This window comes from Gibbsiella greigii (assembly GCF_039540155.1).
Lineage (GTDB): Bacteria > Pseudomonadota > Gammaproteobacteria > Enterobacterales > Enterobacteriaceae > Gibbsiella > Gibbsiella quercinecans.
Genome location: NZ_BAABEM010000020.1, coordinates 230,164 through 287,834, shown reverse-complemented (window position 1 = coordinate 287,834; position 57,671 = coordinate 230,164). Strand labels below are relative to the sequence as shown.

The following is a 57,671-nucleotide window of genomic DNA, read 5'->3' as shown; positions in this document are numbered from 1 at the left end:
GAACGCTGTGACCGTGCTGTCCGACACCGCCATCCGTGGGGAGGATCTCGACGAAGCGAGAGCGCTGGAAGCGAAGCGCCGAGCTGAAGAGCACATCCGCACCTCTCATGGCGATGTCGACTATGCTCAGGCATCCGCTGAACTGGCGAAGGCGATCGCAAAACTGCGCGTTATCGAGCTCACCAAAAAAGCGATGTAACAGTCGGGCGCTGCGTGCAGTGTCTGAAATTAAGAAAGCGGCCCCTGTGGTCGCTTTTTTTTTTATTTAAAATAAGTGTATTGGCGCGTGGGAAATTCGCGTTTATCCCCGATAAAACGGGTGAGAAAATTTGCCATCGTGCGCGGGTTTTTCTGTGTTTTCGCCGAATAGGCCAGCACGCTGGCGCCTAGAGCCATGCGGTTTGCGCCGGCTTCGCGCCGAGAAATATGTAGTATTTTTATCTTTAAACGGTTTTACTTTCGTTTATCAAAATGGAGTTAACAGATTGCTTATGTCGAACAGCGCAATGAGTGTGGTGATCCTTGCCGCGGGCAAGGGGACACGCATGTATTCCGATCTCCCTAAAGTGTTGCACCCACTGGCGGGCAAGCCAATGGTTCAGCATGTCATTGATGCCGCGATGAAACTCGGTGCGAATAACCTCCATCTGGTTTATGGGCATGGCGGCGATCTGCTGAAAAGCACGCTGCAGGACGGGGCGCTGAACTGGGTTCTACAAGCAGAGCAACTGGGGACGGGCCATGCGATGCAGCAGGCGGCGCCGCATTTTGCCGATGATGAAGACGTGTTGATGCTGTACGGTGACGTGCCGTTGATTTCAGTGGATACGCTTACGCGCCTGCTGGCGGCCAAGCCGCAGGGCGGCATCGGTCTGCTGACGGTAAAACTGGACGATCCAAACGGCTATGGCCGTATTGTGCGTGAAGGCGGTGAGGTGGTGGGGATCGTTGAGCATAAAGACGCCAGCGATGAGCAGCGTCGCATCAACGAAATCAACACCGGCATTCTGGTGGCCAATGGCCGCGATCTCAAGCGCTGGCTGGGACAATTGACCAACGATAACGCCCAGGGCGAATACTACATTACCGATATCATCGCGCTGGCTCATCACGAAGGCCGGAAAATTGAAGCGGTGCACCCTTCACGCTTGAGTGAAGTTGAAGGGGTGAATAATCGCCAGCAGTTGGCCCGCCTGGAGCGCGCCTACCAGTCGGAACAGTCTGAAAAGTTGCTGCTGGCGGGGGTGACGCTGCTTGATCCCGCGCGTTTTGATTTACGCGGTGAGCTGGATCATGGTCGTGATGTGTCTATTGATGCCAATGTGATTATTGAAGGCCAGGTTCAGTTGGGCAACCGGGTGAAAATCGGCGCCGGCTGCGTGTTGAAAAACTGCGTGATCGGCGACGATTGTGAAATCAGCCCATACAGCGTGCTGGAAGACGCGGTGCTGGCAGCGGAATGCACCGTCGGGCCGTTTGCTCGCCTGCGCCCAGGCGCAGAGCTGGGCCAGGGCGCCCACGTCGGCAACTTCGTGGAAATGAAAAAGGCCCGCCTGGGCAAGGGTTCCAAAGCCGGCCATCTGACCTATCTGGGGGATGCGGAGATTGGCGCGGATGTGAATATTGGTGCCGGGACCATCACCTGTAACTACGATGGCGCCAACAAGCACAAAACCATTATTGGCGATAATGTGTTTGTTGGGTCTGACACGCAGCTGGTGGCGCCTGTCGCCGTTGCGGACGGAGCCACCATCGGCGCCGGTACCACGGTCACCCGCAATATCGGCGCGGGTGAGCTGGTTATCAGCCGGGTCAAGCAGGTGCATATCCCCGGCTGGCAACGCCCGGTGAAGAAAAAGTAGTTTTCCCTCACCCTAACCCTCTCCCAGCGGGAGAGGGGACGTACAGGGAAAGCTGTAGCAAAAGCGTCTGTTTTTGCATAGCTTTCTCTCTACGAGACAGCATGCTGATGTTTAGCTCGAGAGGCTCCCTCTCCCACAGGGAGAGGGAATGTACGAGGGAAGCTGTAGCAAAAGCGTCTGTTTTTGCATTGCTTTCTCTCTACAAGGCAGCATGCTGATGTTTGGCACGAGAGGCTCCCTCTCCCTGTGGGAGAGGGCTGGGGTGAGGGGCCGGCCCCATCACTGTTTTGCCCTGCGTTTTGGCGCAAAGCGCAGGGCAAAACATAATAACCCCACCATCTACAGGGCTCGGGGATGCACGGTAAAGCCGGCAAAAAATCAGGTCAGGACATCGAAAGCGCCCTGAAAGGCGTTTAATTAGGAATACAGCTGATGTGTGGAATTGTAGGCGCAGTAGCGCAACGTGATATAGCAGAAATCTTGTTAGAAGGTTTACGCCGCCTGGAATATCGTGGTTACGACTCTGCCGGTCTGGCAGTGGTTGATAACGAAGGCCACCTTAACCGCTTACGCCGGGTTGGTAAGGTGCATAAGCTGGCTGAAGCCGCGGAGCAACACCCGCTGCACGGCGGCACCGGCATAGCCCATACCCGTTGGGCAACGCACGGCGAACCGACAGAAGCCAACGCTCACCCTCATATCTCCGATCATATTGTGGTGGTGCATAACGGCATCATCGAAAACTACGAGCCGCTGCGTGAAAAGCTGATCGGCCGCGGGTACCGTTTTGCGTCTGAAACCGACACCGAGGTTATCGCCCATTTGGTACACTGGGAGCAACAGCACGGCGGCACATTGCTGGAAGTAGTGCAGCGTACGATCGCTCAACTGCGTGGCGCCTATGGCACCGTGGTGATGGATAGCCGCGATCCCAATGTGCTGGTGGCCGCACGCTCCGGCAGCCCGCTGGTGATTGGCCGCGGCGTGGGTGAAAACTTTATTGCTTCCGACCAGCTGGCGCTGCTGCCGGTTACCCGCCGCTTTATCTTCCTGGAAGAGGGCGATCTGGCTGAAGTGACCCGCCGCACGGTTAAAATCCTGGATAAACAGGGTAACCCTGTCGAACGCCCGGAAATTGAATCCAAAGTGCAGTACGACGCCGGTGATAAAGGCGCCTATCGCCATTATATGCAGAAAGAAATTTTCGAGCAGCCGATGGCGCTGAAAAACACCCTGGAAGGCCGTTTTAGCCATGGGCAGATTGATCTGAGCGAATTGGGCCCGCATGCCGATACCTTGCTGGCGAAGGTTCAGCATGTGCAGATCGTCGCCTGCGGCACGTCTTACCATTCGGCAATGGTAGCGCGTTACTGGTTCGAATCGCTGGCGGGCATCCCTTGTGATGTCGAAATCGCTTCCGAATTCCGCTACCGCAAATCCGCCGTGCGCCCTGGCAGCCTGATTATCACGCTGTCGCAGTCCGGTGAAACCGCCGATACATTGGCGGCGCTGCGCCTGGCTAAAGAGCTGGGTTATCTTGGATCTTTGGCGATTTGCAACGTAGCCAGCTCTTCGCTGGTGCGCGAGTCCGATCTGGCGCTGATGACCAAGGCGGGCACGGAAATCGGCGTGGCCTCCACCAAAGCCTTTACCACCCAATTGACGGTGCTATTGATGCTGGTGGCGCGCCTGGGACGGCTGAACGGCATGGAAGAACGCGTTGAGCATGAGATTGTGCACGGCCTGCAGGCGTTGCCGGCGCGCATTGAGCAAATGCTGTCGCTGGAAAAACGCATTGAAGCGCTGGCGGAAGGTTTTTCCGACAAGCACCATGCGCTATTCCTTGGCCGCGGCGATCAGTACCCCATCGCGATGGAAGGGGCGCTGAAGCTGAAAGAGATCTCCTATATCCATGCAGAAGCTTACGCGGCCGGTGAGCTTAAGCACGGCCCGCTGGCGCTGATTGACGCCGATATGCCGGTGATCGTGGTGGCGCCAAACAACGAACTGCTGGAAAAATTGAAATCCAACATCGAAGAGGTGCGCGCGCGCGGCGGCCAGCTTTATGTCTTTGCCGATCAAGATGCTGGCTTCGTCAGCAGCGAGGGGATGACCATCGTTCCATTGCCGCACGTTGAAGATATCGTCGCTCCGATCTTCTACACCGTGCCGTTGCAGTTGCTGTCATATTATGTGGCGTTGATCAAAGGCACGGATGTCGACCAGCCGCGTAACCTGGCCAAGTCGGTTACCGTGGAATAACAGCGGCAGGTAGGTAAAATAGTCTCATGCCCGCGCTCATGCGGGCATTTTTCTGCCTTGCCAGCCCGCTTTTGGGCGGTTTAAATATGACAAGATGATGACTTTCCTGAGTAAAAAAGGGGCTATTTCCCGGCGAGAAAGCGATTAAATCCCCGCCGCGTTGGCATCGGTAATTATTTAATTTATTGATATTTATATACTTGTTCATTTTTTGATGCCGCTGTCACATAACTGTCATATTTCCTACATTTTACTGTCACTGAATTGTCCTATTTTCCCTCCTGCAGCAATACTTACTCTGATTAAAACGATCTCGGATCGATTTAAATATCCCATTAGGAGGGATTATGAAACTGATGCGTACCACCGTCGCCAGTATTGTGGCCGCGACTTTTTCTCTGGCCTCTGTTTCCGCATTCGCTGCCGCAAGCCTGACCGGTGCAGGTGCGACATTCCCCGCGCCGGTGTATGCCAAGTGGGCAGATTCTTATCAGAAAGAAACCGGTAACAAAATCAACTATCAGGGGATTGGCTCCTCTGGCGGTGTAAAGCAGATTCTTGCCAACACCGTTGATTTTGGTGCCTCTGATGCGCCGCTGGCTGATGATAAGCTGGCGGCCGATGGCCTGTTCCAGTTCCCGACCGTTATTGGCGGCGTCGTGCTGGCGGTGAATATCCCAGGCATCAAATCCGGCGAACTGACGCTGGATGGCAAAACGCTGGGCGATATCTACCTGGGCAACATTAAAAAGTGGAACGATCCGGCGCTGGTTAAGCTGAACCCGGGCGTGAAACTACCGGATCAGAACATTGCCGTTGTTCGCCGCGCTGACGGTTCCGGTACCTCCTTCGTGTTCACCAGCTATCTGGCTAAAGTGAACGCGCAGTGGAAAGAAAAAATCGGTGCAGGCTCCACCGTTAACTGGCCAACCGGCCTGGGCGGTAAAGGCAATGACGGCATCGCCGCCTTCGTTCAGCGCCTGCCGGGTTCTATCGGCTACGTTGAATACGCCTATGCAAAACAGAACAACCTGGCTTATACCAAGCTGATTTCTGCCGACGGTAAAGCGGTTAGCCCAACGGAAAACTCCTTCAGCGCCGCGGCGAAAGGCGTGGACTGGAGCAAATCTTTTGCGCAGGACCTGACCAACCAACCTGGCGACGACGCTTGGCCAATCACCTCCACCACCTTCATCCTGATCCACAAGGAACAGAAGAAACCTGAACAGGGCGCTGAAGTGCTGAAGTTCTTCGACTGGGCCTACAAGTCCGGCGGCGAACAGGCGAATGCGCTGGATTACGCTACACTGCCGAATGAAGTTGTTGAGCAGGTACGTGCCGCATGGAAGACCAATATTAAAGACAGTTCAGGTAAAGCTCTGTACTAAGTAAAGGGCGGCGCATCCTCTGCGATAAAAAGGCCCCGGCGTCAGCCGGGCCTGTCTGGTAATAAACTGAGAGTAATTTATGGCTGGGTATAAGCCGACCATCAAACCACCAGGTAAAAATGGTGATGTTATTTTCAGCGTGCTGGTACGGCTGGCAGCGCTGATAACTCTATTGCTGCTGGGCGGCATTATCGTCTCACTGATCTTTGCCTCCTGGCCGAGCATTCAAAAATTCGGCTTCGCCTTTTTGTGGACCAAAGAGTGGGATGCGCCTGCCGAACAGTTCGGTGCGCTGGTGCCGATCTACGGCACGCTGGTGACCTCGTTGATCGCCCTGATCATTGCGGTGCCGGTGAGCTTCGGTATCGCGCTGTTTCTGACTGAGCTGGCGCCAAACTGGCTGCGGCGCCCGCTCGGCGTTGCCATTGAACTGCTGGCCGCGATACCGAGCATCGTCTACGGTATGTGGGGCCTGTTCGTGTTTGCGCCGCTGTTCGCTCAATACTTCCAAACGCCGGTGGGCGACGTGCTCTCCGGCATTCCGTTCGTCGGCGCGCTGTTTGCCGGCCCGGCTTTTGGTATCGGTATCCTGGCCGCCGGGGTGATCCTGGCCATCATGATCATTCCGTACATTGCGGCGGTCATGCGCGACGTGTTTGAACAAACGCCGGTGATGATGAAGGAATCGGCTTACGGCATCGGCTGCACCACCTGGGAGGTGATGTGGCGCATCGTGCTGCCGTTCACCAAAAACGGTGTGATCGGCGGCATTATGCTGGGCCTGGGGCGCGCGTTGGGGGAAACCATGGCGGTGACCTTCATTATCGGCAACACCTACCAGCTCGACAGCATTTCGCTGTACATGCCGGGTAACAGCATCACCTCGGCGTTGGCCAACGAATTCGCCGAAGCGGAATCCGGGCTGCACACCGCAGCGTTGATGGAACTGGGGCTGATTCTGTTTGTTATCACCTTTATTGTGCTCGCGCTGTCTAAGCTGATGATTATGCGCCTGGCTAAGAATGAGGGCCGCTAAGATGGCGACAATGGATATGCAAAACGAAGTCGCGCTGGCGGAAACGCGCCGCAAGATGCAGGTCTGGCGCCGCCAGAAAAACCGTATTGCGCTGACGCTGTCTATGGCGACGATGGCCTTCGGCCTGTTCTGGCTGGTGTGGATCCTGATTTCTACCGTCACCAAAGGGATTGACGGTATGTCGCTGGCGCTGTTCACCGAAATGACGCCACCGCCAAACACCGCCGGTGGCGGGCTGGCTAACGCCATCGCCGGTAGCGGCCTGCTGATCCTGTGGGCCACCATCTTTGGTACGCCGCTGGGTATTATGGCCGGTATCTATCTGGCGGAATACGGGCGCAAGTCATGGCTGGCGGAGATTATCCGCTTTATCAACGACATTCTGCTGTCGGCGCCATCGATCGTCGTTGGCCTGTTCGTCTACACCATCGTTGTCGCCAAGATGGAGCACTTCTCCGGCTGGGCGGGGATCATTGCATTGGCGCTGTTGCAGGTGCCGATCGTGATTCGCACCACGGAAAACATGCTCAAATTGGTGCCGGACACGCTGCGTGAAGCCGCCTATGCATTGGGTACGCCGAAATGGCGCATGATTTCCGCCATCACGCTGAAGGCATCGGTTTCCGGCATTATCACCGGTGTGCTGCTGGCCATTGCGCGTATTGCCGGCGAAACCGCCCCGCTGTTGTTCACCTCGCTGTCGAACCAGTTCTGGAGCACCGATCTTATGCAGCCGATCGCCAACCTGCCGGTGACCATCTTCAAATTCGCCATGAGCCCGTTTGCCGAGTGGCAACAGTTGGCCTGGGCTGGCGTGCTGCTGATAACCCTGTGCGTGCTGCTACTGAACATCCTGGCGCGTGTGATTTTTGCCAAGAAAAAGCAATCATAAATAATTTAGCGCTGCTCGCTGCGGCGCTGTGCATAGAGAGAAGTCTTGATGAGTATGGTGACTGACGCTTCCAGCAGCAAAATTCAGGTACGCGATCTGAACTTTTACTATGGTAAATTCCACGCGTTGAAAAACATCACGCTGGATATCGCCAAGAACAAGGTAACCGCATTTATCGGCCCTTCCGGCTGCGGAAAATCCACCTTGCTGCGCACCTTTAACAAAATGTACCAGCTGTATCCGGAACAGCGTGCTGAAGGCGGCATTCTGCTTGATGGCCAGAACATCCTGACGGATAACCAGGACATCGCGCTGTTGCGCGCCAAAGTGGGCATGGTGTTCCAAAAGCCCACGCCGTTCCCGATGTCGATTTACGACAACATCGCCTTTGGCGTGCGGTTGTTTGAAAAGCTGTCGCGCGCCGATATGGATGAGCGCGTGCAGTGGGCGCTGTCTAAGGCCGCATTGTGGAATGAAACCAAGGACAAATTGCACCAAAGCGGCTATAGCCTGTCTGGGGGCCAGCAGCAGCGCCTGTGTATTGCCCGTGGTATCGCCATCCGCCCTGAAGTGCTGCTGCTGGATGAGCCGTGCTCGGCGCTGGATCCGATTTCCACCGGCAAAATTGAAGAGCTGATCAGCGAGCTGAAGTCTGATTACACTGTGGTGATCGTAACCCACAATATGCAACAGGCCGCACGCTGTTCTGATTCAACGGCATTCATGTATTTGGGCGAACTGATCGAGTTCAGTGACACCGACACCCTGTTTACTGCTCCGCAGAAAAAACAAACTGAAGACTACATCACCGGCCGTTACGGTTGATTACGGGAACGCACATGGAAAACCTGAATTTAAACAAACACATCTCCGGCCAGTTCAACGCAGAGCTTGAGCACATTCGTACCCAGGTGCTGACCATGGGCGGTCTTGTTGAGCAACAGTTGACGGACGCCATAACCGCGATGCACAACCAGGATGGTGAATTGGCAAAGCGCGTGATCGATGGGGATGCCAAGATCAACATGATGGAAGTGGCGATCGATGAGGCCTGTGTGCGCATTATCGCCAAACGCCAGCCAACCGCCAGCGATTTGCGTCTGGTGATGGCGATCATCAAGACCATTTCCGAGCTGGAGCGCATCGGCGACGTGGCGGATAAGATTTGCCGCACCGCGTTGGAGAAATTCTCCCATCAGCACCAGCCGCTGCTGGTGAGCCTGGAGTCGCTGGGCCGCCACACCGTGCAAATGCTGCACGGTGTGCTTGATGCCTTTGCGCGTATGGATCTTGATGAGGCGATTCGTATCTACCGCGAAGACCGCAAGGTCGATCAGGAATACGAAGGCATTGTGCGCCAGTTGATGACTTACATGATGGAAGATCCTCGCACTATTCCAAGCGTGCTGACGGCGCTGTTCTGCGCCCGTTCTATCGAGCGTATCGGAGATCGCTGCCAGAATATCTGCGAATTTATTTTCTATTTTGTGAAGGGGCAGGATTTCCGCCATATGGGCGGCGACGCGCTGGATCAACTGCTGGCTGCCGATGGCAAAACCCCGGAAGACGACGAAGAGTAATTCCTTTCCCCCAGGGGCCGGTTACGGCCCCTGAATAAAGCGTCCGCAACGGTAAATTGCCTATCTGATAACCGCTACCTGTTCGAAGGAACGTACCCGCCCCTTGTAACCCGCATTATTTTGAGATATTCCGTTATCCCGACGGGAATAGTTAATTAATCTTTGAATTCTGTCACAAAATAAACTTTTTTCCCCGCCAGAGAATGTTAATTCCTTACGAGAAAAATCCAATAATAAAGCGCATCTTGATAAAATTATGTGAGGCTCATCAATATTTATCGGCTATCTCGAGTTATTTATTCATTATTGCGATTTTTTATATAATTTTAGCCAGATGATCGTTTCTGTATGACCGCGCATAGTTTATTTCGTCGCTTAATCAACGCTGGATTATAGTCGTTGTTTGAGTTATTAATTATAATTACTAACGGAACGAAATTATGAGCCATTCCTTAGAACAGTCTACCCTTAATAAAATAACATGGCGAATTATACCCTATGTTATGTTGGTTTATTTTGTTGGTTTTTTTGATCGTATTAATATTGGCTTCGCGGCCTTAACCATGAACCAGGATTTAGGTTTTTCCGATGCCGTATTTGGCCTCGGTGCGGGGTTGTTTTTTCTCGGGTATTTTCTCACCGATATACCCTCCAATATTGTTTTGCAGAAAGTGGGGCCGCGCATCTGGCTAACGCGCATTTTACTCAGTTGGGCAGTGATTACCTCGCTGATGATCCATGTGGAAACGGCAAAAGGGTTTTATATCTTGCGCTTCCTGCTGGGCGTCGCCGAAGCCGGATCGTTCTCCGGCATTATTTTGTACCTCAGCACCTGGTTCCCGAGCAAACGTCGGGCCCAAATGATCGCGCTGTTCATGGCGGCCGCGCCGATTTCCGCGATGGTGGGGTCACCGCTGGCAGGCGCAATCCTCAGTATGCACGGCACCTTGGGCTTTAAGGGCTGGCAGTTGATGTTTCTGATTTGTACCGTTGCCGCGGGTGTTATGGGCATATTCACCTGGTTCTACGTAAACGATCGCCCAGAGAAAAACCGCTGGCTGACCGCCGACGAAACCCACTGGCTGGTAACAACGCTGGCGGCCGAAAAACAAAGCAAAAACGAAACCGTTAAAACCAGTATCTGGAAAGGGCTGACCGATATCCGGGTTTTGATGCTGGCGGTGGTCTATTTCGGCACGTCCGCCGGGCTGTACTCCCTCAATATCTGGTCGCCGCAGTTCATCAAATCCTTCGGTCTGAGCACCATGGAAATCGGCCTGATAAACGCGGTGCCCTCGGCCATGGCGGCCATTGCGATGGTGATGTGGGCCCGGCATTCAGACAGAACCAAAGAGCGAACCTGGCACGTGATCTGCGCATGTTTGCTGGCGTGTGTTGGTTTTGTGCTGGCCGGCTGGGCGCAGTCGTTACCGCTGGCGATCGCCGCGCTTATCATGGCCAATATGGGCATTTCGTCCTGTAAACCGCCGATCTGGAGTATTCCGTCGCTGTTCCTTAGCGGGCCTGCGGCGGCTGCCGGACTGGCCGCCATTAACTCTATCGGTAATCTTGGCGGTTTCGCCGGCCCGGCGTTGATTGGCTGGCTGAAAACCAACACCGGCAGCTTTGCGATCGCCCTGTATTGCGTGGCGGGTATGTTGGTTGTTTCTGCGCTGTTGACCCTGTCGATTGAAGTTCGCCGCCGAAGAAATGATGCCAAAAGCGCCGTTGCGCCATAGGCCGGGATCTGGTGAAAACAGGCTTGCACAAGCGCAGGGCGGCCGCTCTGCGCTTTAATACTGGCTGGCGATAGCGTTCAGTTCCTGCATCACGATATTCATCATATTATCCCGGGCGTCATCGCGGGTTTCTTTTATCCAAACCGCCGCAATCGGCAGTTGTTTACGGATGCTGTTGAGTTCGGGCGCTAAATCAATGCACTTCACCTTCAGTGCCGCCATGCGCCCGACCCAGCGCGGCATGACGGCGACCCCGACCTGGCTTGCCACCATATTGATAATCGTCTGTTTTTCATCTGCAATCTGGATAAGCTGCGGCTTAATACCGGAATGTTCAAACAGGCTCATGGTGAGATCGTAGCTGTGCGGGCGGACGCGGCGTTCCGGCACGATCAGTTGAACATCCGCCAGGTCTTGAATATGAATCACCTGCCGGCTGGCGAGCGGATGCCGATCGGAAACCACCAGCACGGCGCTTTCGTAAAACAGGATCTGTTGCTCCAGCGACGCGTCCACTTGCCCGTTCGGGCGCATAAAAAGCAGATCCAGCCGCCCAGTTTTGAGCTTGGGCAACAAGCGTGACGTTTTGTCTTCCATGACGTGCAGAATGATGTCGGGAAAGCGTTCGCGAAACAGCGGCAGAATATGCGGCACCAGATTAACCGCGGCGCTGTCGATGGCGCCGATACGCAACAGTTCGGCGTTGCGCCTCGCCATTTTCTGAAAGCGATGCTGTAAATCGTCGGCGTGGCGAATAATCTCGCGCGCTTCCTGCAGGAACATCGTGCCGTGCTGCGTCAGCGCGACATTGCGCGTGGAGCGGGTGAGCAGGCGCAGGCCGAGATCGTCTTCCAGCAGTTTAATGTAACGGCCGAGGGCAGAAGGCAGCATATCCAGTTTTTGCGCGGCATGGCCAAAATGCAATTCCTCCGCCACCGCAATGAAACAGCGAATCTGTTGTAGTTCCAGGTACGCCTCCCAAGATTATTTCATTTTTTTGCATAAATGGATGCGGATGATACTACGAAGTTTATATGCATAATGAAAGTTATCGAGCAACAATAATCGTCATCATTGTTTTGAACTGTGACCCGTAATAAATAAACGGCGGGGTATTAATCAGGGTGACGTTGGCGCTGTTCCCTATCCCTCAAATAATAAAAATCACAATACATACTATCGTTAAAAGGAGTCTTACCATGAGTCACTACAACATTGCGGCTATTCCTGCAGACGGCATTGGCACCGAGGTGATTGCCGCAGGCGTTAGCGTTCTGGAGTCATTGCAAAAGAAATTTGATAATTTGACCTTTTCTTTTGAGCATTTTGACTGGGGGTCTGATTATTACAAAAAAAACGGCGTGATGATGCCTACCGATGGTCTGGAAAAATTAAAAGCCTTCGATGCGATTTATTTTGGCGCGGTCGGCGCACCGGATGTGCCGGATCATATCACGCTGTGGGGGCTACGTTTGCCCATTTGCCAGGGATTTGATCAATACGCGAATGTCCGCCCCACCAAAATTTTACCCGGAATCCAGTCGCCTCTGCGCAACGTCGGGCCCGGCGATCTTGACTGGATCATCGTACGTGAAAATTCCGAAGGCGAATATTCCGGGCACGGCGGCCGCGCGCATAAAGGGCTGCCGGAAGAAGTCGGCACCGAAGTCGCGATTTTCACCCGTATTGGCGTGACCCGCATCATGCGTTATGCGTTCCGGCTTGCGCAGTCCCGCCCGCGCAAACTGCTAACCGTGGTGACAAAATCCAACGCCCAACGCCACGGCATGGTGATGTGGGATGAGATCGCCGCCGAAGTCGCCAAAGAGTTTCCAGATGTCACCTGGGACAAAATGCTGGTTGATGCAATGACCGTGCGCATGACGCTGCATCCGCAAACGCTGGATACCATCGTCGCGACGAATCTGCACGCCGATATCCTTTCCGATCTGGCCGGGGCGCTGGCGGGCAGCCTGGGCGTTGCGCCGACCGGCAATATCGATCCTGAGCGCCGTTTCCCGTCAATGTTTGAGCCTATTCACGGTTCCGCCTTCGATATCACCGGCAAAGGCATTGCCAACCCGATCGCAAGCTTTTGGACGGCGGCGCAAATGCTGGAACATTTAGGCGAGCCGGCCGCCGCCGCCGCGCTGATGCAGGCGGTTGCCCTGGTCAGCGCTCAGGGCATCATGACGCCAGATGTCGGCGGTAAAGCGACGACGGTTGAAGTGACGGATGCGCTGATCCGCGCAATCCTTGCAAATTAAAGGAGGCGGGATGAGCCAGCCGCGAGACGCAGAAATGCGCGCCATGTTACAGGAGATGTTCAGCGCGGCGATTCAGAGCGCGGCGCCGCAGGCGGCGTTGCTTTCCGCGTTGCCCGCTAAGCCGCAGGGGCGATGTATCGTCGTTGGCGCAGGGAAAGCCAGCGCGGCGATGGCGGCGGCGCTTGAAGCCGCCTGGCCGGATATAGCGATGAGCGGCGTGGTGGTAACTCGCTACGGCCACGCCGTGCCGACCCAAAAAATCCGCATCATTGAAGCGGCGCATCCGGTTTCCGATGCGATGAGTGAAATCGCTTCAATGCTTATTTTGGAAACGGTGAAAGACCTGACGGCTCAGGATTGCGTCATCGCGCTGATTTCCGGCGGCGGTTCCGCTTTGATGGCCTTGCCGCGCCAGGGCATTACGTTGGCGGATAAGCAAAACATCAACAAGGCCCTGTTACGCAGCGGCGCAACGATTGGCGAGATGAATGTCGTGCGTAAGCATCTTTCCGATATCAAAGGCGGGCGGCTGGCCCTGGCCGCCCTTCCGGCACGGGTTATCACGCTGATTATCAGCGATGTGCCGGGCGATAATCCGGAAGAGATCGCCTCCGGGCCAACGGTACCAGATTCCAGCCGCGCTGACGATGCGCGGGCGATTTTGAGCCGTTACAACATCGAGCTGCCGGCGAATGTGGCTCAGGTGCTGGCACAGCCGCGGGAGCCCGTTACGGCGGCGAATATCACACCGGATATACGGCTTATCGCATCGCCCTGCGAAGCGTTGCTGGCGGCGGCGAAAATGGCGGAACGTTTTCACTTTACGCCGTTAATCCTCGGGGATGCACTGGAAGGCGAAAGCGCGCAGTTGGGGATCGTGATGGCGGGTATTGCCCGCTCGGTGAAAAAACATGGTCTGCCGCTGAAGCCACCGCTAGCTCTTCTTTCCGGTGGTGAAACCACGGTGACAATGAGCGCAGGATGCACCGGGCGTGGCGGCAGAAACACCGAATTCTTGTTGGGGCTGGCGGCTGCGCTAAACGGGGAGGCTGGCGTATGGGCCATTGCCGGGGACAGCGACGGCATTGACGGGATGGAGGACGCTGCAGGCGCGATAGTCACCCCGGATACGCTTTCACGCGGGCGTGAACGGGCGCTCAATGCGCGCGATTATCTCGATGGGCACGACAGCTATTCTTACTTTGAATGGTTGGGCGATTTGATCAAAACCGGGCCGACGTTAACCAACGTGAACGATATTCGCATTATATTGATCGATCACCCCAAGAAGCAGGCAAAAACATAATCACCCGCCTGCAGGTGTTTACGTTTTCCCCTCAAACCTTGGCCTGGCATCCTTACCGGGGTTCGATATTTTTCTTTCAGAAATCGCTGTCGTTACCCCGGTTTTTAACGGCGAAATTGCCGCCTAATCGCGCCAGACGGCTTAGCCATATAAAATAAATGGTTATAATATAGTGTTTTATTTTATTTCATTTCCTGATCAAATAAGTGCTTGATAGTGTTGGGTCTAATCAGGACATCAATTTATCAGGAGCTTTACATGAAACAGCGCGTTTTAGCCTTAACCCTGCTTGCCGGTTTGGCCGGCTTTGCCGCCAGCGCCGCCCACGCGGATAAACTCGATGATATCAAGCAGGCTGGCGTGGTGCGTATCGCGGTATTCGACAGTAACCCGCCGTTTGGATACATCGATCCGCAGAGCAAAAAGCTGGTGGGTTACGATGTTGATATCGCCGAAGCTATCGGTAAAGCGTTGGGCGTGAAAGTGGAGCTGCGGGCAACGAACCCGGCCAACCGTATTCCGCTGTTGGTGTCCAAAAAGGTGGATTTGATCGCCGCCAACTTCACGATTACCGATGAGCGCGCCAAAGAAGTTAACTTCAGCATCCCTTATTTTGCCACCGGCCAAAAGTTTATTGCCCGTAAAGGCGTGTTGAAAACGCCTGACGATATCAAGAACCTGCGCATTGGCGCGGATAAAGGCACGGTGCAGGAAATCACCCTGCGCGAGCATTATCCAACGGCCAAAGTGATCTCCTATGATGATACCCCTCTGGCATTTGTGGCGCTGCGCAACGGCAACGTGCAGGCGATCACCCAGGACGATGCCAAGCTGGTTGGCTTGCTGGGCAATCTGACGGCGGCTCAGAAAGCCGATTTTGAAATTTCGCCGTTCAGCATCACCAAAGAATACCAGGGCGTCGGAATCCCGAAAGGCGAAGAACGCCTGACCGCAACAATTAACGACACGCTGATCGCGCTGGAAAAAGACGGCGAGGCGGTGAAAATTTACGATCGCTGGTTTGGCCCGGAAACCAAATCCGCGCAGCCACGCGGCGACTTCACGTTTGCCCCGCTGGATCAACAGCCCAAAGCCTGATTAATGGCGTTACCGATGCCTGACAACAGGGCGCAGCTTGCTGCGCCCTTGGCGCATTCTGCAACCTAAGGATTATTATGAATTGGCAACAACTCTCAGACTGGCTGCTGGCGCCGCAGTATCTGAGCTGGCTGTGGCAGGGCTTTCTGTTAACGCTGTGGCTTTCGGCATGGGCCGGGCTGGCAGCGACGCTGCTGGGTTTTATCCTGGCGGCGATGCGTGACAGCACCTTGGCGCCGCTGCGTGCTTTTGCGGTCGGCTACAGCTCGCTGTTTCGCAATACGCCGCTGCTGGTGCAGCTGTTTTTCTGGTATTTCGCCGCCGGGCAAATTCTGCCTGCCGGCGCGATGCAATGGCTGAATGAGCCGCATAACCTGGGCTGGTTTAGCTGGCCGTCGTTTGAGTTTCTGGCTGGGTTCTTTGGCCTGACGCTCTATTCCACCGCGTTTATCGCCGAAGAAATTCGCTCCGGCATTCGCGGCGTGGCGCGCGGCCAAAGGCAGGCGGCTAATGCGCTGGGCCTGACGGCCTGGCAGACCATGCGCTTTGTTATTTTGCCGCAGGCGCTGCACATTGCCTTCCCGCCGCTGCTGGGTCAGTACATGAACGTGATAAAAAACTCCTCGTTGACCATGGCGATTGGCGTGGCTGAGCTGTCTTACGCTTCGCGGCAGGTAGAGACGGAAACCCTGCGTACCTTCCAGGCCTTTGGCGTGGCCACGGTGCTGTATATCGCGATTATCGCGGTACTGGAGGGCTGGGGCATGTGGCGCCAGCAGCGCAAACCATTGGAGGGGCACTAAGATGGATTTTACCGTTATCCAGGAAAACTGGACCTATCTGCTATGGGGCACCTGGCCGGACGGGCCACTGGGCGGTGCGGCGCTGACGTTGGCGATCAGCCTGATGGCCGGCGTGGCTTCGGCGGTGCTTGGTACGTTACTTGGCGTGGCATTGGCGATGTCGCGCGGCATTTGGGCCGGGCTGTTGGCCGCGCTGCTGGGGTTTTTCCGCGCGATCCCGGTGATCATGCTGATTTTCTGGACCTACTTCCTGTTGCCGATGGTGTTCGGTTTCGATATTCCGGAGATCACCACCGTGGTGTGCGCCCTGGCGCTGATCGCCTCCGCCTATCTGGCGCATGCGGTTAAGGCCGGCATCGCCGCCATTGGCCGTGGGCAATGGCAGGCGGGGATGTCGCTTGGCCTGACCCAGTGGCAAACACTGCGTATGATTGTGCTGCCGCAGGCGTTGCGCATGATGGTGCCTTCCTTCATCAACCAGTGGATATCCTTGATCAAGGACACCTCACTGGCTTATATCGTCGGTGTTGGCGAACTGACCTTCTTGGCCACCCAGGTGAACAACCGCAGCATGGTCTATCCGATGGAAGTATTCCTGTTTGTGGCGCTGGTGTATTTCGTGTTCTGCCAGGTGTTGGAACTGTTGGCCAACGCGCTGAACCAGCGTTTTAGCCCACAAGGCAAATTACCGCGCCGCGGGCGGCGCTGGTGGCGCAACAAACTGCCCGCGCCGGCGCGTTAGCCATTCGTCAGCCGCCAGCCGCGCTGTTCCCACAATGCAGGCAACTGATCCAGGCGGTGGAAGGTGGTGACTAACGGGTGCGCGATCGGTTTATTGTGCGGATCGGCGCAGAAGTAAAACACCGGAATGCCGGCAGCGATGCCGGCCTGGGCTCCGGCCATTGAATCATCGATTAAAATACAGCGTTCTAGCGGCACCTGCATTTTCTCTGCCGCGTGGCGCACAATGGCCGGATCTGGCTTCCAGCGCTGGATATCGTAGCCGCTGAACAGCCGGTCATCGAAATAGGGCAGCAAGCCGGTCAGGCCCAGTGAATGCTGCATTTTGCTCACCGGGCCATTGGACACGGTGCAAACCGGCACGGCGATCTGCGCCAGCAGTTCGGCGGCGCCGGGGATGGGCTGCAATTGGCTATCGAACAGCCGTGCCAGCTCCTGGCGGTAAACCGGCTCCATCTGTGCGGTTGGTAATGCGATGCCCTGTTCGGCGCCCACACGTTCGATAATCTCGTACAGTTTCACCCCTTTGTACTTTTTAAACACCTCGTCCAGCGAAAGCGTAATGCCCTGCTGGGCAAACATATGTACATAGGCCATGCTGCACAGCACTTCGCTGTCGACCAACGTGCCGTCGCAATCAAACAGAATACATTCAACCGGGTTCATCTGGGGGTAGATCCTCATTTAGCGGCGATAGCGGTTACTTTACCGGCAGATGCCGGGAATGTGATGCTTTATTTGAATAATTAGCGCCGATCGCTAATTGCCGCCAGGGTGGCGCCCGCCGTGGATTTCCTATGCTTCAACCTGCACGGTGAGGATGAAAAAAAAGCGTGATGGCGGTCAAATCCTCAATTTTTTGTTATAGGATAGCCAACGGACTGTCCATCCCCTTCTGCGGAATTCTGATAATGAATAAATCTGTATCTGGCCTTGATGCCGAGCAAGGCTTACTTGGGCGTTTGTTTAAACTCAAGCAGCATGGAACTACGGTACGTACGGAAACGATTGCGGGTATCACTACCTTTTTAACCATGGTGTATATCGTCTTCGTTAACCCGCAAATTCTTGGTGCGGCGGGGATGGATACGCAGGCCGTATTCGTCACCACCTGCCTGATTGCGGCGTTTGGCAGCATCTTTATGGGGCTGTTGGCCAACTTGCCGGTGGCGCTGGCGCCAGCGATGGGGCTGAACGCCTTTTTCGCCTTTGTGGTTGCCGGGGCGATGGGCATTTCCTGGCAGGTGGGCATGGGGGCCATTTTCTGGGGCGCCATCGGCTTCCTGCTGTTGACCCTGTTCCGCATTCGTTACTGGATGATCGCCAATATCCCCGTTAGCCTGCGCGTGGGGATCACCAGCGGTATCGGCCTGTTTATCGGCATGATGGGGTTGAAAAACGCCGGCATCGTGGTGGCCAACCCGGAAACGCTGGTCACTATCGGTAACCTGTCTTCCCACAGCGTGTTGCTGGGGGCGTTAGGCTTCTTCATTATTGCTGTTTTGGCATCACGCAATATCCACGCGGCGGTGTTGGTTTCCATTATCGTCACTACGTTGATCGGTTGGGCGCTGGGCGATGTGAAATACGGCGGTGTGTTCTCAATGCCGCCAAGCGTCACCTCGGTGGTGGGCCAGGTGGATATTGCCGGCGCGCTGAACGTTGGGCTGGCGGGGGTGATTTTCTCCTTTATGCTGGTTAACCTGTTTGATTCTTCCGGTACCCTGATCGGCGTGACCGACAAAGCCGGGCTGGCGGATGAAAAAGGCAAATTCCCGCGCATGAAGCAGGCGCTGTACGTCGACAGCATCAGCTCGGTTGCCGGGGCGTTTATCGGCACCTCTTCGGTTACCGCATACATTGAAAGTTCTTCCGGCGTCTCGGTTGGCGGCCGTACTGGCCTGACGGCGGTCGTGACCGGTATCCTGTTCCTGCTGGTGATCTTCCTGTCGCCGCTGGCCGGTATGGTGCCGGCGTATGCCGCCGCCGGCGCGTTGATTTATGTTGGCGTGCTGATGACCTCTAGCCTGGCCCGCGTGAAGTGGGACGATCTGACTGAAGCCGTTCCGGCGTTTGTCACTGCGGTGATGATGCCATTTAGCTTCTCGATCACCGAAGGCATTGCGCTGGGCTTTATCTCTTACTGCGTGATGAAGCTGGGCACCGGCCGCTGGCGTGAAATCAGCCCCTGCGTAATCGTGGTGGCACTGCTGTTTGTGCTGAAAATCGTGTTTATCGACGGCCACTAGGCCAATGCAAAAGGCCGGTTTCCCGGCCTTTTATCTTTCCTAAGCGCCGGGGGTTGCATCCGGCGCTTTGCCCAAGACCCACTTCAACGGGTGTGAAAAGCGCGCTTGCCAGTCGCCGATATCCCTTTCACTTTCGCTAAACTGCTGCACGCTCACCTGGTTGCCGCTGTTGAACAGGTTGGCAAAGTGCAACGCCAGCGCCTGTTCGCTAAAGTTCTGCCGCGCGTAATATGCCAACACGATACGTTTGTTTTGCGCCAGCGATTGCAGTGCTGGCTGCACTAACCCGTTCGGGGCAATCAGCATGGCGCCGGCATAAAACTGCGGATATTTAGCCAGCAAGTTGGCGGCGTGTAGCGCCCCCTGACCGCGGGCGGTCAGATAAATTTGCTGCGGGTTCAGGTGCAACTGCGGCACCAGCTTTGCCAGCGCTTGCTGGATTGCGCTTTGCGTACTTTCATCGCTATAGGTTGACCAACGGAAGCTGTTTTCCGACAGCATTTGCGTGCCGTTCAACTCAATATAGGCAACCCCCAGTTCCGTAAACAACAAGCGCTCTTTCAGGGTGATATTGGCCGCTTTTCCATACGGGTGCAGATAGATGATGGTTGGCCACCCGCCTTCCGGCGGCGGCCCACTGGGAATGCTATAAATCGCTTTGCCTTCAAATTGGTGGGCGTGCTGCTGATAGCGGGCTTTGGTTTCGGCGAGAATGGATTGATAGGTGCGTGTGTGCTGAATGCTGGTAAACGCATTATCTTCCAACAGATTGTAGTAATACCACAGCCCACGCTTGGCGCTGAGCTGCAGATAACGCTCGGCCAGCTCGGTTTGGCCCTTTTCTGCCGAAGACACCGCTAATTGATAGGGCGCCCAAATGTTGTGCTGATCCTCGCGTATCAACGTCAGGTACAGCGACATCGCCTCTATTTCTTTCTCTTCCAGGGTCTGCGCCGGGCGCGGCTGGGTATTAAGCGTATGATGCTTAGGCAATGCCACGGGATCTTCCCCGGCAGGATAGCGCATTTCTGCGGAAAAGAGCGGTCTGGTGATAAAAGCCAGCAAAATGGCCAAAATAAAACAAGGCATGAGTTAATAACTTTATTTATTAATGCCGTAGCGGCATTTCACATTCCTCTGTGATGGCGCTTTCAGCCGTTTGGAAGTGAAAGCGCCAAAGCAGCCCTTATCGTACGCGCAGGATATAATCGCGGAATGCCGTTAACTGGCCGCTCAGGAAGTCGAGCGAGCGTTGTTCCGTCAATTCACCTTTCGCTTCATCCACTTTGTTCTGGATGACGCCGCCCATGAATTCAGGTTTGTTCATCACCATGGCGTCTAGGAACACCAGGATCTGGCGCAGATGATACTGGCAGCGCGCCCCGCCGATCGGGCCCATTGAGCAGGTTTGGATAGCAACCGGTTTGCCGGCCAGCGGCTGATTGGGCAGGCGGGAAATCCAGTCGATAGCATTTTTCAAACCACCTGGCACCGAGTAATTATACTCAGGCGTAATGATAATTACGCCGTCTGCCTGGCGGATTTGTTCTGCAATGGCCTCTACCGCGGCAGGGAAACCCTCATCTTGCTGCAGATCGGAATCGTAGAGCGGGATATCGCGGATTGAAGGCAGGGCTTCGATAGTAACGCCTTGAGGGGCGAGATTCGGCAATGTACGTGCCACCATGGCATTGTAAGAACCTTTGCGCAAACTGCCGAGCAGGGTAACGATTTTTAACGCTGGATCTGACATGTTAACTCTTCCTTATCGAATGAACAGATTTAGGCTAAAACTCCCACAACAGATAGTATGGCAAATATGATAATGATAATAGGCCAAGTATGAATCTTTATTCGTTTTTATAATTGGTAGCGGGAATTAATAGCATTAAAAAAGAGAATGCTTGTTAATTTATATAAATCAATAAATTAGTTTTTCTTGTGCGCTTTATCCTGTGGCAGTGCAGCACAGCGTGGCGTGATCCCACCACAGGTTGTGGTTCACCTGGGTATCGAAAACCGCAAACTGATGCGAGGCGATTTCCTGCAACAGCCGGGGTAACGGCATCAAGGTTCGCCAGGGGCCGCTATCCTGCCGGAACTGATAATGTGTTCGCTCATAGTCTGTGCCGTTCGGATGATACGCCTATGCCAACGCCGACGGCGTATTAGCTGAAATACCTATGTTAGGCCGGCTTTTTTACATTCATACGGCAGGGGAGACGTTATTGCTCACTTAACTTCATCTCCGGTAATACTCATTTTCCCGTGGAAGCAAGATCCCCCAGATGGCATGATAATTTGTATAAGAAAACGGCGGAGTTCAATTGTTTACCAACGAGGAATTCTATGAGTAACCAGACGCAGATAACCGTATTTCAGGGAGTAGTTGGCGATCGTAACGATCTGGCGCGCCCCGGCGCTATGGCAATCGGTAAGTTGCTTGCTCAACGGTTTGGCCTAACACCCGAAATTATCGGCGCATCGGCTGCGGTGATTGGCGGCGGCTGGCGGGAAGCCCTGGAAGCCGCCAAACCATCATTGAACGCCTTATCCGGTCGGCTAGACCATCTTTTTGCAGAAAATATTAAACCTTTTACCGCATCCAGCCGCTGCGCGGCATCATTGGCAACATTACCGGTGGTTGCGCGTTATCATCCCGAAGCCTGCATCGTTTGGTTCGATGCCCATGCGGATCTGAATACCCCTGCCACTTCAGCAACGGGCTATCTTGGCGGCTTTTCTATCGCAGGGCCGGTCGGTTTATGGGATTCCGGTTTAGGCAGCGGTGTCGATTTATCCGCGGTGATACTGGTTGGTGCCCGTGATATTGATCCTCCAGAACAAAAACTGATCGACGACGGGAAGTTGCAATGGGTAGCGGCAGGCGACGGACTGGCGGAAGGATTAAGGCGTGCGATTAATGGCCGAGCGGTTTATGTCCATCTGGACTGTGATGTATTGGCTCCGGACATTGTCCCTACGGAATATCGGGTTCCGGGCGGGCTGTCACTAGATGACCTTTATCATGCCTGCCAGGTGATTGCAGAAAATGCTGTCATTGGTGTGGAAATTGCCGAGTTTCAGATTTCCCAAATAGAAAACGGTTCTCCCGTTTCCCCAGCCTCTCTGCTTGATGCTTTAAGCCCGTTAATTAATGGATTAAATTCATAACGAACCCGTGTGCGCAGTGATGGTTTCGCTCATGTCGCAATGCGCCGGGCTGACGAGAAGTCCATAGCCGCCAATGGAAAAATCCCACATAACAAGCAGCTATGCGGGATGTGTGGAAGTGAGTGGACGCTTACAGACGCGGCGTTACTTGCCGATGCAGAAGCTGGAGAAAATGCGCCCCAGCAGATCGTCCGAGGTGAATGCGCCGGTTATCTCGCTTAAGCATTGCTGCGCCAGGCGCAGTTCTTCCGCCAGCAGTTCGCCGGCGTAGGCGCCGACCAATTGCTCTTTCCCTTGTTCCAGGTGCTGCGCAGCCTGTTCCAGTGCTTGCAGGTGGCGGCGGCGGGCCAGGAAGCCGCCTTCCATGTTGCTGGTAAAGCCCATACTCTGTTTCAGGTGGTCGCGCAGTTCATCAATACCTTCACCCGTGCGGGCTGAAAGGCGAATAAGTGAGTGACCGTTCACTTCGTGGATGCCTAGCGTTTCGCCTGTGATATCGGCTTTATTACGCACCACGGTAATCGGCAGGGTACCCGGCAGGCGCGCCATAAACTCCGGGCAGATCTCGCTCGGGTCGGTGGCCGCCGTGGTGGTGCCGTCGACCATAAACAGCACGCGGTCTGCCTGTTCGATCTCATTCCACGCACGTTCGATGCCGATACGTTCTACTTCGTCGTTGGCTTCGCGCAGCCCTGCGGTGTCGATGATGTGCAACGGCATGCCGTCAATATGAATATGCTCGCGCAGCACGTCGCGCGTGGTGCCGGCGATATCCGTGACGATCGCCGCTTCGCGGCCTGCCAGGGCGTTGAGCAGGCTGGATTTACCGGCGTTCGGCCGGCCGGCGATCACCACCCGCATGCCTTCGCGCAGCAGGCTGCCCTGGCGGGCCTCACAGCGCACGCTGTCCAGATCGGCCATCACGCCGTTAAGTTGGGCCTCTATCTTACCGTCCGAGAGGAAGTCGATCTCTTCATCGGGAAAGTCGATGGCCGCCTCCACATAGATTCGCAGGTGAGTGAGTGCTTCCACAAGCTGGTGGATACGGGCCGAAAATACCCCTTGCAGCGAGTTCACGGCCGAACGTGCCGCCTGTTCGGAACTGGCATCAATCAAATCGGCAATGGCTTCGGCCTGGGCCAGATCGAGCTTGTCATTGAGGAATGCCCGCTCGGAAAACTCGCCCGGCCGCGCAATGCGCACGCTTGGCAGCGCCAGAATGCGTTTGAGCAACAGATCGAGTATCACCGGCCCACCGTGGCCTTGCAGTTCCAGCACGTCTTCCCCGGTAAAGGAGTTGGGGCCGGGAAACCACAGTGCGATGCCCTGATCGAGCGGCGTGCCGTTTGCGTCGCGAAACGGCAGATAATCAGCGTAGCGGGGCTTGGGCAGCTTGCCGAGCACGGCCTGAGCCACCTCTTTAGCGTTGCTGCCGGAAATGCGCAGAATGCCGACGCCGCCGCGCCCCGGCGGGGTGGCAAGGGCTGCGATAGTATCGGATGTGCTCATAGCGGGTTCTCTCTCAATATGCAAAAAGGCGGTCTTATGACCGCCTCTTGGTTACGCAGCAGGGGGGCAAAATGCCTAACCCCTCAATACGCTTACGACTTTTTCTTTTCGCGGCTGTGCAGGCCACGTTTTTCCAGCCCGCGGTAAATCAGCTGCTGCTGGATGATGGTGACCAGGTTGCTGACGATATAGTACAACACCAGGCCAGACGGGAACCACAGGAAGAACACGGTGAAGATCACCGGCATGAAGGTCATGATCTTCTGCTGCATCGGGTCCGTCACGGTGGTCGGCGACATCTTCTGGATGAAGAACATCGTAACGCCCATCAGGATTGGCAGGATGTAGTACGGATCCTGCGCGGACAGATCGTGGATCCACAGCGCGAACGGCGCGTGGCGCAGCTCAACCGAGCCCATCAGCATGTAATACAACGCCAGGAAAATTGGCATCTGTATAACCAGCGGTAGGCAGCCGCCCAGCGGGTTCACTTTCTCTGACTTGTACAGCGCCATCATTTCCTGGCTCATGCGCTGTTTGTCATCACCGATGCGCTCACGCATCGCCTGCAGTTTTGGCTGCAGCATGCGCATTTTGGCCATCGAGGTGTACTGCGCTTTGGTCAGCGGGTACATGATGCCACGCACGATGAAGGTGATGATGATGATCGAGAAGCCCCAGTTACCGATAAAGCCGTGAATGAACTTCAGCAGTTTGAACAGCGGTTGGGAAATAAACCACAGCCAGCCGTAATCCACGGTCAGATCCAGGTGCGGAGCAAGCTGAGCCATCTGATCCTGCAGTTCTGGGCCAACCCACAGCGTCGCGTTAAGCTGCTGTTGTGCGCCCGGCTGCACGATAACCGGTGCAGATTTAAAGCCGATGGCAGACAGATTGTCGCCCGGTTTGGCGGTGTAGAAGGTGTTGCTGCCTTGCGTCGCCGGCACCCAGGCGGTGGCGAAATATTGTTGCAACATCGCAACCCAACCGCCCTGCGTGTTGACGTTCAGGTATTCTTCTTTATCGAACGCGTATTTCTCGTATTTGGTGTCGCTGGTCGAGAATGCGGCGCCGCGGAAGGTATGCAGCGCAAAGTTACTGCTGCCGGTATCGCGGTGCTTAGGCAGTTCGGTGGTTTGTTTCAACTGGCCGAACAGAGACAGCTCCAACGGGTTGGTGCTCTGGTTGTTGATGCTGTAATCCACGCCCACGGCATAGTGGTTGCGTTTGAGCACGAACGTCTTGGTGAATTCCACGCCGTCACGGGTATAGGTCAGCGGGATACGCAGTTCGTCCTGGCCATCGGCCAGCGTGAAGGTGTCTTGCGCCGCCTGGAACAGCGGACGTTCGCCATTGGCTGGGTTGTCCGGCCCGTTTTTGCCCGTCAGGCCGCTTTGCGCCTGATAAACAAACGATGGTGTTGTTTCCAGCAGTTGGAACGGCGTTGATGAACCCAGAGTATCCGGGTAAGCCAACAGTTTAGCCTGCTCAATGTCACCACCACGGGTATTGATGGTCAGCGACAGCACGTCTGTATTAACCGTAATCAGCTTACCCTGCCCACTGGCTGGCACGGCCTGGCTGGCTGCATCACCGGTTGCTGCGTTCGTGGTCTGTTGCGTGGTCTGGGCGGCTGGTTGCGGAGCATTATCCGTTTGCCAGGCCTGCCAGATCATGAAAGACACGAACAGCAGAGCGATGAGGAGAAGATTGCGTTGCGAATCCATCGTTAGTGTTCTCTGTTATTGTCAGTTTTCGGCGGCACGGGATCATCACCACCTGGGTTCAAAGGGTGGCATTTTAATACGCGTTTCACTGCCAACCAACTGCCTTTTATCATGCCAAACCTGCGTAATGCCTCAATTGCGTAATGAGAGCATGTTGGCTGGAAGCGACAGCGCGGCCCAAGCAACGGGCTGAGCACGAGCTGATAGGCTCGCACCAGCCCGATCAGGATGCGGGCGCCTGGCGACAGTGACGACGCCATAATTTTTCCAACGCTTCCGTCAACGCGCGGTTATCAAGATCCGCAACCCCCTTTTTGGCAACCACGACAAAATCCATCGGCGGCAAATTGTGCTGGTGCAAACGGAAGCTTTCGCGAGTAAGGCGTTTGATCCGATTGCGCTCATGCGCGCGCTTGACGTGTTTTTTGGCGACGGTAAGACCGATGCGGGGATGCCCCAGCTGGTTCAGGCGGCCGAGGATGGTGATTTGCGGCGTGCCAGCCCGTTGTGGCTGCTGGAAGACGAAAGTGAAATGAGTGGGAGTTAACAAACGTAACTCCCTGGGAAAAGCGAGCTTAACCACTCGGTGGGTTAGCTTTTATTACTTAGAAACAGTCAGACGAGCACGGCCTTTCGCACGACGGCGGGCCAGAACTTGACGACCATTTTTGGTGGCCATACGAGCACGGAAACCGTGGCTACGGTTGCGCTTCAATACGGACGGTTGGAAAGTGCGTTTCATAGCGATTTCTACCTAAACTTAAAATAATTACTGATCAGTAAACGCGTTTGGCTACTCGGCGTGAAGACGACCGACGCCTCAATCGCAATATATAAAGAGGCGGGATTGTAATAATTGTACAGTCCTGAGTCAATTCACATCGCGCTAGCCTACCTGGTTGCTTGCCAATACGGAGGAAAATCCGGTTTTGGCCCGTGGTCACCGCAGAATCCTGTCCGGCAAATAACACACCATGAAGGAACCAGGTATCACACGTAGGGCGAAGATTATACGGACTCGCGCTTAAAGCGCAAGGATCCCGGCGCGATCCTGGCGCATTGGCGAAAAGATCCGCCGTGGATAACCGGGTATAACCTGTTGGCGGTGAAAAAACGCCGGCCTGAATCCGGGATCTCTCCAGTATTTAACGGCTTATGGCGAAAAGATCGTCGCCGGCCGCGGCCTGTGGATAAAATGGATCTAATCTGTGATGAAGGGGAGGATCTCTTGCGCCATTTGCGCTATGATCCGTCATTCCGATCGCGATCCCCATCGTGGGATCGTGGCGGGCATTACCCCGATGGATGTCGAACCTCGCTCTGGCGGCCTGTACATAAAGCCGGCGATGCTGCGGTTCGCACGAATACAGGGGATAAACCGTGAAAGGCGGTTCGCAGGCCCCACAGGCAGTCAGCCGTTGCCGGGCGTGTGTCAAAAATCATGAGTCATATAAAGTAGCCCGATTCTTTTCTTTTTATTGATCTTGTTCGAGTGGAGTTCGCCGTGTCACTTTCGCTTTGGCAGCAGTGTCTTGCCCGATTGCAGGATGAGTTACCTGCCACAGAATTTAGTATGTGGATACGCCCATTGCAGGCGGAACTGAGTGACAACACCCTGGCGCTGTATGCGCCGAATCGCTTTGTGCTGGATTGGGTGCGCGATAAGTACTTAAACAATATCAATGGCCTGCTGAATGATTTCTGCGGTACCGATGCCCCTTTGCTGCGTTTCGAAGTGGGGAGCAAGCCGGTGAGCCAAATCCTCAACCCAGCGGTGGCCGAAAGCCGCAGCAGTGCTCCGGTGGCGCCGGTAGCGGCGCGCATGGCGGCGCCCTCACGCCCCAGTTGGGATAATGCGGCGCCGCAGCCTGAGCTTTCTTACCGTTCCAACGTCAACCCCAAGCATACGTTCGATAACTTCGTTGAAGGTAAATCGAACCAGCTGGCGCGCGCCGCGGCGCGCCAGGTGGCGGATAACCCCGGCGGCGCGTATAACCCGCTGTTTTTATACGGCGGCACCGGCCTGGGTAAGACCCACCTGTTGCACGCGGTGGGTAACGGCATTATGGCGCGCAAGGCCAACGCCAAGGTGGTGTACATGCATTCGGAACGCTTTGTTCAGGATATGGTCAAAGCCTTGCAGAATAATGCCATTGAAGAGTTCAAGCGTTACTACCGCTCGGTTGATGCACTGCTGATCGATGACATCCAGTTTTTCGCCAACAAGGAGCGTTCACAGGAAGAGTTCTTCCACACCTTCAATGCGCTGCTTGAAGGCAACCAGCAGATCATTCTGACGTCAGACCGCTACCCCAAAGAAATCAATGGGGTGGAAGATCGCCTGAAGTCCCGTTTTGGCTGGGGGCTGACTGTGGCGATCGAGCCGCCGGAGCTGGAAACCCGCGTGGCGATCCTGATGAAAAAGGCCGACGAGAACGACATTCGTCTGCCGGGCGAAGTGGCGTTTTTCATCGCCAAGCGCCTGCGCTCCAACGTGCGTGAGCTTGAAGGGGCACTGAACCGAGTGATCGCCAATGCGAACTTTACCGGGCGCGCCATCACCATCGATTTTGTGCGGGAGGCGCTGCGCGATCTGCTGGCGTTGCAGGAAAAGCTGGTCACCATCGATAACATTCAGAAGACGGTGGCGGAATATTATAAAATTAAAGTCGCGGATTTGCTGTCCAAACGGCGTTCACGCTCGGTTGCCCGCCCGCGCCAGATGGCGATGGCATTGGCAAAAGAGCTCACCAACCACAGCCTGCCGGAAATCGGCGATGCGTTTGGTGGCCGCGACCATACCACGGTGTTGCACGCCTGCCGTAAAATCGAGCAGTTGCGTGAGGAAAACCACGACATCAAAGAAGATTTTTCCAATTTAATCAGAACATTATCCTCATAGCGCTATGAAATTTATCGTTGAACGTGAGCATCTGCTAAAACCGCTGCAACAGGTGAGTAGCCCACTGGGCGGCCGCCCGACGCTGCCGATCCTGGGTAACCTGCTGCTCCAGGTGACGGAAGGCTCGTTGCTGCTGACCGGCACCGATCTGGAAATGGAGATGGTGGCGCGCGTTGCCCTGTCTCAGCCCCATGACGCGGGCGCGACGACAGTCCCTGCGCGTAAGTTTTTTGACATCTGCCGCGGCCTGCCGGAAGGCGCTGAAATCGCCGTTCAGTTGGAAGGCGAACGGATGCTGGTGCGCTCCGGCCGCAGCCGCTTTTCGCTGTCTACGCTGCCGGCGGCGGATTTCCCCAACCTGGACGACTGGCAAAGCGACGTCGAGTTCACGTTGCCGCAGGCCACGTTGAAACGCTTGATCGAAGCGACCCAGTTTTCCATGGCGCATCAGGACGTGCGTTACTACCTGAACGGTATGCTGTTTGAAACCGAAGGTGAAGAACTGCGCACGGTCGCCACCGACGGCCACCGCCTAGCGGTGTGCTCCATGCCTATCGGCCAGCAGTTGCCTTCCCATTCGGTGATCGTGCCGCGTAAAGGGGTGATGGAACTGGTGCGTTTGCTCGACGGCGGCGATTCGCTGTTGCAGCTGCAAATCGGCAGCAACAACATTCGCGCTCACGTCGGCGATTTTATCTTTACGTCCAAGCTGGTTGACGGCCGTTTCCCGGATTATCGCCGCGTATTGCCGAAAAACCCCGACAAAACCCTGGAAGCCGGCTGCGATCTGCTCAAACAAGCGTTCGCCCGTGCGGCGATCCTGTCGAACGAGAAATTCCGCGGCGTGCGGCTGTATGTGAGCGAGAACCAGCTCAAAATCACTGCCAATAACCCGGAGCAGGAAGAAGCGGAAGAGATCCTTGATGTCAGCTACGGCGGCACTGAAATGGAAATCGGCTTCAACGTCAGCTATGTGCTCGACGTATTAAATGCGCTGAAATGTGAAGACGTGCGCCTGCTGCTGACCGATTCGGTTTCCAGCGTGCAGATTGAAGACAGCGCCAGCCAGGCGGCGGCGTATGTTGTCATGCCAATGCGATTGTGATCGATGCCGGGGCTTGCTGACTTGCCATGCTACCGTTTGGACGGCGCCCGCCAGCTTCGCGTACTTGCTGTACGCGCCGGTGGTTGTGCGTTGCCCACAGGTAAACGGCCTGTGCCGATAGCGCCCTTACATTGAGCATATTTTTCCCAATGATGGAATTGGTATGGCTCTGACGCGTTTACTGATTAAAGATTTCCGCAATATTGAAGCGGCGGATCTGGAGCCGGCCGCCGGCTTTAACTTTCTGGTGGGCTCCAACGGCAGCGGTAAAACCAGCGTGCTGGAAGCGGTATATACGCTGGGGCACGGGCGCGCATTTCGCAGCCTGCAGGCCGGGCGAGTGATCCGCCACGATCAGCCAGAATTCATTTTGCATGGCCGGATCGACAGCGGCGCCGAACGCGAACTGTCGGTGGGGCTGAGCAAAAATCGCCAGGGAGACGGCAAGGTGCGCATTGACGGCAGCGACGGCCATAAGGTGGCTGAGCTTGCCCAGTTGCTGCCGATGCAACTGATTACGCCTGAAGGTTTCACCCTGCTTAACGGCGGGCCGAAATTCCGCCGTGCCTTTCTGGACTGGGGGTGTTTTCACAACGATCCCGGTTTTTTCACCGCCTGGAGTAACTTAAAACGCTTGCTGAAGCAGCGCAATGCCGCGCTGCGTCAGGTAAGCCGCTACGCGCAGATTCGCGCTTGGGATCAGGAACTGATCCCGCTGGCAGAACGTATCAGCGCGTGGCGGGCGGCTTATTGCGATGCGCTTGCCGCGGATATTGCCGCGACGTGCACGCAGTTTCTGCCCGAATTTGCCCTGAGCTTTTCATTCCAGCGCGGTTGGGATAAAGAGAGCGACTATGGCGAACTGTTGGAACGCCAGTTTGAACGCGACAGGGCGTTAACCTATACCGCGCTGGGGCCGCATAAGGCGGATTTCCGCATTCGTGCCGATGGCACGCCGGTAGAGGATTTATTATCGCGCGGTCAGCTAAAACTGCTGATGTGCGCGTTGCGCTTAGCGCAGGGTGAGTTTCTCACCCGGCAGAGCGGGCGGCGTTGCCTGTATCTGATTGATGATTTTGCCTCCGAGCTGGACACCGGCCGTCGCCGGTTGCTGGCCGATCGCCTGAAAGCTACCCAGGCCCAGGTATTTGTCAGCGCCATTAGCGCTGAGCAAGTCACCGATATGGCTGGTGAAAAGGGCAAGATGTTCCGCGTGGAACAAGGTAAAATAGAGGTTCAACCACAGGACTAAAATGAGCGAGAAACGTTGATGTCGAATTCTTATGACTCCTCAAGTATCAAGGTATTAAAAGGGCTGGACGCGGTGCGTAAACGCCCAGGCATGTATATCGGTGATACCGATGACGGTACCGGCCTGCATCACATGGTATTCGAGGTTGTGGACAACGCTATCGACGAAGCACTCGCTGGCCACTGTAGTGACATTCAGGTGACCATCCATGCCGACAACTCCGTCTCGGTGCAGGATGATGGCCGTGGGATCCCAACCGGTATTCACGAGGAAGAAGGGGTTTCCGCGGCGCAGGTAATCATGACCGTCCTGCACGCCGGCGGTAAATTCGATGATAACTCGTATAAGGTTTCCGGCGGCTTGCACGGCGTGGGTGTATCGGTTGTTAACGCCCTGTCCGAGAAGCTTGAGCTGGTGATTCGCCGCGAGGGCAAGGTGCATGAGCAAACCTACAGCCACGGCGAACCGCAGGGGCCGCTGAAAGTGGTGGGTGAAACCGATCAAACCGGCACCATGGTGCGTTTCTGGCCAAGCTACCAGACGTTCACCAACCAAACCGAATTCCAGTATGAAATCCTGGCTAAACGCCTGCGGGAACTGTCGTTCCTCAACTCCGGGGTTTCTATTCGCCTGAAAGACAAACGCACCGATAAAGAAGACCACTTCCACTACGAAGGCGGGATCAAGGCGTTTGTTGAATATCTGAACAAAAACAAAACGCCTATCCACCCAACGGTGTTCTATTTCTCTACCGTGAAGGATGATATCGGTGTGGAAGTCGCGCTGCAGTGGAACGACGGCTTCCAGGAAAACATTTACTGCTTTACCAACAACATCCCACAGCGTGATGGGGGTACCCACCTGGCCGGCTTCCGCGCCGCTATGACCCGTACCCTAAACGCATATATGGATAAAGAAGGCTACAGCAAAAAAGCGAAAGTCAGCGCCACCGGCGACGATGCGCGCGAAGGCCTGATTGCCGTGGTTTCAGTAAAAGTACCGGATCCGAAGTTCTCTTCGCAGACCAAAGACAAACTGGTTTCTTCAGAAGTGAAAACTGCGGTTGAACAACAGATGAACGAACTGCTGGCGGAATACCTGCTGGAAAACCCATCTGATGCGAAAATCGTGGTCGGCAAAATTATTGATGCGGCGCGTGCGCGTGAAGCTGCGCGTAAAGCCCGTGAAATGACCCGCCGCAAGGGCGCACTGGATCTGGCCGGCCTGCCGGGCAAGCTGGCCGACTGCCAGGAGCGCGATCCGGCCCACTCCGAACTGTACCTGGTGGAAGGGGACTCGGCGGGCGGCTCTGCCAAGCAGGGGCGTAACCGCAAGAACCAGGCGATTCTGCCGTTGAAAGGTAAAATCCTCAACGTGGAGAAAGCGCGCTTCGACAAAATGCTGTCTTCGCAGGAAGTGGCTACGCTGATCACCGCGCTGGGTTGCGGCATTGGCCGCGATGAATACAACCCGGATAAACTGCGTTACCACAGCATCATCATCATGACCGATGCCGACGTCGATGGTTCGCACATCCGTACGCTGCTGTTGACCTTCTTCTATCGTCAGATGCCGGAAATCATCGAGCGCGGCCACGTGTTTATCGCTCAGCCGCCGCTGTACAAGGTGAAAAAAGGCAAGCAGGAACAGTACATCAAAGATGATGAAGCGATGGATCAGTACCAGATCGCCATTGCGATGGACGGCGCGGCGCTGCATACCAATGCCAGTGCGCCAGCGCTGGCCGGCGCGCCGCTGGAGAAACTGGTCGCCGAGCACTATAGCGTGCAGAAGCTGATCGGCCGCATGGAGCGCCGCTACCCGCGTGCGCTGCTGAACAACCTGATTTACCAGCCGACGCTGCACGAAGATGATTTTAGCGATCGCGCTAAAGTGCAGGCTTGGATCGAATCGCTGGTGAAACTGCTGAACGAGAAAGAACAGCACGGCAGCAGCTACAGCTACGTTATTCACGAAAACCGTGAGCGCCAGATGTTTGAGCCGGCGCTGCGTATCCGTACCCACGGCGTGGATACGGACTATCAGTTGGATTTCGATTTCATTCACGGTGGCGAATACCGCAAGATCTGCCAACTGGGTGAGACACTGCGCGGCCTGATTGAAGAAGACGCCTATATCGAACGCGGCGAGCGCCGCCAGCCGGTGAGCAGCTTCGAGCAGGCGCTGGAATGGCTGGTGAAAGAATCCCGCCGCGGCCTGTCCGTTCAGCGCTACAAAGGGTTGGGCGAAATGAACCCGGAACAGCTGTGGGAAACCACCATGGATCCGGAAGGCCGCCGCATGCTGCGCGTGACCGTGAAGGATGCGATTGCGGCAGACCAGCTGTTTACCACACTGATGGGGGATGCGGTTGAGCCACGCCGTGCCTTTATCGAAGAGAACGCCCTGAAAGCGGCGAATATCGATATCTAACGCCGCCAACGCGTCTGAAGTCTCGCGTTATCGGCTTGGCAAAAATCCGCACAGGTTTTCCTGGGCGGATTTTTTATGCGCGTTTACCGCTGACAGGGCGGACAAAAACGCGCTAGCATGTGGAAAATCACTGGGAGAACGTGTTGATGGCTATTGAACTGATCGCAATTGATATGGATGGGACGCTGCTGGACCCGCAGAACCAGATAACGCCGCGGGTCAAGGAGGCTATTACCCAGGCGCGCCGCCAAGGGGTATACGTGGTGTTGGCCACGGGGCGGCCTTATGTTGGCGTGCAGAATTATCTGCGGCAGTTGGATATTCAAGGCAGTAATGATTATTGCATTACCTACAACGGCGCTCTGGTGTTACAGGCGGCGGATGGCACTTGCCTGCTGCAGGAAACGCTGGGTTTTGATGACTATCTGTATTTTGAGAAACTGGCGCGCGAGCTGGGCGTCCACTTCCAGGCCTTTGATTTCAATACGCTGTATACCGCCAACAAAGACATCGGCAAATACACCATCCACGAAGCATCGCTGACCGGCATTCCTCTGAAATACCGCAGTGTGGAAGAGATGGATCGCCAGATGCGTTTCCCGAAAGTGATGATGATTGACGAACCGGCATTGCTCGACAGCGCCATCGCCCGCCTGCCGCCGGAGGCGAAGGCCGGTTACACCATAGTGAAGAGCGCGCCTTACTACCTTGAGATCCTGAGTAAAAAGGCAGATAAAGGGGCCGGGGTGCGGAAACTGGCCCAACACCTTGGCATCAAGCAGGAAAACGTGATGGCGCTGGGCGATCAAAGCAACGACTACGCAATGGTCGACTATGCCGGCGTCGGCGTGGCGATGGGCAACGCCATCCCGGAACTCAAGCAGATAGCACAGTTTGTCACCACCACCAATGCCGAAGATGGCGTCGCGCGAGCCATTGAAAAGTTTGTGCTCAACGCCTGAGACCCGCCAGGCTTCGCCTTCTCTGCGGCGGGCAGAGAAGGCGAGGTTGCTTATACCTGCTGGCTATCGCCGAGAGCTTTCAGGTATTTATCCAAATCGATATTTCTGCCGCACAGCACCACCGCCACCTTTTTCCCTTGATATTCCGGTGCTAGTTTAATCGCCGCTGCCAGCGCCACGCCGGCGGCGCCTTCTATCATCCAGCGTTCGCTGGCGGCGAGCAGCCGCAAAGCCTGCTTGATCTGTGCCTCACTGACCAGCACTTTACGGTCGATCAGCTGTTGGCACGGCGCGAAGGTGACGGCGCCGGGTTCTACGCCGCCGGCGGTGCCGTCGGAAAGCGTTTCTTGTTCTTCCACCGGGAAAATCTCCCCGGCTTCCAGCGCGCTGTACATACTGGTGGCGTTTTCCGGCCAGCAGGCAATAAGTTCGGTTTTTGGCGACAATCGCTGCAGAACGGTACCAATACCGGTAATGTAGCCACCACCGCCTACGGCGACGAATACTGCGTCCAGATCGGGCTGTTGCTCCACCAGCTCCATGCCGCAGGTGCCTTGGCCGGCAATCACCTGCACATCGTTATAGGGTGAAACATAGGTTTTTTGTTGCTCGGCGGCGGCGGCTTTGCCTTGCAATTCGGCATTGAGCCCATCGCCCGGCACCAGTTCCACCTGCGCGCCCAGCGCGCTAATCGCCGCCCTTTTTATTTTGGCGACGCTTTCCGGCGCATAAACGGTAACGTTAACTCCCGCCAGCTTGCCGGCCTGCGCCATCGCCAAGCCGTGGTTGCCGCTAGACGCCGCGATCACGCCGCGCTTGCGCTGCTCGCTGCTCAACAGGCGCAGTTTGTTGCTGGCGCCGCGGAACTTGAATGAGCCCGTTAGTTGCAGGTGCTCGCACTTCAGATACAGTTCGCAGCCCAGTTGCTGCGACAATGCCGGGCTGTGCTCCAGTGGCGTCACGCGTACCTGCGGGCGCAATAGCCGGTGTGCGGATACGATCTCATCAAATAGGTTGCTCATGCAGATTCCTTAATGTTTCTCTGATAGTGGTAACCCATTGTCCGGTTGAGGGGGGTCGCCATGTAAGCCCACGCCGCTTTTCCTCTGGACGTAACTTAAGAGCATATGTGAATCATAAGGATAGCGCTAATACATTCCTATTTTTTGTGTTTAATCTCGGCGCCTGGTTATTTTAATATTTATCTGATTTATATATCCAACGAAATATATAAATCATTTCCTAAGTATAATCCTATTTTTATCGCAGATATAACACTCTATAAATTCCTGCGTTATTATAGGCCACAGCCGCAGAGCATCAGCGGAAACATAATGGGCAAACCAATAAAAAGAGAACGGTAATATGAAAAAATGGGTTTTGGCATCCCTGCTGAGTCTGTTTAGCGTTTCCGCTATGGCGCATACGGTCAGCCAGGCAAAACACATGCGCGATAATCAGGATGTGACGTTGACCGGGAAAATCGTTAAATATCTGGGGGATGAAAACTACTTGTTTAAAGACAATACCGGGCAGATCGTTATTGAAGTTGATGACGACGATGACGAAAGGCTGCGCCACTATACCGGCACCGTTACGCTGGTGGGGGAGATCGATCGTAACGATAGCCGGGTAAAAATCGACGTTGATTCCGTCAGGAAAAGATAACATCGCTTGGTTGTGTTAAATAGCATGCCGGTAGCCAACCGGCATGCTATTTATAAATCATTTTAATATCCTATTAGCGCGTAGCCTTAACCGTCTATGCCGTCGAGCTTAATTAGGTAATTCTAATAAATAGCGCGTCGGTAACGGGAAAATTTAAATCTATTATTTAAACGCTGTTTTTTTATTACCTGCCAATAAAACGACGTCGTACATGGGGATTTCGAGCACGGGCCAGGTTCAAAATAGCCCGTAAGCCGCTATCATGGTGCCTCTGTCTGAAAGGAGCCACCATGAGCTATCGGGAAAAACAGCTGACCCTCGCCGAGCGCGGGCATCAGCTAACCAACATTAACGTCTGGACGCCGTGTGGCCAGTGGTTGGCCTATGACGTGCGCCCCAGCGGCGCGTCTTTTACCGGCTTGACCATTGAACGGGTCAATGTGTTCACCGGCGAGGTTGAAGTCGTATACCGCGCCCAGTTCGGTGCGCACGTTGGCGTGGTCACCGTCAGCCCCGATGCCCCGGCGCGTTATGTCTTTATTCACGGCCCGGAGCACCCAGACAGTAGTTGGCATTATGATTTCCATCACCGCCGCGGCGTGATCGTCAGCGAATCGGATCGCGAATTGGCGGTTACCTTGGATGCGCTTGATATTACCCCTCCCTTCACGCCCGGCGCACTGCGCGGCGGCAGCCATGTGCACGTGTTCAGCCCCGATGGCAGCCGCCTGAGCTTCACCTATAACGATCATGTGTTGCATGAGCGCGATCCGGCGCTGGATCTGCGCAATGTGGGGGTTGCCATACCGCTGCACGGGGTTAACCCGCCGAAACAGCACCCGCGTGAATATGACGGCAGCCACTTCTGTGTGCTGGTCAGCCGGACGGTGGCGCAGCCGCAGCCAGGCAGCGATGACATCAACCGCGCGTATGAAGAGGGGTGGGTCGGCAATAACGGCTATGTGAAACCCGACGGTAGCCGCCAGCGCTGGGCATTGGCGTTTATTGGCGATACCGTCTCTGCCCGCGGAGAAAAACTGCCGGAAGTCTTTATCGTCGATTTGCCGGCCAACGATGCCGCCTATGCCAAAGCGGGCGCTGAGCCGTTGCAGGGCACTGAAACTACGCTGCCGGCGCCGCCGCTTGGCGTTACCCAACGGCGCCTGACCAACACCGGCAATCGCCGCTATCCGGGGGTGGCGACCACGCTGCGCCATTGGTTACGCAGTTCGCCCGACGGTAGCCAAATCGCGTTTTTGATGAAAGATGACCGGGGCGTGGTGCAACTGTGGTCCGTTTCACCGAACGGCGGCGCGCCGCGCCAGATCAGCCAGAGTGAACATAGCGTGCAGTCAGCGTTCAGTTGGCACCCGCAGGGGGATAAAATTGCATTGGTGTGTGATAACAGCGTGATGCTGTGTGATGTTGCCAACGGGCGCATGCAGCGCCTGACGGCGCGGACGCCACAACCGCCGAGCGGCGATGCGGTGGTGTTCTCCCCGGATGGCCAATGGATCGCCTATATGCGTGAAGTCGCGGGGTGCAGCCAAATCTTTGTGGTCGGGCCTGTGGTGTGAATCAATAGCGCAGTGTGGCCCGCGCTATTGATTGGCCGGAGCGGCGTTGTGTTTGCCGGCCGCCGCCTGCTGCCCTTCATTGCGCAGCAGGCGTTCGCGCGGCGAATCCTCCGCTTTGTCTTTGTCGGCGCGCATATAGTCGTAGGGCAGCAGCACCGTATCCATCACCGCAGAAAACGGCAGATCAATCGCCACCAACGGCATCATGGCCCAGCTGGTGTTGTCATCCTTTAGCATATCAACGCTGGCACGGGTGCCAGGGTAGTAGCCCTGGTTTGGCCCGGTATGGCTCATCACACTCGAGCACCCGCCGGTGGCCAACAGCAGGCAACTGGCCGCTATCACTTTTATCTTTATCATCATTATCCATCCTGATGGGGTTAGAACCCCTAATTTGCTGATTTATAACATCATAAGATGTTTTTAAAAGAGCAAAGTCCCGCTCTGTGGCCGTTCTCTCACTTCATTGTAAGAGATAAATGCGCTTTCATCGCATTTTGCCATTATTTTTTGCGCGTTACCCATTGAAAAAACACCGCCCACCCCTATCTGATAAGGAGAGAAAAGAGGAGTTCGCCGTTAGGGGATTCCGGCTAGCGGCCTGTCCATAATGGAAGGCCAAATGATTAAACCTTGCTGAGGTATTTTAGGAGGCTGTTTTATGCGTAATTTCGATCTGGCGCCGCTCTACCGTTCCGCGATTGGTTTCGATCGCCTGTTTAACGCCCTGGAAGCGGGCCAAAGCCAAGGTAATGGTGGCTACCCGCCGTATAACGTTGAACTGGTTGATGAAAATAATTATCGCATCGCCATTGCCGTCGCCGGTTTTGCCGAAGATGAACTGGAAATTACCACGCATGACAACCTGTTGACCGTCCGCGGTGCGCACCAACGCGAGAATGCGGAAAAAACCTATTTATACCAAGGGATTGCAGAACGTAATTTCGAACGCAAATTCCAGTTGGCGGAACATATCCAAATTAAAGGCGCCAAACTGGAGAACGGCTTGCTGTATATCGATCTGGAGCGCGTGGTGCCGGAAACCTTAAAACCACGCAAAATTGAAATTAAATAATTGTTATTTTCATCGGTGATTTTCACCGGTGGAAATACCGTACTGCCCGCCGACAGGGGGCAAATAACGTTATACCCGAACGCCGTTATAAGGCCACGGGTCATCATCTCGCTTCATAGAAGGAGTTAATATTATGCGTAATTACGACTTATCCCCACTACTGCGTCAGTGGATCGGTTTTGATAAACTGGCAAGCTCAATGGGCAGTCAGGAGCCACAAGGGTTCCCGCCCTACAATATCGAAAAGAGCGACGATAACCATTATCGCATCTCCCTGGCGCTGGCCGGTTTTAAACAAAGTGAGCTGGATATTGAAGTGGAAGGCCCACGTCTGACCGTGCGCGGCAAACCTGCACTGCCGGAAAAACCGGTGGAATATCTGCACCAGGGGCTGGTATGCAAAGAGTTTACCCTGAGCTTTACCCTGGCTGAGCATTTGCACGTATCCGAGGCCGCGTTTGAAAACGGCCTGCTGCATATCGATCTGGTGCGCCAGATACCGGAAGCGCTGCAGCCACAGCGGATCGCGATTGGCAGCACGCCTGGGATAGAAGCAAAATAACCGCCTGAAAAGCGTTAAATTTTATGGGGGAGGCCTGAAAGGGCTTCCCCCGTTTCGTTCTGTGGCACACCCCGCATTCACTCGCGTTGCCTTATGTCAGAATCCCTAAGGTTAAGCATCTATCCTACAACGTAGAGCAAGGTTTCAAACTTGTCTTAAGGTCGTAACCTATGAGCGATATCGCACAGGCTGTCAGCATGCTGGCGTTGGTGGCCGTTCTTGGGCTGTGGATTGGCAACTGGAAAGTGTACGGCGTGGGGTTGGGGATCGGCGGCGTGCTGTTTGGCGGCATTATCGTCGGCCATTTTGCCCAGACTTACCAGATCGAGCTCAACAGTGACATGCTGCATTTCATCCAGGAGTTTGGTCTGATCCTGTTCGTCTATACCATTGGTATTCAGGTTGGGCCGGGTTTTTTTTCCTCCCTGCGCGTTTCCGGGCTACGGCTGAACGGCTTTGCCATCCTGCTGGTATTGATTGGCGGCCTGGTGGCGGCCGCGGTGCACAAGCTGTTTGATGTTCCCTTGCCGATTATCCTCGGCGTTTTCTCCGGCGCGGTGACCAACACCCCGGCACTGGGCGCCGGCCAACAAATCCTGACCGATCTGGGTTCCGATCCGGCATTGGTCGATCGCATGGGGATGGGCTATGCGATGGCATACCCGTTCGGCATCTGCGGCATTCTGCTGGTGATGTGGCTGCTGCGGCTGTTTTTTCGCATCAACATTGAGCAGGAAGCGCGAGCATTTGACGATAGCCAGGGCAACAGCCGCGAACTGTTGCACACCATGAACGTCGCGGTGCGTAACCACAACCTGCACGGTATCGCCATTCAGCAGGTGCCGCTGCTTAACGGCGACGACATCATCTGTTCGCGGCTAAAACGGGGCGATCTGCTGATGGTGCCCGCACCGCATGAAAAGCTGGAGCTGGGGGATTATCTGCACCTGGTGGGCAGGCGGGAAAGCCTGGAAAGCGCCCGGTTGGTGATCGGGGAAGAGGTGGACGCCTCGCTTTCCACCCGCGGCACCACGCTGCAGGTCGTGCGCGCAGTAGTGACCAATGAGCAAGTACTGGGCAAGAAAATCCGCGAGCTGAACCTGAAGAAAAAATATGACGTGGTAGTGTCGCGGCTGAACCGGGCTGGGGTGGAGCTGGTCGCTGGCAGCAATGTGTCGCTGCAGTTCGGCGACATACTCAACCTGGTAGGCCGGCCGGAGGCGATCGACGCGGTGGCGGCCATTGTGGGCAACGCCAGGCAAAAATTACAACAGGTGCATATGCTGCCGGTGTTTATCGGCGTAGGGCTGGGGGTGTTGCTCGGCTCGATTCCGCTGTTCGTGCCCGGTTTCCCGGCGGCGCTGCGCCTGGGGCTTGCCGGTGGCCCGCTGGTGGTGGCGCTGATTCTGGGGCGGATAGGCAGCATCGGCAAGCTGTATTGGTTTATGCCGCCGGGCGCCAACCTGGCGTTGCGTGAACTGGGCATCGTGCTGTTTCTGGCGGTAGTGGGCCTGAAGTCGGGCGGCAACTTTGTCGATACGCTGGTGAACGGCGACGGGCTGGCGTGGGTGGGCTACGGGGTGCTGATCACCGCCATCCCGCTGATCGCGGTGGGCGTCTTGGCCCGGCTGGTCGGCAAGATGAATTACCTGACGCTCTCGGGCATGTTGGCCGGCTCAATGACCGATCCGCCGGCGCTGGCCTTTGCCAACAACCTGCACCCCACCAGCGGCGCGGCGGCGCTGTCCTATGCCACGGTTTACCCGCTGGCGATGTTCCTGCGCATCATCTCGCCGCAACTGCTGGCGGTGCTGTTCTGGGCTATATAGGGGCTGCGGCAGCCGCCCCATTGCCGGCTAGCGAATTTGCACGGCCGGCGCCGCGGCATTCACTTCCCGGTGTGCGCGCTCAATCTCTTCCGCCAGGATTTTCACCCCTTGCTCTATTTTCTCCGGATCGGGCACGTAGTTCATGCGCATGCACTGGTGGGTATGCGGCCACTCATGCTCCAGCCCCGGGAAGAAATAGTGCCCCGGCACCATCAGCACACCGCGCTTTTTCAGCCGCTGATAGAGCAGCTCGGTGGTGATTGGCAGATCTTTAAACCACAGCCAAAGGAAGATAGCACCTTCCGGTTTGTGGATCAGGCAGCGCTCCGCCGGCAGGTAGCGGCGGATAATGTCGATCGTCTGCTCCACGCGCTGGCGGTAAAAAGGGCGAATAACCTCATTGGACAGGCGCAGCAGATCGCCGCGGGCGATCATTTCCGCCGCCAGCGCGGGGCCGATGCTGCCCGGCGACAGGCTGATGATGCCGTTCATATTGCTCAACGCGCTGATGGTCTTCTCGTCGGCAACCACGATCCCGCAGCGCGAACCCGGCAGGCCGAGCTTGGACAGGCTCATGCACAGAATGATGTTGGGGTTCCACAGCGGGGTGGCTTCACTGAAGATAATGCCGGGGAACGGCACGCCGTAGGCGTTATCGATCACCAGCGGGATATCGTGCTGCTGCGCCAGCGCGTCCAGCTTGATCAGCTCGTCGTCGGTGATCACGTTGCCGGTGGGGTTGGTCGGGCGGGAGACGCAGATCATGCCGATATCGTTGCTGATGTTCAGGTGTTCAAAATCGACGTGATACTTGAACTGGCCGCCCGGCAGCAGTTCGATATTGGGTTTGGCGGAGACAAACAGCCCTTCGTCCAGGCCGGCATCGGCGTAGCCAATGTACTCCGGCGCCAGGGGGAACAGCACGCGGCGGCGGCTGCCGTCGGCATAGCGGCCGGCAAACAGGTTAAATAAGTAGAAAAATGCGCTCTGGCTGCCATTTGTCAGTGCAATATTCTGTGGCTCTATTTGCCAACCAAGCTCGTCGCGCAGCAACTTGGCCAGCGCTTTCAGCAGGGTATCCTTGCCCTGAGGGCCGTCATAGTTGCACAGCGCTTCGGTCAGTTTGCCTTGCTCGAGCATCTCCTGGCACAGCTGTTTGAAGTAGCTCTCCATCTCGGGGATTTGCGCCGGGTTTCCGCCGCCAAGCATGATGGCGCCTGGGGTTCGCAGGCCTTCGTTCAGATCGTCCATCAAGCGGGTGATGCCCGCGTAACGGGTAAATTTGTCGCCGAAAAGTGAAAAAGTCATAGGTGTAGCAATATTATTTTTAGCAGGTTAATCCCTCACCATACCGCCAGACAAACTCCGGTGCAATGCGCCGGAAAAATAAACCACCGGGCGTAAACTTCACCAGGTGGTTTATTTTTAGCATAATCCACTGTTTTATTCTGGCCGTTCGCCCACCCAAACCACCATCACTTTATCGCCGGCGTGCTGGCGGCTGAAGGCGTAGTAACGGGCGTTCTGTTGCGATTGCTGCGTGCCTGCGCCAATGGCCGGGTGGCGGGCACGGAACTCGCCCAGGCGCTGCCAGTGGGCCAGCACCGGCGCTTTGGCGCCCTGCAGTTCCTGCCAGTTCATGTCCGAACGGGTGCCCTGCAGCGGATCGGAGCCGGTGGGGCCAAAGGCGCGCGCACTCTCATCGCCGTAGTAAATCTGCACCGCGCCCGGCGCCAGCAACAGCAAATCCGCCGCGCGCTGTTGCAGCGGCAGCGATCCTTTGGCATCGCTGCTGAAAAACAGCCGTGTGTCGTGCGATGAAATATAGCTGAGTACGTTGAAGCCCTGCAGCTTGTCGGCCATCTGCTGGTATGTGGGATCGATATTTGAGAAACAGTTCAGCGCCTCGGCCGCCCGATCCTGAAAGTCGAAGTTGATCATCGCATCAAAGCCGTTGTGGTAATAATCGCTTTTCATTACGCCGTGGCCCCAGGCTTCGCCGGTCATCCAGAAGGGGCCGTCATCCAGCGCCTGGGTGGAGTTGGCGGCCTTCCAGGCCTGTAGCGCCGCGGCGGCATGCTGTTTTAACTGCGCCAGCGTTGGTTTATCAACGTGCTTGGCGGTGTCAACGCGAAAGCCGTCAATGCCGTAGTCACGCACCCATTGGCTGAGCCATTGCGTCAGGTAGTCACGGGTGGTGGCGCCCGGGATCTCTGTGGCCGCCGTATCCGGTTTGTGGCGGTAAAACAGCGGCAGGCCGCTGGCGCCGGCGGCTTCGGTTTTGATGTCCGGCAGGAACGCCAGCGACATAGTGAGATCGCTATAGCCCGGCGAGTCGTAATCCCCGATGTCGGTGCGGATCCAGTTTTTGCCCCACCAGGTCGCCCAGCCGGCTTTATCGCTGAAGTTGATGTAATCATTGAAGCTATGCCAGTTCTGGCCGCGCGCCGGCTGCCAGTCGCCCCAGTTTTTACCCAGCGTTTTTTCAATATCACTGCCCTTCAGGTACAGCGAGCCGAACTGAAAGGTTTGCATATCGGCCAGGGTAGCGTAGCCAACGTGGTTCACCACCACATCGAACAGAACACGGATGCCGCGCTTGTGCGCCTGTTCAACCAGCGTACGCAGATCCTGTTCGTTGCCCATATTGGCATCCAGCCGGGTCCAGTCCAGCGTGTAGTAGCCATGATAGGCATAGTGCGGGAAGTCACCTTTGGTGCCGCCGCCAACCCAGCCGTGGATTTGTTCCAGCGGCGAGCTGATCCATAGTGCGTTGACGCCAAGCTGCTGCAGGTAATCCAGCCGATAGGTCAGGCCGGCCAGATCGCCGCCGTGAAAAGTTCCGATCTCCTGCATACCGTCGCTGCGGCGGCCATAGCTGTGGTCATTGCCAGGATTGCCGTTTTCAAAGCGATCGGTCAGCACAAAATACACGGTGGCGTTTTGCCAACTGAACGGCGCGGCGTTTTCCGTCGCTGCCGTTTCAAGCAGCATGATGCCGCCGCTGCCGGCGGCCGGCTTCAGGGTGACTTTGCCCTGTGTGACGGTGGCGGTCTGGCCGGAATAGAAATCGCGCACCGTTTCACCTTCGGCGAAGGTGCCGCCGACATCCACCGTCACCGGGTTGCCGTCCCAGCGCTGGCAGGTGTGGGCCGTTACCGCGGCGTTGGCTTCCTGCGCCTTCAGGCCCAACTGCAGGGTTGGCGTGCCGCTGCGGGTGTCAATACGCACCTGGTATTCGCCGTCGCGGAACAGCCGCCAATTCACCGGCGGGTTGTTGCCGCACGGCTGTAGCGAAAGGGTTTGGTTGAGCTTTACCGCTTCGGTGGGCTGCCAACACTGTTTGTCCTGGTAGAGCCGCAGCGGCAGTTGCCCTTTTTGCAGCGTGGCCTGGCTGCTGAACAAGCCGCTGGGGGATTCCTGAAATGCGGGGAAGGGTTGCAGCGCCCAGTCGGCCAGCGCCGCCGGAGGCAATAGCATCAATAGGGTGAGGGTCAGACGTTTCATAGCGCTCCTTACACGTGGCGGGAAGCATTGTTATCGTAGAGTCGCTTCCAGTGTGCAGGAGAAGGCAAAAATAGCCTCATCCCCGCGGCGGAAAAGCGGGGATGAGGCGTCAGGGGGAGGGGCGTTAGCGCTGCAGGATCTGGGGGTTAACGCAGTTTTCCGTTACCGTGCCGGTCAACGCGGCAATCAGATTATTGACGGCGCACTCGGCCATACCGTAGCGTGTTTCATGCGTTGCCGAGCCGATGTGCGGCAGGGCGACCACGTTCGGCATCTTCAACAATGGGGAACTGAGCGGCAGCGGCTCCTCTTCGAATACGTCTAGCCCGGCGGCATGAATGGTGCCGTTTTGCAGCGCGGCGATCAGCGCGTTTTCATCCACCACAGAGCCACGGCCTGCGTTGATCAGGATGCCGCTCTTTTTCATCTTCGCCAACTGCTCGGCGCCAATCATGTGGAAGGTCTGCTCCGTCAGTGGCAGCGTGATGCAGACAAAGTCGGATTCCGCCAGGAGCGTATCCAGATCGCAGCGGCGGGCGTTAAAGCGCCGATCGGCTTCTTCATGGGTGCGGCGGGCGTTATACAGTATCGGCATACCGAAGCCGAAGTGCGCGCGCTGCGCCAGCGCCAGCCCGATGCGCCCCATACCGAGGATCCCCATGGTCTTGTGGTGAACATCCACCCCGAACCAATCCGGGCCGATACTGTGTTGCCATTCGCCGGCTTTAACCCGCTCGGCCACTTCTACGATACGGCGTGCGGCCGCCAGCACCAGGCCCATGATGGTGTCCGCTACGGTTTCCGTCAGCACCGTGGGGGTGTGCATCAGGACGACGTTGTGGGCGTTGAGCGCGGCGACGTCGAAGTTGTCGTAGCCGACGGAAATGGTGGAAGCTGCGCGCAGATTTGGCGCCTGCTGCAGAAAGGCTTCATCCACTTTGCCGCCGGTGCCGATGATCCCTTCGGCCTGTTGCAATACCTCTTTCAGGCGTTCCGGATTATCCGGGGTCAGGCTGTTGAAGGTATGCACGGTAAAATGCTGCTCCAGCCGTTCAAGCAGATCGGCCGGGATGCTTCGGTACAATACAATGGAAGGCTTCATTACAAACTCCAGCAGGCTAATAATTAATCCAACATAGCATAAAGCATAGCGCGCAGAGGGGCGTGCCGCCTGCCCCTCTGCTGAGATAATCGATCCCCATCAGGCTATTTGCGGATGGGTTTCAGCGCGGGCGGGCTTTACCACCAGCGTCAGCACCACCGATACCACCAGCGCGATGGCCATAAACATGTATGAGGCGGCCGGCGTGCCGGTTGCGCCGTTCAGGTAGCCGACGAACCAGGAGCCAAAGAACGAGCCCAGGGCGCCCATACTGTTAATCAGCGCCATGGCGCCGCCGGCCACGTTTTTCGGCAGCATTTCCGGAATGATGGCGAAGAACGGCCCGTATGGGGCATACATCGCCGCGCCGGCGACCACCAGCAGGCCGTAAGAGATCCAGAAATGATTCGGGCCGATGGCGTAGGAGCCGAAGAACGCCAGCGCGCCCAGCAACAACAGCGGCCAGACAAACAGCTTACGGTTTTGCATTTTGTCCGACGCCCAGGAAACCACGATCATGGCGATGGTCGCGGCCAGGTAAGGCACCGCAGACAGCCAGCCCGCTTCCACCATGCCCATCTGCATGCCGCTGCGCAGAATGGAAGGCAGCCACAGCACAAAACCGTAGACGCCGATGCTCCAGGCAAAGTATTGCACGCACAGCAGGATCACGTTGCGGGAACGGAAGGCTTCACTGTAGTTGCGCACCGCTTTAATGCCTTTCTGTTCTTCTTCCAACTGCTGTTGCAGCGCCAGCTTTTCGTCTTTGCTCAGCCAGTTGGCCTGGGCGGGTTTGTCTTGCACCAGCACCCACCAGCAGAAGGCCCAGATGATCGCCGGGATGCCTTCAAAGATGAACATTTCCCGCCAGCCGAAGGCGTGGATCAGGTAGCCGGAAACGACCGACATCCACAGCACCGTCACCGGGTTGCCTAAGATCAAAAAGGTATTGGCGCGCGAACGTTCAGACTTGGTGAACCAGTTGCTGATGTAAATCAGCATGGCCGGCATGACGGCGGCCTCCACCACGCCAAGAATAAAGCGGATTGCCGCCAGCATGGGGATGTTACTGACGATCCCGGTCAGCGAGGCGCAGCCGCCCCACAGGATCAGGCACCAGAAGATCAGCTTTTTGACGCTGCGCCGTTCGGCGTAGATTGCGCCGGGGATCTGGAAGAAAAAGTAGCCGAGAAAGAACAGGGCGCCCAGCAGGGATGCCATGCCTTTGGTGATGCCGAGATCTTCATTGATGCCGGCGGCAGAAGCAAAACTGAAGTTAGCGCGGTCGAGATAGGCCAGGCTATAGGTGATAAACACGATGGGCATGATGTACCACCAGCGTTTGACTGCGACAGTTGCTGTACTCATGTTCAGACTCCTCAGTGGTGTCTTGTTTCCCCGCTGGCTGCCTGGCTTATGGCCTGGCAACCCACGGGGACAGTATTCTCCCAGCACGTCCTGGCTGTAGGGCAAGAGGCGTACGCCGTTGGGAGCGGGCGGTTAAAAAATGAATCGTTTTTATCGGTTTATGATTCGGCCAAGGCGGCGCGGGTCGGCAGGCCTTCGCTGTCGCCGATGGCCTGGATCGCCAGCGAGCCGATTTTATTGCCGCGTTGCACCGCCTGTTTCAGCGTTTTGCCTTCCAGCAGGGCGCTGATCGCCCCCACGGCAAAGCCGTCTCCCGCACCCACGGTATCCACCACGTTGCTGACTTTTACCGCCGGCACCACGGCCTGATCGCCGGCGGCGGTTTTGAACCAGGCGCCTTCCGGGCCGGTTTTGATCAGCACCGCCTGCACGCCGTGCTCCAGATAGAAATCGGCGATGCCTTCCGGCGTTGACTGGCCGGTCAGGATTTGGCCTTCCTTCAGCCCCGGCAGCACCCAGTCGGCGGCAAACGCCAGCGCGTTAAGCTGCGCGATCATCACTGCCTGGCTTGGCCACAGCACAGGGCGCAGGTTGGGATCGAAGGAGATGGTTTTGCCCATGGCGCGCATTTCGCGTGCGGCGTAGTGGCACAGCGCCAGCGAGGAGCCGGACAGCGCCGCCGCCACGCCGCTCAGGTGCAGGTGGCGGGCGCGGCCAAAGTAATCCCGATCAAAATCGGCGGTGGAAAGATGGCTGGCGGCCGAACCTTTACGGAAATACTCCACAATGGGATCGGTTCCATCCTGGGCTTTGGATTTCATCTGAAAACCGGTTGGGTAGTGGCCGTCCACGGTAACGCAATGGGCGTTAACCCCCTCTTTTTTCAACTGTTGCAAGGTGAAACGGCCAAAAGCATCGTTGCCCACCCGGCTCACCCAACCGACGTTGAGGCCCAGGCGTGACAGGCCGATGGCCACGTTCAATTCGGCGCCGGCAATGCGCTTGGTGAAGGTTTCCACTTCTGCCAGATCGCCGGGTTGCGCCGCGACGAACATCGCCATGGCTTCGCCCAGGGTGACGACGTCCAGTGCTGAATAGCGTTCGGTTGTCTGTGTTGCCATCATGTTTACTCCGCACGTAAAAGATTAACGTAGTGGCGGGTGACTGCCACCAGATCGTCGCCCTGTAATGGGAACTCGATACCCCGCGGCGCGTCCTGCGGCAGCAGGGCCAACAGGTTGCGCCAACTGCCGTCGGTTTCATCCAGCGCAATGGCGCGCCAGCCGCGCGGCCCTTGGGCGGCGGCCTTCACGTGGATATAGCTGACGTGGCGCGCCAGCCGCTCGGCCGCGGCCTGCGCGTCTTGGCCCACCCACAGCCAGTTGGCCATATCAAAAGTCATCCCTACCGGCAGATGGTTGTCTTCTGCGGCGTGGAAGAAGGCGTTGAGCATCGGCAAAACACCGCAGTCGGGGGTTTGATCGTTTTCAACCACCAACTGCAGCGGGTATTTTTCCAGCGCCACTTTCAACGGGGTGAAGTCAAACCCCGGCTGATAATGGCCGAGCGACAGCTTGAGCTGGCGGGCGTGCAGGATCTGCGCTTCGGCCAGGCGCGCTTCCAGGTTTGGGTTAAGCGCATGCTGCGGCGTAAATAAGGCTTCCGGGGCGGAATAGACGGCGAATAACCCATGCTGTGCGATGGCCTTGGCCAGGGCCGGCAGGGCGTCGATGTCCTGCGCGCTGAACAGCTCGCGGCGAATCTCCACGCCTTCTGCGCCCGCCTGCGCAATAAGCGGCAGCAGCGCCGCCTGGCCACCTTGCTGGTGGACGGCTTCGGCGCCATAGGCACCGGTCACGACGATAATTTCTTTTTTCATACCCGCTCCTGAATCGGCTGCGTTTTATATTGCCGTTATAAATACGTTAGATGGAACCGGTTCCATGCGAAAGCGACAGAGTGTAAAAGTATGATCGAAATCACGAACGGTGAACAAAAAATAGTCGGAGTTAATCGGGTAAAAGCTGGCGCGCAGGCGGCGGATGTTTCCGCTCATCCAGCACCCTCACCCCAGCCCTCTCCCAGAGGGAGAGGGGGAAAACTGGAGTTCTTATCAAGATTAGTGCCCTGCCAAACCCTGTTGTAGCGCTATGTTTAAATCATTTGATAAGCGGAATGCCGAGCCTCCACTATTGCTCGGGCGGTTCCCTCTTCCTGTGGGAGAGAGGAAACCCCTTGTTGTAGCGATATTTTTAAGCGGAATGCCGAGCTTCCACTATTGCACGGACGGCTCCCTCTCCCTTTGGGAGAGGGTTGGGGTGAGGGAAAAAACCTAGCGGGTCGTTGAACCCCGCACAATCAGCTCACCGGAAAACACCCGCTCTTCCGGTGCAGACGCCAGCCCCTGAATACGTTGCAGCAACTGCTCTAGCGCGGTATGCCCCATCTGATAGGTCGGCTGCTTTAGCGTAGTAATCCCCACCCCGGCCAGCTCCGCCCATTCCAGTTCGTCAAAGCCCAGCAGGCCGATATCGCTGCCCCAGTGCAGGCCGAGGCGGCGCATGGCGCGCGCCACTTGCAGCGTCAGCGCACCGTTGGCGGAAATCACCGCCTTGCGCATACCGCGATGGCGCAGATTAAATTCCCGCAGCACCGTTTCCAACTGTGGGCCGTCGTTCAGCGGCGTTTCCGCCTGTTCCGCCGCCAGCGCCGGGTGCTCCGCCATGGTTTGGCGGAAAGCGAGCAGGCGCTCCAGGCGGGTGTTAACGGTGCCGACTGGTTCACTTAGGAACAAAATGGCTTCAAACCCCTGTTGCAACAGGTGCTCCGTGGCCCGGGTTGCCGCTTCATGGTTGTTCAGCCCTACCACATCGCAGGTGAAATCCGGGATTTTCCGGTCGATCAGCACCATAGGCAACTGCGACTGATGCAACGCCGATAGCGCGTCTTCACGCATCCCGACGGCGTTAACGACGATGCCCTCGACCCGGTAGCTGCTGAGCAGTTGCAGGTAGTGCTGCTCCTGGTTGACTTCATTGTTGGTGTTGCACACCAGAAGGGTGAAGCCGTGCTGGCGGCAGGCGGCTTCGATGCCGCGCATCACATCCACCGAATAGGGGTTGGTGATATCGGCGATAATCAGGCCGATCAGCCGGGTCTGGCCGCCTTTCAGGCTGCGCGCCATCTGGCTTGGCCGGTAGTCGAGCTGTGTAATCGCCTGCTGGATGCGGCGTTTGAGATCGTCAGACAGCAGGTGCTGTTCACCGTTCAGGTAACGCGACACGCTGGTCTTGCCGGTTTTGGCGGCTTTGGCCACATCGCTGATGGTAGCGCGCCCGGCGGCGCGCGATGCCTTCACACTGCTCACGGTCGATCCCTCCTGAGGTAGATAGCCACTGAGCCTAACACACCCGCCGCGCCGCCGGGAGCCTCTGCTATCAAGATGTGGCGCTGGGCGCACCTTCCGGCAGCGCCTGGCTTTTTGGCGTGCTGCTCAGCGTAAAGGCGGAGATTAACGTCACGCCCAGCGCCAGGCCGCCAAGGATCATATAGGTGCTGTGAAAACCAATCCGATCATACATATTGCCGGCAAAGGCGGACAGGAAGATTGCCGCGCCCTGTTTGGCAAACTGGAAGCCGATCAGGTAGATAGTCGCGGAAAGCCGGGTGTCGAAGATGGCGGTGATGTATTTGAAAGTCCCGACCAGCAGGAAGGGCACTTCCAGCGCGTGCAGCATTTTCAGCAACACCACTTCCAGCGCGGTGGTGGCAAAGGAAGAGCCGATGATGCGAATCGACATGATCATCCCGGCCAATAACAGTGTATTTTTCGCCCCGATGCGGTTAATGATCCACGGCGAGCAGAACATGATCAGCGCATTGGCCAGTTCGCCGGCGGTGGTGACGTAGCCGAACACTTCGGTGCCGCGCTGCGGTGAGCTAAAGAATGATTTAAAGAAGTTGGCGAACTGCTGATCGAACACGTCATAGACGCAGGCAACGCCCACCACGTAAAGGATAAACAGCCACATTTTCGGCATTTTGAACAGCTCGGCGGCCATTTTGATCCTGAACTGCGGCTGGTTGGCCCCGAGCTGATTCATCACCACGGCGGTAGGGTTTTCTTTGGGATCGGCCAGCAGCAGCAACAGCATCAGCAGAACGGACGCACCCGAGCCCATCCAAAATACAATGTCCGGGTTGATGTTGAACAATACGCCGGCGGTCGAGGCGCAGATCCCCCAGCCAAAGCAGCCGAACATGCGCGCTTTGCCATATTCAAACGCGCTTTTGCGGCTGACCTTTTCGATATAGGCCTCGACGGCCCCGGAGCCGCCGGAAAACACAAAGCCGATATAGGCCCCGCCGCTTAACGCGCCGAGCAGAATGTTGGTCTTGAGCAGCGGGGCGAAGACAAACAGGAAGAAGGGCGCAAAGAACAACAGCAGCAGTGAAATGATCCACAGCAGATGTTTTTTCAGCCCCAGTTTATCGGAAATAATGCCGAAAATCGGCTGGAACAGAATGGCAAACAGCGACAGGCAGGAGAAAACCAGCCCGGTTTCGGTTTTATTCAGGCCAATCACTTCCGACAGCCAAATCGGCAAAAACGGGAAGCAGGTAGCCATGATGAAAAAGTACAGGAAAAAGAAGGCGCCGAATATCCAGAAGTTACGGTTGTTTTTGTAGGTACAGACGGTGGCGTTCATTGCTATTGTCCTTTCGCTACTGACTGGCGATGAGCATGCGGCGGCGCTTGGCCGCCGCACTGGCTTTATTAAAGCTGTTCGATATTAATCAGCATGGCGCTTTCCGGATCCAGCACCGGCAGCGCCAACCCGGCCTGCGCCAGCCACTCACCGCTGGCTTCACACGGCTGTTTCATCCAGGCCGGCAGTTGGCGCATGGTGTGGCCGCCCTGCTGCTGGTGGATCAGCGCCGGGGTATCCAGCAGGCTGATGCAGTAGCGCGCCTGTGGGTTTAGCCCCGGGATGCGCAGGTTGCCTGGCAGGGTGTACTCCGGCATCGCCAACTGGCTGACCAGGATCACCGCGCGATCGCACGTGGGGCTGATCACGCCGTTGATCAACGTGTTTTTGTCGTGATGATCGATCCGCACCACGTCGCCGCTGTGCAGCAGCGGCCGCAAGGTTTTATGCAGCGCCACGTAGCGGGCAAAGCCCCGTTGCTCTTCTTCCCCTGCTTTAACCGGATCCAGCTCAATGCCCATGTGGCCGAACAGCGCCGTCAGGCCGCGAAAGCTGATGCTGTGCTGGCGTTCGGTGGCGTGGCATTGGCGGTTGCCGATGTGCGCGCCCATCACTTCCGGCGGGAAAAAGTAGCTCATGCCGCGTTGGATGCTCTGGCGCTCCAGCGCATCGTTGTTGTCCGAGGTCCAGAAACGGTGGCTGCGTTTGAGCACTTCGTAATCGATGCGGCCGCCGCCGGATGCGCAGGATTCAAACTCCACCGCTGGGAAACGCTGTTGCAACGTATCCAGCAGCCGGTAAAACTGCGCGGTCTGCGCGGTCAGCGACGCGTGGCCCAGGTGCGCGGGCTGTACGATTTCGCGGTTCATGTCCCATTTCACATAGTCGATATCATGCGCGCTCAACAGCCACTCCAGGCGCGCCAACAGGTAATCAAACACCTGCGGGTTGCACAGATCGAGCACGTACTGGTGGCGGCCGGTGGGCTGTTGGTAACCCGCCAGCCCCAGCACCCAGTCCGGGTGGGCGCGGTACAGGTCTGAATCCGGGTTAATCATTTCCGGCTCCACCCAGATGCCGAACTCCATTCCCAGACGTTTTACGTGGCCGATCACCGGTTCCAGGCCGTCGGGGTATTTGCGTTCGTCAAGATACCAGTCCCCCAGGGCGGCGCGATCGTGATCGCGGCCGCGGAACCAGCCATCGTCAATGATAAAGCGCTCGACGCCCAGTTCGGCGGCTTGGCTGGCCATGCGCATGATGTATTCCGGCTGGTGATCGAAATAGATGCCTTCCCAGGTGTTAAGGTGCACCGGGCGCGGCTTGTTGCCGGGGAAATGCAGAATGTGCTGGCGCACATAGCGGTGGAACTGCTGGCTAAGGGCCGTCAGGCCGCGTTGCGAGCAGGCGGCGTACAACCACGGCGTGCTCAGGCTGGCATTTTCTTCCAGCACCATTTCCCCCGGTAGATACAGCGCTTCGGCCTGCACCAGGCGGCGGCCGTCGGTTTTCACCTCCGCGCGCAGGCGGTGATTGCCGCTCCAGCCAAGGTGCACGCCCCACACTTCCCCTTGCTGCTCGCTAAAGCCGTCGGTGCCGATCATCATGCCGGGGAAGTATTCGTGCGAGGTGCGGCCGCGGCGGTTTTCCTGTTGATAGCCGCCGTGGGCTAGCGGGATGCGGTGTGGTTGGAACTCGCGGATCCAGCGGCCGTGGAACGCCATTACTTCGCCGGCGCGCTCCGGCAGCGGCAAGGTTAGTGCCAGGCGGTTCAGCCAGTAACGTTCCGGCTTGGTGTTGGTCAGGGTATGGCGCATTTGCAGTACGCTGCTGGCGGTATCCAGTACCAGTTCGCTATGCAGTTGCAGCCCGGCCTGGCGATCTTCAGCCACAATCTCCAGTTGTTGCCCGGTATGGATCACATCGCAGGTGGTAAATACCGGCGACCAATCCAGGCCGTCCCGATGGCCTTCAACGCCGGGCGCGCCAAACAGGCCACGGCCGGCTTCGGCCACCAGCGTCAACGGGGTGTCAACGTCCAGGCGGCCATTTGGCACCGGGCGCCCTAGAGTCAGCACCTCCTGGGCTGTAAAATCGCTCAGATGCGGCCCCCAGTAGAGGATTTCTGCAAACGGGGAACAGCGCACGATAACGTCGGTAGCGGCGCTGGTGAGCCGCACAACGGTAGCTTCCATGATCGGGTTCCTTAATAAGCCATGTTTGTGCTCCGATCAATAATCCGAAACGTTTTGGGTTAAAGCCGAAACGTTTCGGATCTGTGATCTGACTGAGCAAAAAAGAGGCTTATGGAAGGCTAGTCTGCGAGCGGCAGATCGTCCGGGCTGGGTTTCAGTACCGGTTGCCACAGCACCTGTAGCTGATTGAGCGGCTGGCGTTGGATCAGGCCCAGCGTCATTTCGGCGATCTGTTTGCCCACCTGTTCGCGGGTGGCTTGCACAATCGCGCTGACGGGCAGATCAAGCAGGCTGTCCGGCGGCAGTCCGTCGTAGACCACCAGCGGAACCCCACCCGGCCCCAGGCGCCCGGCGTCGCGCAGCGCCATTGCCGCGCCTTCGCCGTGGCCGTTGCAATCGGTGATGATCGCCGTCGGCGGCGTGGCCTGTGCCAGCAGCTGTTGGGTGGCAAGATAGCCGGCGCGCCGGCTGGGGGTAATGCGGCACAGGTATTCTTCATGCAGCGGCAGGTGGTTGGCCGCCAGCCCGTCCAGATAGCCCTGGCGGCGCTGGCTGATAAAGGATTGGTGATTATTTTCCCCGAGGTAGGCAATGCGGCGGTGGCCAAGGTGCGCCAGGTAGTCCACCGCCATTTTGCAGCCTGCGTGGTTGTCAAAGTCAAACCACGCGTAGTCGCCTTCCAGCTGGCTGCGGCCGAGCGCCAGAAACGGGAAGTTCAGGCGCTGCAGCTGGTGCAGGCGCGGATCGTCATTCAGCGTGTGCGCCACGATCAGCGCATCCACCCGCTTACTTTCGATCAGGCGCGTAAAGGACAAGTGTGGCGCTTCATCGGCAACCAGCAGCAGATCGATCTCGTGTTGCACCAGTTCATTGCTGATGCAGCCGACCATTTCCATAAAGGTGGCGTTGCCGAACGGATGGGAATTGAAGGGGAAAACCAGGCCAACGGCGTCGATCTTGCCCATTTTCAGACGGCGCGCCAGCGTATTCGGGCGGTATCCCATCTGGTTTGCCATTGCTTCCACCCGCTGACGCGTTTTTTGCGCCACATCATCGTAGCCGTTCAGCGCGCGGCTGACGGTGGTTATGGACAGGCCAAGTTCCTTGGCGATCGCTTTCAGGGACATAACATTCTCTGCTGAAAAATGGCGGAAAGGGCAAGGCGAGAGTACCACAGGGCGCGGTGTTGGCGGGAGTAGCAGGGCCAGGAAATACGCCCTGGCCCAGGGCCGGTTAGCCTTGCTGGCCGGGGGCGGCGGCAAACCAATGCATGATCAGGGTAAAGGCGTGGGTTTCTGCATTGTAGATACGCGCGGCCTGTTGGAACCCCTGCTTGCGATAAAAGGCGCAGGCGCGATGATTTTCTTCGTAAACTTCCAGGCTCAGCCAGCGATAGCGGCACTGGACAAATTGCATCAGCGCCTGGCCCACCTGGCGGCCGTAAAAGGCCTGTTCTACGAACAACCCACCGACAAAGCGCTCTTCCAGGATGCTGATAAAGCCGACGATGCTGCCCGCGTGCAAATAAACCCAGGTTTTCGCCTGCGGCAAATAGCGTTCCCGCACCAGCCAGGTGCTCTGCCGCCAATAGCTTTCCGGCACGAACGGATGGGCCGCTATGGTGCTGATCAGCCACAGTTGTATCAGCCGTTCTGTATCTTCCCGGCAAGCGGCACGGATCAGGCCCGGCATGATGCTGGATGGCAGATGCAGTGGGTGAGATGATCGTTCACCAGCCCGCAGGCCTGCATAAAGGCATAGCAGGTGGTGGAGCCGATAAACTTGAAGCCGCGTTTTTTCAGCGCCTTGGACATAGCGTCGGACTGCGGCGTTTTTGCCGGCACCTGGGCCAGCGTTTCCCAGTGGTTCAGTAGGGGTTTACCATCGACAAATTGCCAGATGAACGCCACAAAGTCTTCGCCGGCGGCCTCCATCGCCAGATAGGCCCTGGCATTGTTGATGATGGCTTGAATTTTGCCGCGGTGGCGGATAATGCCGCTATTTTGCAGCAGGGTTTCTATGTCTTGCTCGGTCATGGCGGCAATGTGTTGCGGCTCGAACTGGTGGAAGGCCCGGCGATAGTTTTCCCGTTTTTTCAGCACGGTGATCCAGGAAAGCCCAGCCTGTTGGCCCTCAAGGCATAGCATTTCAAACAGCGCTTGGCCGCTAAGCGTGGGTTGGCCCCATTCATTGTCGTGATAATCAATATACAACGGATCGGCTGTTACCCAGCCACAGCGTTTATCTGTCATGCTGAATGCCCTTTCACTGTGTTTATTTACAGGGAATCATCGCCTGAAGCGGCCGCTTTGGCAAGTGTCTGTGGGGTAAGATCATTGCTCAAGATTGCCCTGCTGCAGTTAATGGCAGCAGAGGTAACCAATAGGGTTAGAGCTGAATTTTTTGCAGAAAGGGCGTAGCAGTCATATAAGAAAGTACAGTGTCTGACTGTACTTTAGTACAACTATCATTTGCTGATAAAAACTCTTATCGTTATCAACAAGAGACTGAGTGTTCAAAAAAATACAAAAAAAAACTGATCCTGGTAACAGGATCAGCTAGCCATTTGGCCAACACCAGGGAAAATAGTTTAATTATTATCGTATCACCATAGATTATTTGTCAATTTCTTTCTCTTGCGTCAGTAATGTCGCCGGGGAAGTTATTGTTCTTTTTATGAAACTCAGATATTTCTTTGTTCTATGCAATTTAGAGTTTTCCTATACTGTTAGTGCTATTTTCTTGGCCTATCGTTTTCTCTTCATAGAATGTTCATTGTTAATAATTTCAATTTAATTGATAAAAATCAACGTGCTGCCACACATATTTGTGTCGCTAGACATTATTATTGAACATTTCTTTATATATCTTTCACCTAGATTTCATCTTTGTATTTTTACAGACTGAAAATTTGTTTCATTGTGATAATATATCAAAGCTAATGTAATCATAAGTTAGTATATCCGTGCTTATTAGCAATGAAGGTTGTTTAGTCGTGTTTTACTGGATGGTTTGATTAAAGACTTTTTAATTATGCTAAATTATAATTGTATGTTATAGTTTAGCATAATTAATGTGTTTTTTAAGGAGATGGTTACGTGTCTACATCATTTTTTGATAATGAGTTTATCAACACCTCCATAAAAAATCATTTGGAAAGGAAGTTAAGCGAATATAATAATATTAAATATGCTTATGCAATAATGAATAAACGAAACCCGGCTAATTTTGAAATAATATCTAACCGGACAGAGTGGTTCGAGTTTTACAAAAAGAATAATTATCAATTTATCGATCCAGTACTGATTATGGCATCGCACCGTATCACCCCTTTCTCTTGGGATGAAAATATAATGATTAGTTCAGGATTAAAACTCCCCAAGATTTTTGATATGGCGAAAAATTACAATATCATAAATGGATATACATTTGTGCTTCACGATCACTATCATAATCTTGTTGTCTTATCTCTTATCCTTGATGAGAATTGCGGGGATGATATCGAGGGTAAAATAGAACAAGATAAAGACAAAATTCAAATGTTATTGATTACTACGCATGAGAAGCTCACAGAGCATTATCAGGAGCTGAATAGTCCTGATGATTTTGAGAAAATGAACAAAAAGGAGATATTCTCAAAGCGTGAGAATGAAATTATTTACTGGGCGAGTATGGGTAAATCCTATCCGGAAATTGCGCTTATCTTGGGGATTAAGCTCACCACAGTAAAATATCATATTGGCAATGCCGTTAAAAAGCTAGGCGTTACCAATGCTAAACATGCCATAAGGC

Annotated in this window: 51 protein-coding genes (3 of these 51 cut by a window edge); 27 read left to right on the top strand and 24 right to left on the bottom strand. The window is 56.0% G+C overall.

Annotation, left to right across the window (positions count from 1 at the left end):
- The 9 genes from AC559G_RS14290 to AC559G_RS14250 form a co-directional block, all read left to right on the top strand.
- Positions 1-199: the final stretch of a F0F1 ATP synthase subunit epsilon gene (locus AC559G_RS14290; RefSeq protein ID WP_095846508.1), read on the top strand. The gene continues 221 nt to the left of window position 1, outside the view; only the last 199 of its 420 coding nucleotides appear in the window; its start codon lies off the left edge, out of view; it ends in the stop codon at positions 197-199.
- A 292-nt stretch (positions 200-491) separates the two neighbouring features.
- Positions 492-1,862 carry a bifunctional UDP-N-acetylglucosamine diphosphorylase/glucosamine-1-phosphate N-acetyltransferase GlmU gene (gene glmU, locus AC559G_RS14285; protein WP_498912952.1) on the top strand — a complete coding sequence of 457 codons (1,371 nt, stop codon included), beginning with the start codon at positions 492-494 and terminating at the stop codon, positions 1,860-1,862.
- Positions 1,863-2,294: 432 nt separating this feature from the next.
- Positions 2,295-4,124: a glutamine--fructose-6-phosphate aminotransferase gene (gene glmS / locus AC559G_RS14280; RefSeq protein ID WP_498912951.1), complete on the top strand. Its 1,830-nt coding sequence runs from the start codon at positions 2,295-2,297 to the stop codon at positions 4,122-4,124.
- A 347-nt stretch (positions 4,125-4,471) separates the two neighbouring features.
- On the top strand, positions 4,472-5,512 hold the full coding sequence (pstS, locus tag AC559G_RS14275) for a phosphate ABC transporter substrate-binding protein PstS (protein WP_416261307.1): 1,041 nt from the start codon (positions 4,472-4,474) through the stop codon (positions 5,510-5,512).
- 79 nt (positions 5,513-5,591) lie between these two features.
- Entirely contained in the window at positions 5,592-6,548 is a 957-nt protein-coding gene (gene pstC, locus AC559G_RS14270; RefSeq protein ID WP_279025868.1) for a phosphate ABC transporter permease PstC, read from the top strand.
- 1 nt (position 6,549) lies between these two features.
- A complete protein-coding gene (pstA, locus tag AC559G_RS14265) occupies positions 6,550-7,440 on the top strand; it encodes a phosphate ABC transporter permease PstA (protein ID WP_438597622.1) in 891 nt (296 codons plus the stop codon).
- Between the two features lie 54 nt (positions 7,441-7,494).
- Positions 7,495-8,265 (top strand): phosphate ABC transporter ATP-binding protein PstB, encoded by a 771-nt coding sequence (gene pstB / locus AC559G_RS14260; RefSeq protein ID WP_413541291.1) that lies wholly within the window; start codon positions 7,495-7,497, stop codon positions 8,263-8,265.
- Positions 8,266-8,279: 14 nt separating this feature from the next.
- A complete protein-coding gene (gene phoU, locus AC559G_RS14255) occupies positions 8,280-9,020 on the top strand; it encodes a phosphate uptake regulator PhoU (RefSeq protein ID WP_498912950.1) in 741 nt (246 codons plus the stop codon).
- A gap of 440 nt (positions 9,021-9,460) precedes the next feature.
- A complete protein-coding gene (locus tag AC559G_RS14250; RefSeq protein ID WP_498912949.1) occupies positions 9,461-10,759 on the top strand; it encodes an MFS transporter in 1,299 nt (432 codons plus the stop codon).
- Between the two features lie 54 nt (positions 10,760-10,813).
- On the opposite strand, the gene AC559G_RS14245 is transcribed toward AC559G_RS14250, so the two are convergent.
- Complete coding sequence (locus AC559G_RS14245) at positions 10,814-11,713, bottom strand: LysR substrate-binding domain-containing protein (protein ID WP_498912974.1); 900 nt, start codon at positions 11,711-11,713, stop codon at positions 10,814-10,816.
- Between the two features lie 245 nt (positions 11,714-11,958).
- Between AC559G_RS14245 and AC559G_RS14240 the strand changes: the two genes are divergently transcribed.
- From AC559G_RS14240 to AC559G_RS14220, 5 genes are all read left to right on the top strand, one after another.
- Positions 11,959-13,026, top strand: a complete 1,068-nt coding sequence (locus AC559G_RS14240; RefSeq protein ID WP_498912948.1) for an isocitrate/isopropylmalate dehydrogenase family protein — start codon at positions 11,959-11,961, stop codon at positions 13,024-13,026.
- A 10-nt stretch (positions 13,027-13,036) separates the two neighbouring features.
- On the top strand, positions 13,037-14,332 hold the full coding sequence (locus tag AC559G_RS14235; RefSeq protein ID WP_498912947.1) for a glycerate kinase type-2 family protein: 1,296 nt from the start codon (positions 13,037-13,039) through the stop codon (positions 14,330-14,332).
- A gap of 258 nt (positions 14,333-14,590) precedes the next feature.
- Positions 14,591-15,430: an ABC transporter substrate-binding protein gene (locus tag AC559G_RS14230; RefSeq protein ID WP_438597621.1), complete on the top strand. Its 840-nt coding sequence runs from the start codon at positions 14,591-14,593 to the stop codon at positions 15,428-15,430.
- 77 nt (positions 15,431-15,507) lie between these two features.
- On the top strand, positions 15,508-16,233 hold the full coding sequence (locus tag AC559G_RS14225; RefSeq protein ID WP_498912946.1) for an amino acid ABC transporter permease: 726 nt from the start codon (positions 15,508-15,510) through the stop codon (positions 16,231-16,233).
- 1 nt (position 16,234) lies between these two features.
- A complete protein-coding gene (locus tag AC559G_RS14220) occupies positions 16,235-16,975 on the top strand; it encodes an amino acid ABC transporter permease (RefSeq protein WP_498912945.1) in 741 nt (246 codons plus the stop codon).
- On the opposite strand, the gene yieH is transcribed toward AC559G_RS14220, so the two are convergent.
- A complete protein-coding gene (gene yieH / locus AC559G_RS14215; RefSeq protein ID WP_498912944.1) occupies positions 16,972-17,640 on the bottom strand; it encodes a 6-phosphogluconate phosphatase in 669 nt (222 codons plus the stop codon). The two genes, AC559G_RS14220 and yieH, sit on opposite strands and share 4 nt — an antisense overlap.
- 245 nt (positions 17,641-17,885) lie before the next feature.
- Between yieH and AC559G_RS14210 the strand changes: the two genes are divergently transcribed.
- Complete coding sequence (locus AC559G_RS14210; RefSeq protein ID WP_498912943.1) at positions 17,886-19,223, top strand: NCS2 family permease; 1,338 nt, start codon at positions 17,886-17,888, stop codon at positions 19,221-19,223.
- A 39-nt stretch (positions 19,224-19,262) separates the two neighbouring features.
- Here AC559G_RS14210 and AC559G_RS14205 read toward each other — a convergent pair whose 3' ends face one another.
- Both AC559G_RS14205 and AC559G_RS14200 read right to left on the bottom strand, forming a co-directional pair.
- Positions 19,263-20,312: an alpha/beta hydrolase gene (locus AC559G_RS14205; protein WP_498912942.1), complete on the bottom strand. Its 1,050-nt coding sequence runs from the start codon at positions 20,310-20,312 to the stop codon at positions 19,263-19,265.
- 97 nt (positions 20,313-20,409) lie between these two features.
- Positions 20,410-20,976 (bottom strand): NADPH-dependent FMN reductase, encoded by a 567-nt coding sequence (locus AC559G_RS14200; protein WP_498912941.1) that lies wholly within the window; start codon positions 20,974-20,976, stop codon positions 20,410-20,412.
- 596 nt (positions 20,977-21,572) lie between these two features.
- On the opposite strand from AC559G_RS14200, the gene AC559G_RS14195 reads away from it, so the two are divergent.
- Positions 21,573-22,397 (top strand): arginase family protein, encoded by an 825-nt coding sequence (locus AC559G_RS14195; protein ID WP_498912940.1) that lies wholly within the window; start codon positions 21,573-21,575, stop codon positions 22,395-22,397.
- Positions 22,398-22,541: 144 nt separating this feature from the next.
- Here the strand turns inward: AC559G_RS14195 and mnmE are convergent, their stop codons facing one another.
- The 5 genes from mnmE to rpmH all read right to left on the bottom strand — a co-directional run bounded on the left by mnmE (position 22,542) and on the right by rpmH (position 26,375).
- The gene (mnmE, locus tag AC559G_RS14190) at positions 22,542-23,906 is read right to left on the bottom strand and encodes a tRNA modification GTPase (protein ID WP_498912939.1); all 1,365 of its coding nucleotides are present in this window, start codon (positions 23,904-23,906) and stop codon (positions 22,542-22,544) included.
- Between the two features lie 92 nt (positions 23,907-23,998).
- Positions 23,999-25,633 carry a membrane protein insertase YidC gene (gene yidC, locus AC559G_RS14185; protein WP_498912938.1) on the bottom strand — a complete coding sequence of 545 codons (1,635 nt, stop codon included), beginning with the start codon at positions 25,631-25,633 and terminating at the stop codon, positions 23,999-24,001.
- A gap of 2 nt (positions 25,634-25,635) precedes the next feature.
- Positions 25,636-25,893 (bottom strand): membrane protein insertion efficiency factor YidD, encoded by a 258-nt coding sequence (yidD, locus tag AC559G_RS14180; RefSeq protein WP_095846489.1) that lies wholly within the window; start codon positions 25,891-25,893, stop codon positions 25,636-25,638.
- Complete coding sequence (gene rnpA, locus AC559G_RS14175) at positions 25,857-26,216, bottom strand: ribonuclease P protein component (RefSeq protein ID WP_095846488.1); 360 nt, start codon at positions 26,214-26,216, stop codon at positions 25,857-25,859. The genes yidD and rnpA overlap by 37 nt, the downstream gene beginning before the upstream one ends.
- A gap of 18 nt (positions 26,217-26,234) precedes the next feature.
- Entirely contained in the window at positions 26,235-26,375 is a 141-nt protein-coding gene (rpmH, locus tag AC559G_RS14170; RefSeq protein ID WP_000831330.1) for a 50S ribosomal protein L34, read from the bottom strand.
- A 762-nt stretch (positions 26,376-27,137) separates the two neighbouring features.
- Between rpmH and dnaA the strand changes: the two genes are divergently transcribed.
- From dnaA to yidA, 5 genes are all read left to right on the top strand, one after another.
- Positions 27,138-28,535, top strand: coding sequence for a chromosomal replication initiator protein DnaA (dnaA, locus tag AC559G_RS14165; RefSeq protein WP_498912937.1), 1,398 nt, complete (start codon positions 27,138-27,140; stop codon positions 28,533-28,535).
- 4 nt (positions 28,536-28,539) lie between these two features.
- Entirely contained in the window at positions 28,540-29,640 is a 1,101-nt protein-coding gene (gene dnaN, locus AC559G_RS14160) for a DNA polymerase III subunit beta (RefSeq protein WP_438596462.1), read from the top strand.
- Positions 29,641-29,803: 163 nt separating this feature from the next.
- Entirely contained in the window at positions 29,804-30,892 is a 1,089-nt protein-coding gene (gene recF, locus AC559G_RS14155; RefSeq protein WP_498912936.1) for a DNA replication/repair protein RecF, read from the top strand.
- A gap of 18 nt (positions 30,893-30,910) precedes the next feature.
- Positions 30,911-33,325: a DNA topoisomerase (ATP-hydrolyzing) subunit B gene (gene gyrB, locus AC559G_RS14150; protein ID WP_438596460.1), complete on the top strand. Its 2,415-nt coding sequence runs from the start codon at positions 30,911-30,913 to the stop codon at positions 33,323-33,325.
- Between the two features lie 146 nt (positions 33,326-33,471).
- Positions 33,472-34,287 (top strand): Cof-type HAD-IIB family hydrolase, encoded by an 816-nt coding sequence (gene yidA, locus AC559G_RS14145; RefSeq protein ID WP_498912935.1) that lies wholly within the window; start codon positions 33,472-33,474, stop codon positions 34,285-34,287.
- Positions 34,288-34,337: 50 nt separating this feature from the next.
- Here yidA and AC559G_RS14140 read toward each other — a convergent pair whose 3' ends face one another.
- Positions 34,338-35,309 carry a threonine/serine dehydratase gene (locus tag AC559G_RS14140; RefSeq protein ID WP_498912934.1) on the bottom strand — a complete coding sequence of 324 codons (972 nt, stop codon included), beginning with the start codon at positions 35,307-35,309 and terminating at the stop codon, positions 34,338-34,340.
- 343 nt (positions 35,310-35,652) lie between these two features.
- On the opposite strand from AC559G_RS14140, the gene AC559G_RS14135 reads away from it, so the two are divergent.
- Positions 35,653-35,955: a NirD/YgiW/YdeI family stress tolerance protein gene (locus AC559G_RS14135; RefSeq protein WP_095846480.1), complete on the top strand. Its 303-nt coding sequence runs from the start codon at positions 35,653-35,655 to the stop codon at positions 35,953-35,955.
- Between the two features lie 290 nt (positions 35,956-36,245).
- On the top strand, positions 36,246-37,532 hold the full coding sequence (locus tag AC559G_RS14130; protein ID WP_498912933.1) for a YidR family protein: 1,287 nt from the start codon (positions 36,246-36,248) through the stop codon (positions 37,530-37,532).
- A gap of 24 nt (positions 37,533-37,556) precedes the next feature.
- Here the strand turns inward: AC559G_RS14130 and AC559G_RS14125 are convergent, their stop codons facing one another.
- The gene (locus tag AC559G_RS14125; RefSeq protein WP_498912973.1) at positions 37,557-37,892 is read right to left on the bottom strand and encodes a YceK/YidQ family lipoprotein; all 336 of its coding nucleotides are present in this window, start codon (positions 37,890-37,892) and stop codon (positions 37,557-37,559) included.
- Between the two features lie 301 nt (positions 37,893-38,193).
- Here AC559G_RS14125 and ibpA point away from each other — a divergent pair, with 301 nt between their 5' ends.
- The 3 genes from ibpA (at position 38,194) to AC559G_RS14110 (ending at position 40,998) form a co-directional block, all read left to right on the top strand.
- Entirely contained in the window at positions 38,194-38,607 is a 414-nt protein-coding gene (ibpA, locus tag AC559G_RS14120) for a small heat shock chaperone IbpA (RefSeq protein ID WP_438596456.1), read from the top strand.
- 133 nt (positions 38,608-38,740) lie between these two features.
- The gene (ibpB, locus tag AC559G_RS14115) at positions 38,741-39,169 is read left to right on the top strand and encodes a small heat shock chaperone IbpB (protein WP_279028364.1); all 429 of its coding nucleotides are present in this window, start codon (positions 38,741-38,743) and stop codon (positions 39,167-39,169) included.
- Positions 39,170-39,339: 170 nt separating this feature from the next.
- Entirely contained in the window at positions 39,340-40,998 is a 1,659-nt protein-coding gene (locus AC559G_RS14110; RefSeq protein ID WP_498912932.1) for a Yide family putative transporter, read from the top strand.
- 27 nt (positions 40,999-41,025) lie between these two features.
- Here AC559G_RS14110 and AC559G_RS14105 read toward each other — a convergent pair whose 3' ends face one another.
- The 12 genes from AC559G_RS14105 to AC559G_RS14050 form a co-directional block, all read right to left on the bottom strand.
- The gene (locus AC559G_RS14105; RefSeq protein ID WP_095846474.1) at positions 41,026-42,306 is read right to left on the bottom strand and encodes a valine--pyruvate transaminase; all 1,281 of its coding nucleotides are present in this window, start codon (positions 42,304-42,306) and stop codon (positions 41,026-41,028) included.
- A 135-nt stretch (positions 42,307-42,441) separates the two neighbouring features.
- Positions 42,442-44,505 (bottom strand): alpha-amylase, encoded by a 2,064-nt coding sequence (locus AC559G_RS14100; RefSeq protein ID WP_498912931.1) that lies wholly within the window; start codon positions 44,503-44,505, stop codon positions 42,442-42,444.
- A gap of 124 nt (positions 44,506-44,629) precedes the next feature.
- Positions 44,630-45,607: a D-glycerate dehydrogenase gene (gene ghrB / locus AC559G_RS14095; RefSeq protein ID WP_498912930.1), complete on the bottom strand. Its 978-nt coding sequence runs from the start codon at positions 45,605-45,607 to the stop codon at positions 44,630-44,632.
- A gap of 99 nt (positions 45,608-45,706) precedes the next feature.
- Positions 45,707-46,975, bottom strand: a complete 1,269-nt coding sequence (locus AC559G_RS14090; RefSeq protein ID WP_498912929.1) for an MFS transporter — start codon at positions 46,973-46,975, stop codon at positions 45,707-45,709.
- Positions 46,976-47,133: 158 nt separating this feature from the next.
- Positions 47,134-48,099 (bottom strand): sugar kinase, encoded by a 966-nt coding sequence (locus tag AC559G_RS14085; protein ID WP_498912928.1) that lies wholly within the window; start codon positions 48,097-48,099, stop codon positions 47,134-47,136.
- A gap of 2 nt (positions 48,100-48,101) precedes the next feature.
- On the bottom strand, positions 48,102-48,854 hold the full coding sequence (locus tag AC559G_RS14080; RefSeq protein ID WP_498912927.1) for a sugar phosphate isomerase/epimerase family protein: 753 nt from the start codon (positions 48,852-48,854) through the stop codon (positions 48,102-48,104).
- 453 nt (positions 48,855-49,307) lie between these two features.
- Positions 49,308-50,342, bottom strand: a complete 1,035-nt coding sequence (locus tag AC559G_RS14075) for a LacI family DNA-binding transcriptional regulator (protein ID WP_095846469.1) — start codon at positions 50,340-50,342, stop codon at positions 49,308-49,310.
- A gap of 70 nt (positions 50,343-50,412) precedes the next feature.
- Positions 50,413-51,684 carry an MFS transporter gene (locus AC559G_RS14070; protein ID WP_438598036.1) on the bottom strand — a complete coding sequence of 424 codons (1,272 nt, stop codon included), beginning with the start codon at positions 51,682-51,684 and terminating at the stop codon, positions 50,413-50,415.
- A gap of 68 nt (positions 51,685-51,752) precedes the next feature.
- On the bottom strand, positions 51,753-53,879 hold the full coding sequence (locus AC559G_RS14065) for an alpha-galactosidase (protein ID WP_498912926.1): 2,127 nt from the start codon (positions 53,877-53,879) through the stop codon (positions 51,753-51,755).
- Between the two features lie 119 nt (positions 53,880-53,998).
- Positions 53,999-55,006 (bottom strand): LacI family DNA-binding transcriptional regulator, encoded by a 1,008-nt coding sequence (locus AC559G_RS14060; RefSeq protein WP_498912925.1) that lies wholly within the window; start codon positions 55,004-55,006, stop codon positions 53,999-54,001.
- A gap of 106 nt (positions 55,007-55,112) precedes the next feature.
- Positions 55,113-55,571, bottom strand: coding sequence for an N-acetyltransferase (locus tag AC559G_RS14055; RefSeq protein ID WP_095846465.1), 459 nt, complete (start codon positions 55,569-55,571; stop codon positions 55,113-55,115).
- A complete protein-coding gene (locus AC559G_RS14050; RefSeq protein ID WP_498912924.1) occupies positions 55,559-56,131 on the bottom strand; it encodes a DNA-3-methyladenine glycosylase I in 573 nt (190 codons plus the stop codon). The genes AC559G_RS14055 and AC559G_RS14050 overlap by 13 nt, the downstream gene beginning before the upstream one ends.
- An 846-nt stretch (positions 56,132-56,977) precedes the next feature.
- Between AC559G_RS14050 and AC559G_RS14045 the strand changes: the two genes are divergently transcribed.
- Positions 56,978-57,671 carry the 5' portion of a helix-turn-helix transcriptional regulator gene (locus tag AC559G_RS14045; protein WP_462614835.1) on the top strand. The gene runs 50 nt beyond the window's last position, so the window shows 694 of its 744 coding nt (coding positions 1-694); its start codon is at positions 56,978-56,980; the stop codon falls past the right edge of the window.
- A protein-coding gene (locus AC559G_RS14040; RefSeq protein ID WP_416261329.1) for an acyl-homoserine-lactone synthase crosses the window boundary here: on the bottom strand, positions 57,638-57,671 show its 3' portion. 674 nt of this gene lie beyond the right edge of the window; the window shows 34 of its 708 coding nt (coding positions 675-708); its start codon lies beyond the right edge, outside the window — the gene reads right to left on this strand; it ends in the stop codon at positions 57,638-57,640. The genes AC559G_RS14045 and AC559G_RS14040 overlap by 84 nt on opposite strands.

What these genes read in the sequence shown, in the direction of transcription:
- glmU (WP_498912952.1), top strand. Translation starts at nt 492, where the DNA reads ATGTCGAACAGCGCAATGAGTGTGGTGATCCTTGCCGCGGGCAAGGGG.
- glmS (WP_498912951.1), top strand. Translation starts at nt 2,295, where the DNA reads ATGTGTGGAATTGTAGGCGCAGTAGCGCAACGTGATATAGCAGAAATC.
- pstS (WP_416261307.1), top strand. Translation starts at nt 4,472, where the DNA reads ATGAAACTGATGCGTACCACCGTCGCCAGTATTGTGGCCGCGACTTTT.
- pstC (WP_279025868.1), top strand. Translation starts at nt 5,592, where the DNA reads ATGGCTGGGTATAAGCCGACCATCAAACCACCAGGTAAAAATGGTGAT.
- pstA (WP_438597622.1), top strand. Translation starts at nt 6,550, where the DNA reads ATGGCGACAATGGATATGCAAAACGAAGTCGCGCTGGCGGAAACGCGC.
- pstB (WP_413541291.1), top strand. Translation starts at nt 7,495, where the DNA reads ATGGTGACTGACGCTTCCAGCAGCAAAATTCAGGTACGCGATCTGAAC.
- phoU (WP_498912950.1), top strand. Translation starts at nt 8,280, where the DNA reads ATGGAAAACCTGAATTTAAACAAACACATCTCCGGCCAGTTCAACGCA.
- AC559G_RS14250 (WP_498912949.1), top strand. Translation starts at nt 9,461, where the DNA reads ATGAGCCATTCCTTAGAACAGTCTACCCTTAATAAAATAACATGGCGA.
- AC559G_RS14240 (WP_498912948.1), top strand. Translation starts at nt 11,959, where the DNA reads ATGAGTCACTACAACATTGCGGCTATTCCTGCAGACGGCATTGGCACC.
- AC559G_RS14235 (WP_498912947.1), top strand. Translation starts at nt 13,037, where the DNA reads ATGAGCCAGCCGCGAGACGCAGAAATGCGCGCCATGTTACAGGAGATG.
- AC559G_RS14230 (WP_438597621.1), top strand. Translation starts at nt 14,591, where the DNA reads ATGAAACAGCGCGTTTTAGCCTTAACCCTGCTTGCCGGTTTGGCCGGC.
- AC559G_RS14225 (WP_498912946.1), top strand. Translation starts at nt 15,508, where the DNA reads ATGAATTGGCAACAACTCTCAGACTGGCTGCTGGCGCCGCAGTATCTG.
- AC559G_RS14220 (WP_498912945.1), top strand. Translation starts at nt 16,235, where the DNA reads ATGGATTTTACCGTTATCCAGGAAAACTGGACCTATCTGCTATGGGGC.
- yieH (WP_498912944.1), bottom strand. Translation starts at nt 17,640, where the DNA reads ATGAACCCGGTTGAATGTATTCTGTTTGATTGCGACGGCACGTTGGTC.
- AC559G_RS14210 (WP_498912943.1), top strand. Translation starts at nt 17,886, where the DNA reads ATGAATAAATCTGTATCTGGCCTTGATGCCGAGCAAGGCTTACTTGGG.
- AC559G_RS14205 (WP_498912942.1), bottom strand. Translation starts at nt 20,312, where the DNA reads ATGCCTTGTTTTATTTTGGCCATTTTGCTGGCTTTTATCACCAGACCG.
- AC559G_RS14200 (WP_498912941.1), bottom strand. Translation starts at nt 20,976, where the DNA reads ATGTCAGATCCAGCGTTAAAAATCGTTACCCTGCTCGGCAGTTTGCGC.
- AC559G_RS14195 (WP_498912940.1), top strand. Translation starts at nt 21,573, where the DNA reads ATGAGTAACCAGACGCAGATAACCGTATTTCAGGGAGTAGTTGGCGAT.
- mnmE (WP_498912939.1), bottom strand. Translation starts at nt 23,906, where the DNA reads ATGAGCACATCCGATACTATCGCAGCCCTTGCCACCCCGCCGGGGCGC.
- yidC (WP_498912938.1), bottom strand. Translation starts at nt 25,633, where the DNA reads ATGGATTCGCAACGCAATCTTCTCCTCATCGCTCTGCTGTTCGTGTCT.
- yidD (WP_095846489.1), bottom strand. Translation starts at nt 25,893, where the DNA reads ATGGCGTCGTCACTGTCGCCAGGCGCCCGCATCCTGATCGGGCTGGTG.
- rpmH (WP_000831330.1), bottom strand. Translation starts at nt 26,375, where the DNA reads ATGAAACGCACTTTCCAACCGTCCGTATTGAAGCGCAACCGTAGCCAC.
- dnaN (WP_438596462.1), top strand. Translation starts at nt 28,540, where the DNA reads ATGAAATTTATCGTTGAACGTGAGCATCTGCTAAAACCGCTGCAACAG.
- recF (WP_498912936.1), top strand. Translation starts at nt 29,804, where the DNA reads ATGGCTCTGACGCGTTTACTGATTAAAGATTTCCGCAATATTGAAGCG.
- gyrB (WP_438596460.1), top strand. Translation starts at nt 30,911, where the DNA reads ATGTCGAATTCTTATGACTCCTCAAGTATCAAGGTATTAAAAGGGCTG.
- yidA (WP_498912935.1), top strand. Translation starts at nt 33,472, where the DNA reads ATGGCTATTGAACTGATCGCAATTGATATGGATGGGACGCTGCTGGAC.
- AC559G_RS14140 (WP_498912934.1), bottom strand. Translation starts at nt 35,309, where the DNA reads ATGAGCAACCTATTTGATGAGATCGTATCCGCACACCGGCTATTGCGC.
- AC559G_RS14135 (WP_095846480.1), top strand. Translation starts at nt 35,653, where the DNA reads ATGAAAAAATGGGTTTTGGCATCCCTGCTGAGTCTGTTTAGCGTTTCC.
- AC559G_RS14130 (WP_498912933.1), top strand. Translation starts at nt 36,246, where the DNA reads ATGAGCTATCGGGAAAAACAGCTGACCCTCGCCGAGCGCGGGCATCAG.
- AC559G_RS14125 (WP_498912973.1), bottom strand. Translation starts at nt 37,892, where the DNA reads ATGATAAAGATAAAAGTGATAGCGGCCAGTTGCCTGCTGTTGGCCACC.
- ibpA (WP_438596456.1), top strand. Translation starts at nt 38,194, where the DNA reads ATGCGTAATTTCGATCTGGCGCCGCTCTACCGTTCCGCGATTGGTTTC.
- ibpB (WP_279028364.1), top strand. Translation starts at nt 38,741, where the DNA reads ATGCGTAATTACGACTTATCCCCACTACTGCGTCAGTGGATCGGTTTT.
- AC559G_RS14110 (WP_498912932.1), top strand. Translation starts at nt 39,340, where the DNA reads ATGAGCGATATCGCACAGGCTGTCAGCATGCTGGCGTTGGTGGCCGTT.
- AC559G_RS14105 (WP_095846474.1), bottom strand. Translation starts at nt 42,306, where the DNA reads ATGACTTTTTCACTTTTCGGCGACAAATTTACCCGTTACGCGGGCATC.
- AC559G_RS14100 (WP_498912931.1), bottom strand. Translation starts at nt 44,505, where the DNA reads ATGAAACGTCTGACCCTCACCCTATTGATGCTATTGCCTCCGGCGGCG.
- ghrB (WP_498912930.1), bottom strand. Translation starts at nt 45,607, where the DNA reads ATGAAGCCTTCCATTGTATTGTACCGAAGCATCCCGGCCGATCTGCTT.
- AC559G_RS14090 (WP_498912929.1), bottom strand. Translation starts at nt 46,975, where the DNA reads ATGAGTACAGCAACTGTCGCAGTCAAACGCTGGTGGTACATCATGCCC.
- AC559G_RS14085 (WP_498912928.1), bottom strand. Translation starts at nt 48,099, where the DNA reads ATGATGGCAACACAGACAACCGAACGCTATTCAGCACTGGACGTCGTC.
- AC559G_RS14080 (WP_498912927.1), bottom strand. Translation starts at nt 48,854, where the DNA reads ATGAAAAAAGAAATTATCGTCGTGACCGGTGCCTATGGCGCCGAAGCC.
- AC559G_RS14070 (WP_438598036.1), bottom strand. Translation starts at nt 51,684, where the DNA reads ATGAACGCCACCGTCTGTACCTACAAAAACAACCGTAACTTCTGGATA.
- AC559G_RS14065 (WP_498912926.1), bottom strand. Translation starts at nt 53,879, where the DNA reads ATGGAAGCTACCGTTGTGCGGCTCACCAGCGCCGCTACCGACGTTATC.
- AC559G_RS14060 (WP_498912925.1), bottom strand. Translation starts at nt 55,006, where the DNA reads ATGTCCCTGAAAGCGATCGCCAAGGAACTTGGCCTGTCCATAACCACC.
- AC559G_RS14055 (WP_095846465.1), bottom strand. Translation starts at nt 55,571, where the DNA reads ATGCCGGGCCTGATCCGTGCCGCTTGCCGGGAAGATACAGAACGGCTG.
- AC559G_RS14050 (WP_498912924.1), bottom strand. Translation starts at nt 56,131, where the DNA reads ATGACAGATAAACGCTGTGGCTGGGTAACAGCCGATCCGTTGTATATT.